The 57,671-nt window shown below is 59.6% G+C and carries 46 protein-coding genes and 2 pseudogenes (2 of these 48 running past the window's edge); 25 read left to right on the top strand and 23 right to left on the bottom strand.

The window, feature by feature from the left end:
* From B0G76_RS32400 to B0G76_RS32355, 9 genes and pseudogenes are all read left to right on the top strand, one after another.
* A protein-coding gene (locus B0G76_RS32400; RefSeq protein WP_120296093.1) for a CoA-acylating methylmalonate-semialdehyde dehydrogenase crosses the window boundary here: on the top strand, window positions 1-95 show its end. It extends 1,426 nt beyond the left edge of the window; the window shows 95 of its 1,521 coding nt (coding positions 1,427-1,521); its start codon lies off the left edge, out of view; it ends in the stop codon at window positions 93-95.
* A gap of 551 nt (window positions 96-646) precedes the next feature.
* Complete coding sequence (gene gcvA / locus B0G76_RS32390) at window positions 647-1,552, top strand: transcriptional regulator GcvA (RefSeq protein ID WP_120296091.1); 906 nt, start codon at window positions 647-649, stop codon at window positions 1,550-1,552.
* Between the two features lie 272 nt (window positions 1,553-1,824).
* Window positions 1,825-4,323 carry a CoA transferase gene (locus B0G76_RS32385; protein ID WP_120296090.1) on the top strand — a complete coding sequence of 833 codons (2,499 nt, stop codon included), beginning with the start codon at window positions 1,825-1,827 and terminating at the stop codon, window positions 4,321-4,323.
* Between the two features lie 181 nt (window positions 4,324-4,504).
* Complete coding sequence (locus B0G76_RS32380; RefSeq protein WP_120296089.1) at window positions 4,505-5,596, top strand: ABC transporter ATP-binding protein; 1,092 nt, start codon at window positions 4,505-4,507, stop codon at window positions 5,594-5,596.
* A 54-nt stretch (window positions 5,597-5,650) separates the two neighbouring features.
* On the top strand, window positions 5,651-6,670 hold the full coding sequence (locus tag B0G76_RS32375) for an ABC transporter substrate-binding protein (protein ID WP_409076771.1): 1,020 nt from the start codon (window positions 5,651-5,653) through the stop codon (window positions 6,668-6,670).
* A gap of 16 nt (window positions 6,671-6,686) precedes the next feature.
* Window positions 6,687-7,949: an ABC transporter permease gene (locus B0G76_RS32370; RefSeq protein WP_120296087.1), complete on the top strand. Its 1,263-nt coding sequence runs from the start codon at window positions 6,687-6,689 to the stop codon at window positions 7,947-7,949.
* Window positions 7,950-7,953: 4 nt separating this feature from the next.
* Window positions 7,954-8,793, top strand: a complete 840-nt coding sequence (locus B0G76_RS32365; RefSeq protein WP_120296086.1) for an ABC transporter permease — start codon at window positions 7,954-7,956, stop codon at window positions 8,791-8,793.
* Window positions 8,794-8,882: 89 nt separating this feature from the next.
* Entirely contained in the window at window positions 8,883-10,610 is a 1,728-nt protein-coding gene (locus tag B0G76_RS32360) for a GMC family oxidoreductase (protein WP_120296085.1), read from the top strand.
* 19 nt (window positions 10,611-10,629) lie between these two features.
* Window positions 10,630-10,962 (top strand): annotated as a pseudogene (locus B0G76_RS32355) (alcohol dehydrogenase catalytic domain-containing protein); the annotation flags it as partial.
* Between the two features lie 290 nt (window positions 10,963-11,252).
* Here B0G76_RS32355 and B0G76_RS32350 read toward each other — a convergent pair.
* Window positions 11,253-13,952 (bottom strand): CoA-binding protein, encoded by a 2,700-nt coding sequence (locus B0G76_RS32350; protein ID WP_120296084.1) that lies wholly within the window; start codon window positions 13,950-13,952, stop codon window positions 11,253-11,255.
* Window positions 13,953-13,979: 27 nt separating this feature from the next.
* Window positions 13,980-15,266 carry an ATP citrate lyase citrate-binding domain-containing protein gene (locus B0G76_RS32345; RefSeq protein WP_120296083.1) on the bottom strand — a complete coding sequence of 429 codons (1,287 nt, stop codon included), beginning with the start codon at window positions 15,264-15,266 and terminating at the stop codon, window positions 13,980-13,982.
* Window positions 15,267-16,026: 760 nt separating this feature from the next.
* Here B0G76_RS32345 and B0G76_RS32335 point away from each other — a divergent pair.
* Together B0G76_RS32335 and B0G76_RS43100 are read left to right on the top strand one after the other, a co-directional pair.
* A complete protein-coding gene (locus B0G76_RS32335) occupies window positions 16,027-17,343 on the top strand; it encodes an MFS transporter (RefSeq protein WP_120296081.1) in 1,317 nt (438 codons plus the stop codon).
* Window positions 17,344-17,985: 642 nt separating this feature from the next.
* Complete coding sequence (locus B0G76_RS43100; protein WP_183082189.1) at window positions 17,986-18,249, top strand: hypothetical protein; 264 nt, start codon at window positions 17,986-17,988, stop codon at window positions 18,247-18,249.
* Here B0G76_RS43100 and B0G76_RS32320 read toward each other — a convergent pair.
* From B0G76_RS32320 to B0G76_RS32300, 4 genes and pseudogenes are all read right to left on the bottom strand, one after another.
* Window positions 18,239-18,439 (bottom strand): annotated as a pseudogene (locus B0G76_RS32320) (DDE-type integrase/transposase/recombinase); the annotation flags it as partial. The gene B0G76_RS43100 and the pseudogene B0G76_RS32320 sit on opposite strands and share 11 nt — an antisense overlap.
* A 113-nt stretch (window positions 18,440-18,552) precedes the next feature.
* Complete coding sequence (ltrA, locus tag B0G76_RS32315; RefSeq protein WP_120296080.1) at window positions 18,553-20,199, bottom strand: group II intron reverse transcriptase/maturase; 1,647 nt, start codon at window positions 20,197-20,199, stop codon at window positions 18,553-18,555.
* Window positions 20,200-20,681: 482 nt separating this feature from the next.
* Window positions 20,682-21,320, bottom strand: coding sequence for an IS6 family transposase (locus B0G76_RS32305; protein WP_259460791.1), 639 nt, complete (start codon window positions 21,318-21,320; stop codon window positions 20,682-20,684).
* Window positions 21,321-21,373: 53 nt separating this feature from the next.
* On the bottom strand, window positions 21,374-21,604 hold the full coding sequence (locus B0G76_RS32300) for a hypothetical protein (RefSeq protein WP_259460790.1): 231 nt from the start codon (window positions 21,602-21,604) through the stop codon (window positions 21,374-21,376).
* A 375-nt stretch (window positions 21,605-21,979) separates the two neighbouring features.
* On the opposite strand from B0G76_RS32300, the gene tatA reads away from it, so the two are divergent.
* Both tatA and tatB read left to right on the top strand, forming a co-directional pair.
* Window positions 21,980-22,207 (top strand): Sec-independent protein translocase subunit TatA, encoded by a 228-nt coding sequence (gene tatA / locus B0G76_RS32295; protein WP_120296079.1) that lies wholly within the window; start codon window positions 21,980-21,982, stop codon window positions 22,205-22,207.
* Window positions 22,208-22,253: 46 nt separating this feature from the next.
* Window positions 22,254-22,847, top strand: a complete 594-nt coding sequence (gene tatB, locus B0G76_RS32290) for a Sec-independent protein translocase protein TatB (protein ID WP_120296078.1) — start codon at window positions 22,254-22,256, stop codon at window positions 22,845-22,847.
* Window positions 22,848-22,945: 98 nt separating this feature from the next.
* Here the strand turns inward: tatB and B0G76_RS32285 are convergent, their stop codons facing one another.
* The 4 genes from B0G76_RS32285 to B0G76_RS44645 all read right to left on the bottom strand — a co-directional run bounded on the left by B0G76_RS32285 (window position 22,946) and on the right by B0G76_RS44645 (window position 26,120).
* On the bottom strand, window positions 22,946-23,506 hold the full coding sequence (locus tag B0G76_RS32285) for an alpha/beta hydrolase (protein ID WP_120296077.1): 561 nt from the start codon (window positions 23,504-23,506) through the stop codon (window positions 22,946-22,948).
* A 171-nt stretch (window positions 23,507-23,677) separates the two neighbouring features.
* On the bottom strand, window positions 23,678-24,658 hold the full coding sequence (locus tag B0G76_RS32280; RefSeq protein ID WP_120296076.1) for a quinone oxidoreductase: 981 nt from the start codon (window positions 24,656-24,658) through the stop codon (window positions 23,678-23,680).
* 196 nt (window positions 24,659-24,854) lie between these two features.
* Window positions 24,855-25,913 (bottom strand): 3-keto-5-aminohexanoate cleavage protein, encoded by a 1,059-nt coding sequence (locus tag B0G76_RS32275; protein ID WP_120296075.1) that lies wholly within the window; start codon window positions 25,911-25,913, stop codon window positions 24,855-24,857.
* Between the two features lie 63 nt (window positions 25,914-25,976).
* On the bottom strand, window positions 25,977-26,120 hold the full coding sequence (locus tag B0G76_RS44645) for a 3-keto-5-aminohexanoate cleavage protein (protein WP_147394108.1): 144 nt from the start codon (window positions 26,118-26,120) through the stop codon (window positions 25,977-25,979).
* Window positions 26,121-27,211: 1,091 nt separating this feature from the next.
* Here B0G76_RS44645 and B0G76_RS32270 point away from each other — a divergent pair.
* The 6 genes from B0G76_RS32270 to B0G76_RS32245 all read left to right on the top strand — a co-directional run bounded on the left by B0G76_RS32270 (window position 27,212) and on the right by B0G76_RS32245 (window position 34,212).
* Window positions 27,212-28,333, top strand: a complete 1,122-nt coding sequence (locus tag B0G76_RS32270; RefSeq protein WP_120296074.1) for a porin — start codon at window positions 27,212-27,214, stop codon at window positions 28,331-28,333.
* A gap of 28 nt (window positions 28,334-28,361) precedes the next feature.
* Window positions 28,362-28,745: a BON domain-containing protein gene (locus tag B0G76_RS32265; protein WP_120296073.1), complete on the top strand. Its 384-nt coding sequence runs from the start codon at window positions 28,362-28,364 to the stop codon at window positions 28,743-28,745.
* Window positions 28,746-29,044: 299 nt separating this feature from the next.
* Window positions 29,045-29,890 carry a TauD/TfdA dioxygenase family protein gene (locus B0G76_RS32260; RefSeq protein WP_409076739.1) on the top strand — a complete coding sequence of 282 codons (846 nt, stop codon included), beginning with the start codon at window positions 29,045-29,047 and terminating at the stop codon, window positions 29,888-29,890.
* A gap of 136 nt (window positions 29,891-30,026) precedes the next feature.
* Window positions 30,027-30,887, top strand: coding sequence for a GntR family transcriptional regulator (locus tag B0G76_RS32255; RefSeq protein WP_120296072.1), 861 nt, complete (start codon window positions 30,027-30,029; stop codon window positions 30,885-30,887).
* A 687-nt stretch (window positions 30,888-31,574) separates the two neighbouring features.
* The gene (locus B0G76_RS32250) at window positions 31,575-32,870 is read left to right on the top strand and encodes an MFS transporter (protein ID WP_259460789.1); all 1,296 of its coding nucleotides are present in this window, start codon (window positions 31,575-31,577) and stop codon (window positions 32,868-32,870) included.
* Window positions 32,871-33,003: 133 nt separating this feature from the next.
* Window positions 33,004-34,212 carry a CaiB/BaiF CoA-transferase family protein gene (locus B0G76_RS32245; RefSeq protein WP_120296071.1) on the top strand — a complete coding sequence of 403 codons (1,209 nt, stop codon included), beginning with the start codon at window positions 33,004-33,006 and terminating at the stop codon, window positions 34,210-34,212.
* A gap of 72 nt (window positions 34,213-34,284) precedes the next feature.
* Here the strand turns inward: B0G76_RS32245 and lhgO are convergent, their stop codons facing one another.
* Window positions 34,285-35,565 (bottom strand): L-2-hydroxyglutarate oxidase, encoded by a 1,281-nt coding sequence (gene lhgO, locus B0G76_RS32240; protein WP_120296070.1) that lies wholly within the window; start codon window positions 35,563-35,565, stop codon window positions 34,285-34,287.
* Entirely contained in the window at window positions 35,562-36,497 is a 936-nt protein-coding gene (gene glaH / locus B0G76_RS32235; RefSeq protein ID WP_259460788.1) for a glutarate dioxygenase GlaH, read from the bottom strand. Before glaH ends, lhgO begins: the two co-directional genes overlap by 4 nt.
* A 99-nt stretch (window positions 36,498-36,596) precedes the next feature.
* Between glaH and B0G76_RS32230 the strand changes: the two genes are divergently transcribed.
* Window positions 36,597-37,526, top strand: a complete 930-nt coding sequence (locus tag B0G76_RS32230) for a LysR substrate-binding domain-containing protein (protein ID WP_120296069.1) — start codon at window positions 36,597-36,599, stop codon at window positions 37,524-37,526.
* Here the strand turns inward: B0G76_RS32230 and B0G76_RS32225 are convergent.
* Window positions 37,523-38,557: an AraC family transcriptional regulator gene (locus B0G76_RS32225; protein WP_120296068.1), complete on the bottom strand. Its 1,035-nt coding sequence runs from the start codon at window positions 38,555-38,557 to the stop codon at window positions 37,523-37,525. The genes B0G76_RS32230 and B0G76_RS32225 overlap by 4 nt on opposite strands.
* Window positions 38,558-38,736: 179 nt before the next feature.
* Between B0G76_RS32225 and B0G76_RS32220 the strand changes: the two genes are divergently transcribed.
* From B0G76_RS32220 to B0G76_RS32210, 3 genes are all read left to right on the top strand, one after another.
* Complete coding sequence (locus tag B0G76_RS32220; protein WP_120296067.1) at window positions 38,737-40,083, top strand: MFS transporter; 1,347 nt, start codon at window positions 38,737-38,739, stop codon at window positions 40,081-40,083.
* 155 nt (window positions 40,084-40,238) lie between these two features.
* Window positions 40,239-41,297, top strand: a complete 1,059-nt coding sequence (locus B0G76_RS32215) for a 3-keto-5-aminohexanoate cleavage protein (protein WP_120296066.1) — start codon at window positions 40,239-40,241, stop codon at window positions 41,295-41,297.
* Between the two features lie 294 nt (window positions 41,298-41,591).
* Window positions 41,592-42,818 (top strand): Xaa-Pro peptidase family protein, encoded by a 1,227-nt coding sequence (locus B0G76_RS32210; protein ID WP_120296065.1) that lies wholly within the window; start codon window positions 41,592-41,594, stop codon window positions 42,816-42,818.
* A 222-nt stretch (window positions 42,819-43,040) separates the two neighbouring features.
* Here the strand turns inward: B0G76_RS32210 and B0G76_RS32205 are convergent, their stop codons facing one another.
* The gene (locus tag B0G76_RS32205; protein WP_120296064.1) at window positions 43,041-43,820 is read right to left on the bottom strand and encodes an SDR family NAD(P)-dependent oxidoreductase; all 780 of its coding nucleotides are present in this window, start codon (window positions 43,818-43,820) and stop codon (window positions 43,041-43,043) included.
* 237 nt (window positions 43,821-44,057) lie between these two features.
* On the opposite strand from B0G76_RS32205, the gene B0G76_RS32200 reads away from it, so the two are divergent.
* The gene (locus tag B0G76_RS32200; protein WP_120296063.1) at window positions 44,058-44,624 is read left to right on the top strand and encodes a TetR/AcrR family transcriptional regulator; all 567 of its coding nucleotides are present in this window, start codon (window positions 44,058-44,060) and stop codon (window positions 44,622-44,624) included.
* A gap of 173 nt (window positions 44,625-44,797) precedes the next feature.
* Here B0G76_RS32200 and B0G76_RS32195 read toward each other — a convergent pair whose 3' ends face one another.
* Window positions 44,798-46,483 (bottom strand): phospholipase C, encoded by a 1,686-nt coding sequence (locus B0G76_RS32195; RefSeq protein WP_120296062.1) that lies wholly within the window; start codon window positions 46,481-46,483, stop codon window positions 44,798-44,800.
* Between the two features lie 454 nt (window positions 46,484-46,937).
* On the opposite strand from B0G76_RS32195, the gene B0G76_RS32190 reads away from it, so the two are divergent.
* Entirely contained in the window at window positions 46,938-47,369 is a 432-nt protein-coding gene (locus tag B0G76_RS32190) for a hypothetical protein (protein WP_120296061.1), read from the top strand.
* Window positions 47,370-47,500: 131 nt separating this feature from the next.
* On the opposite strand, the gene B0G76_RS32185 is transcribed toward B0G76_RS32190, so the two are convergent.
* The 8 genes from B0G76_RS32185 to B0G76_RS32150 form a co-directional block, all read right to left on the bottom strand.
* Window positions 47,501-48,235 carry an LrgB family protein gene (locus B0G76_RS32185; RefSeq protein WP_120296060.1) on the bottom strand — a complete coding sequence of 245 codons (735 nt, stop codon included), beginning with the start codon at window positions 48,233-48,235 and terminating at the stop codon, window positions 47,501-47,503.
* Entirely contained in the window at window positions 48,232-48,681 is a 450-nt protein-coding gene (locus B0G76_RS32180) for a CidA/LrgA family protein (protein WP_120296059.1), read from the bottom strand. Before B0G76_RS32180 ends, B0G76_RS32185 begins: the two co-directional genes overlap by 4 nt.
* Window positions 48,682-48,829: 148 nt before the next feature.
* The gene (locus tag B0G76_RS32175; protein WP_120296058.1) at window positions 48,830-49,093 is read right to left on the bottom strand and encodes a DUF4148 domain-containing protein; all 264 of its coding nucleotides are present in this window, start codon (window positions 49,091-49,093) and stop codon (window positions 48,830-48,832) included.
* Between the two features lie 349 nt (window positions 49,094-49,442).
* On the bottom strand, window positions 49,443-50,618 hold the full coding sequence (gene pstS / locus B0G76_RS32170) for a phosphate ABC transporter substrate-binding protein PstS (RefSeq protein WP_120296057.1): 1,176 nt from the start codon (window positions 50,616-50,618) through the stop codon (window positions 49,443-49,445).
* A 168-nt stretch (window positions 50,619-50,786) separates the two neighbouring features.
* The gene (locus B0G76_RS32165) at window positions 50,787-51,452 is read right to left on the bottom strand and encodes a response regulator transcription factor (RefSeq protein WP_120296056.1); all 666 of its coding nucleotides are present in this window, start codon (window positions 51,450-51,452) and stop codon (window positions 50,787-50,789) included.
* Window positions 51,433-53,103, bottom strand: coding sequence for an MASE1 domain-containing protein (locus tag B0G76_RS32160; RefSeq protein WP_120296055.1), 1,671 nt, complete (start codon window positions 53,101-53,103; stop codon window positions 51,433-51,435). Before B0G76_RS32160 ends, B0G76_RS32165 begins: the two co-directional genes overlap by 20 nt.
* A gap of 274 nt (window positions 53,104-53,377) precedes the next feature.
* Window positions 53,378-54,895, bottom strand: a complete 1,518-nt coding sequence (locus B0G76_RS32155) for an efflux transporter outer membrane subunit (RefSeq protein ID WP_120296054.1) — start codon at window positions 54,893-54,895, stop codon at window positions 53,378-53,380.
* Window positions 54,892-57,671 carry the 3' portion of an efflux RND transporter permease subunit gene (locus B0G76_RS32150; protein WP_120296053.1) on the bottom strand. Its footprint extends 541 nt past the window's final position, so the window shows 2,780 of its 3,321 coding nt (coding positions 542-3,321); the start codon falls outside the window, past its right edge; the stop codon is at window positions 54,892-54,894. The genes B0G76_RS32155 and B0G76_RS32150 overlap by 4 nt, the downstream gene beginning before the upstream one ends.

The following is a 57,671-nucleotide window of genomic DNA, read 5'->3' as shown; positions in this document are numbered from 1 at the left end:
GCGTGCGCTTCTATACGCGGCAGAAGTCGGTCATGCAGCGCTGGTCATCGAGCATTGACAAGGGCGCTGAATTCGCGATGCCGACCGCCAAATAGGCAAGGTGCATGTCCCGGCGCATGGAACGTCGTTGCGAGTACTCGCCCTGCAGCGACTACCGGGCTCTGCGGCCTCGAACAGAGCGAGTTGGGAGTGGCAGCGCTACGGTCTGCCACTCCCCGAATCAAATTGGCCTGGGGCTCGGGGCAGGCTGCTCTCTTCAGTCGATGAGACAGCCTGCTTTTGCAAGTTGGCGGAAGGATATGGTTTGGGTTTCTGCCGGCCATACACGACCGCGGTTGGAGTCTGGCTTCCATTCGGAGAGCTGGTTCTGCCGTTCACACTCGAACTCTGCATCGGATTTGTATCGGTCGCGTTTCGTTCGCGCAAACAGATCTTGATCGCCATTGACCCGACCATTCGTTATATCGAAACTCCGTGTCATGCCATGGACGTGCCATAATCGGGGCCGCAGGTACAGCAGGTATGTGACCTATCGATACTCACGTTGTCACATGCAAGTTCGTCCACCGCGCGACTCGGAGAGCACCGGCGCAATAGAATACCGACATTTCCAGTCGCCTCCCGCTCCGCTATCGCGATTCGCAAGATGAAACGACTTCCACCGCTCAATTGGCTGCGTGCGTTTGAGTCGTCGGCCCGACACCTAAGCTTCACTCACGCTGCGACCGAGTTGAATCTCACCCAGGCGGCCGTGAGCCAGCAGGTGAAGGGACTCGAATCTCAGCTTGGCACGGCATTGTTCAAGCGCCTGCCGCGCGGCATCGAATTGACCGAGGCGGGACTCGCATATCTGCCGGTCGTCCACGAAGCGATCGAGCGCCTCGCTGCCGCCACAGACGAAATTTTCGGGCAAGGCCACCTGAAAATACTGACCGTGCGCGTCAGCCTCGTGTTTTTCACGCACTGGCTCTCATGGCGACTGCCGGATTTCCGCGAGCGGTATCCGAATGTCAATCTGCGCATCACGAGCAATATCTGGGGAGGCGATAGCAGTGTCACCGATGTCGAGGCCGATCTGGAGATCCGCTACGGCCATGGGAAATGGACCGGCCTGCGTGCCGAGCGACTGACCTGGGACACGCTGCTGCCCGTGTGCGCTCCCGGGTTGCCTTCTCCCAAAGCGCCTCTCTCCTCGCCGAAGGATCTCGCGCATCACGAACTTCTCCACGTGCTGGGCTACGAGGAGGGGTGGGGCTACTGGCTCAAAAAAGCCGGTGCGTCAAAAATTGACTCGTCGAAGGGGATGCAGTTCGATACGCTGATTTCTGCACTCAAGTTCGCCGAACTCGGCCAGGGCGTTGCACTCGCCCGGTCATCTCTCGTTGAACACATGCTGGTTTCCGGACAACTGATCGCGCCGCTAAAACCCCGCCTTCCTACTAGTGAGGCGTTCTACCTGGTCTACTCCCAGCACAGCATTGTTAACCCTCATGCGGCTGCTTTCGTCGCATGGTTAAGCGCACAGGCGCAGGAAGCGCACGCGCGACACTGACTTCGGGGCGGGCTCGCGTATCCGGGGCAGAGCGCGATGCCGCGGCCCGCTGTTCTCCTCCTCGATTGCATCAGCCATAAAAAAAATAGACCCACCATCATTATTTTTATTGCTTTACCCACTACGGCTTCTGGCCGAAAGTTGCCTCCATCCAGTTTGATCGCCGTCCAACACGCATCTCAACGCGTACGGTTGGCAGTCATGGGGTTTACCCACAACACGATGATGGAAGGTCGCGCGATGCGACCAGTTTGGAGGCGACTCGCTAGATTATGGGAAAGAACAAGCAATTGCCGTTTAGCGGCGTGAAAGTTATCGATTTCGGCCAGTACATTGCAGGTCCGGCTGTCGCCATGATCCTCGCGGACCTTGGCGCCACCGTTATTCATGTCGACCCGCCTGCTGGGCCGCTCTGGGATAGCCCGGCGAATGCGGTACTGAACCGCAACAAGTATTGCATGCGGCTCGACCTGAAGGCCGAGAAGGGGCTGGAAGAAGCCAAGTGTCTCGTCCGACGTGCGGACATCGTTATTGAAAATTTCCGGCCTGGCGTGCTGGCGCGACTGGGCCTCGATTTCGCGAAGCTGCGCGAAGAACGCCCGCAGTTGATCACACTTTCAATGCCGGGTTTCGCCAGTAGCGACCAGCTGCGTCGCGAATGGCGGGCCTTCGAGCCGATTATCGCTTCCGCTTCGGGCGTGTTCTCGGACATGGGGCAGAACCGCGTACTGATGGGAATCAATCCAAGTTTCTCGCCTTTGCCGCTTGCGTCCGCCTACGGCACCATGCTGGCAGTCTCCGCAGTCGCGCTGGCATTGCAGGCGCGGCAGCACACCGGAGTGGGGGATGAAATTGAAGTTCCTCTGGCTTCGGCAGTGATGGAGGGGCTCTCCTACAATTCGATTCATATTGAGGACTATCCCGAGCGATACAAGACTCTGCGTGAAAAGGAAATTGAGCGACGGCGTTCGAATGATCTTCCGATGGATCTGTCGTACGAAGCCCTTCAGGAGTATCTCGATCCGTTCTACCGGACGTACGCGTGTGCTGATGGTCGGAAGTTTTACGCAGTGTGCCCATCGCATCGGTCGCACGCGCGGCGTTGCCTGCAGGCGATGGGACTCTATGACGAAATGCTGGCGGCCGGATTGCCGAGGATCGATGACCCGTACTTGCCGATTTCCGAATGGGAAGGGGACGCGTCGTTAGGGGTATATCCGTTGCCCGAGCATTGGGCAAAGCGCATTTCGGCGCGCATGACGGAAGTCTTCCGTACGAAAACCGCAGCCGAGTGGGAAAAGATCTTTGGCGAAGGCGGCTTTCCCGGAGCAGCACACCGTACCATGCAGGAGTGGCTGCACGATGATCACGCCAATGCTGCCGGTCTGGTCGTGAATGTCGACGACCTTGAGTACGGCGCGATGAAACAGCCCGGACCGGTTTCGTGGCTCGAAGACTGTGCCGAATCGATGCTTTCGCCGAAGTCCCGCTGTCCGGTGACTTTTCAGGACGCGGTGGCCATTCTCGATGAGCAGCAGGGCGTCGAACTGCCGCCTCCGTCGGAGACAGGCGCGCAGGGCTGGCTCGACGGGGTGCGCGTCCTCGATCTGACCAACGTGATTGCCGGGCCGCATTCGACATCGTTTCTCGGCCGGTTCGGCGCCGATGTCATCAAACTCGACCCTGTCGCGCCGAATTACGACCCGTGGAATACCGTTGTCTTCGGCATGTCTTCAGCCCGTGGAAAACGCAGCGTGCTCGTCGATCTGAATCACCCGGATGGACGCGAGGTGTTCAATCGCGTTGCCCGGTCTGTCGACGTGATCGTGATGAACGCTCCTGATCGTCAACTGGCACCGCTTGGGCTGGACGAAGCAAGCCTTCGTTCCGTCAATCCCGGCGTGATCTTCTGTCAACTCGACTGCTTTGGCGGTCCGCGACGCGGGCCGCGGACGGACTATCTCGGCTACGACGATCTGATCCAGGCATGTACGGGGATCATGGTGCGATTCGGCGGTGGTATGCAGACACCGGAGGAACATGCTCACGTCGGAACAATCGACGTCATGTGCGGATTCGCGGCTGCACTGGGTGTCGCGGCCGCGCTGTATCGCAAGGCCAGAACCGGTGAAGTGGGGCGTGCCAGAACCTCTCTCGCTGCGCTTGGCAATCTGGTGCAGATTCCGTTTGCGTACGACTATGCGGACCGCCGCCCGTTCGACGAACCGTCCGGTCGTGACGTGCGCGGCTCTGGCGCGATGTCCCGCTTCTTCCGCGCCGCGGACAACTGGATTTATGTGGATACCAGCGAAAGTGAGCTGGATAAGCTGGATCGGGTGGACGGTCTGAACGGGATCGCCGTCGCCGAGGATCCGGCTCAGTTTCTCGCGTGTGCTCTCGACACCGCCTCCGCTGAGATATGGCAGACCCGATTGCAGGCCGCCAACATTGCCGCGGCGGTCCCGGACAACATCGTCAATCTGCGCCGGCACTACAGCAGGCCTTGCGACGATCGTCCCGGTATCGACAACGGCAGCTACTCGTTCAGCGTCTATGCGGACCATCCGAGTGGCCGATGTGTCACGCAGCTCGATCCCTTTGCGATTCGTCCACGTCACGCGGGGATTCGTGCATTGCCACCGGCCGAGAAATTCGGTGCATCGACGCACGCCGTTCTGCGCGAGTTCGGGTATAGCGATGCGGAGATCGAGATGCTGCTAGCGCGACATGCGGTCGGCGATAGCTGGTCTGAAGAGTACCTGCCCAGCTAGACGGGCCTCTACGTAGGGCAGTGCGGCGAACAGAGCATTCCGGCGTGAAGCGTGGTGCCAGAGGAGCGTGTGCAACACGTGATGAGAAGGTTGTGCCGACGTTTCGTCGGGTTGTTCGATGCGAGCACACCCAGCGTACGAGGCTTTGGCGGGATACAAATATTTTATATTGGAGACAGCCATGCAGGATCAGACCAAAGCTCTCGTGAGCTTCCGTCACGTTAAAAAAACCTACGATGGTGAAACGCTAGTTGTCAAAGATCTGAATCTCGACATCCGGAAAGGCGAGTTTCTGACCTTGCTCGGCCCATCCGGATCGGGGAAAACGACTTGCCTGATGATGCTCGCAGGATTCGAGTACCCGACGGGCGGCGAAATCTGGCTCGATGGTCAACTGCTGAACCGGGTCCCGCCACATAAACGCAATATCGGGATGGTGTTCCAGAACTATGCGCTCTTTCCCCATCTCACGGTCGCACAGAATCTGGAATATCCCCTCAAGGTTCGGAAAGTACCGGCCGACGAACGAGGTGCAAAGGTAAAGCGGGCGCTCGAAATGGTCGGCATGGAGAAGCTGGGCAAACGGATGCCCAGTCAGCTCTCGGGTGGCCAGCAGCAGCGCGTCGCCCTTGCGCGCGCGCTGGTTTTCAACCCTCAGCTCGTGCTGATGGATGAACCTCTCGGTGCGCTCGACAAACAGTTGCGCGAACACATGCAACTGGAGTTGAAGGCGCTGCATGAGACGCTCGGACTGACGTTCGTCTACGTCACGCATGACCAGAGCGAAGCACTCACGATGTCCGACCGTGTCGCCGTGTTCGACCAGGGGGTGATTCAGCAGCTCGATACCGTGGATCGACTGTACGAATCGCCGAGAAATCTCTTTGTCGCGAATTTCATCGGCGACAACAATCGGATGAGGGGCACTGTCGTGACGAGGGACGGTGGTTATTGCCACCTGCGCCTCGCCGATGGGACGACGGTGCGCGCCCTGAATGTGGCGAGTGCTGACGTCGGACACCAGGCGACGGCAGTTATCCGCCCAGAACGGCTATCTGTTGAATCTCATCTGACACCCGGGGCGAATACCATACACACCGAAACACTCGACGCAATTTATTTTGGTGATCATGTCCGGCTGCGTTGCCGCGGTCCCGGAGAAGCCGAGTGTTTCGTGAAAGTCTCGCTTGAGAACGATTGGCAATCCTACGTTCATTCGGGGAACCGGATTTCCCTTTCGTTCCGGGAAGACCACCTGAAGATCTTGAACTGAAGTTTTTCAATTTCCATTACACAGTAGGAGGAGACAATGAAATCGAACTCGAAAATGATCTGCGCCGCGGTGCTCACGTGCTTGTCAACTGCGGCTTTTGCCGGTGCGCTCACCACCGTCAACTACGGCGGGGCAGACGGTAATGCTCAAAAGGCGGCATGGGTGGACCCGTTCTCGAAGGAGAGCGGCATTGCGACGAACGCCATTCAGTACACGGGCGAGATGGCGAAGGTAAAAGCAATGGTCGAGGCCAGGAATGTCACGTGGGATGTCGTAGAGGTCGAGTCGGCGGACGTCGGTCGCGGGTGCCAGGATGGTCTCTTCGAGAAGCTCGACTGGTCGAAGATCGCCAGCAAGGGTGACCTGATGGCCGGGGCTGCGACACCTTGCGCAGCGGGAACGTTTGTGTGGTCGACCGTACTCGCGTACAACCCCGCGCTGAGCAGGAGCACGCCGCACGGCTGGAAGGACTTCTGGGATGTGAAGAAATTCCCGGGAAAGCGGGGAATGAAGAAGGAGGCCCGCTATAACCTGGAATTCGCGCTAATGGCGGATGGGGTGGCACCGAAGGATGTCTACACCGTACTCAGCACACCCACAGGGGTCGAGCGGGCGTTCAGGAAAATGGACGAACTCAAACCCCATATTCAGTGGTGGGAAGCTGGCGCTCAGCCTCCGCAGTTCCTGATTGCGGGAGATGTTGCCATGTCGACTGCTTATAACGGGCGCATCGACGCAGCGGAACGGGAAGGGAACAAAAATCTCGCCATTGCCTGGGATCAAAGTATCTACGAACTGGATTTTTTCGTTATTCCGAAAGGTTCGAAGAACAAGGATACGGCCCAAAAATACATTTCGTATGTACTGAAGCCTCAGCCGCAAGCCGCGTTCGCGCAGCAAATCCCGTATGGCCCAACCAACAAAGCGGCGCTTAAATTGCTTGACGCCGCGACTCTGGCAGCGCTCCCCAATTCAGCTCAGAACGGTAACACAGCTATTCCTAATAGCGTCGAATTCTGGACCGACCATGGCGATGCGCTTGAGCAACGCTTTACAGCGTGGGCCGCCAGGTAACGGAAACGGAGGATGCATGAGTACCATCACTTCTCAGCAACAGAGCTGGGACACGCGTAAGCTCAAGAGGTCGCTGCGAGCCGTGCAATTCCGCAAGGAAGTTGTTGCGTTTGCGCTGGTAGCTCCGCTTGCTATCTTTATTCTGCTGGTGTTTGTGATGCCGGTTGCGTCGATGATCTCGCGATCGGTTCAAAATCCCGAGGTGGTCGATGCATTGCCGAAAACGACCTCGGCATTGAGACGTTGGAATGGCAAGTCGCCCGTTCCCGATGACGCTTACCGTGCGTTGGTGCTCGACGTGGAAAGCAACGGAGGAAATAACGATGCGGGCACCGCGGCCGGTCGCCTCAACGGCCAGAAGGATGGTTTCCGCTCGTTGTTTTACAGGACGACCAGCGCGCTTCCCTTCGGCGATAACGATGCAGCGATTTCCGCGCAGGAGATGAAGAAACGCCTGATCGAAATCGATCCACGCTGGGGTGACGCGAGTTACTGGCGGGCGATAGCCAGCGAGTCGTCCCGTTACACAAGCCAGTATCTCCTTGCCACGATCGACTATCGGGAAAGTTCCGATGGTCGGATCGTGCCGGTCGATAACGGCGCATCGGCATATCGCTCCGTGTTCATGCGGACCTTTGAGATCAGCGGATTCGTGACGCTCGCGGCGCTTTTGCTGGGTTATCCGCTCGCCTACTGGATCTCAATTCTGCCAGCTCGCAAGGCGAATCTCGTGATGATCCTGGTGCTTCTGCCGTTCTGGACATCGATCCTCGTTCGCATTTCTGCATGGATCGTGATTCTGCAGGGCGAGGGCCTCGTCAACAAGGCGTTGATGGCGTTGCACGTAATTTCGAAACCGTTGCCGCTCCTGTTCAACAGGACGGGGGTGCTGATCGCCATGACCCACATCCTCTTGCCATTCATGATTTTGCCGCTCTACAGCGTGATGAAATCTGTCCCGGCAAGCTATACAAAGGCTGCGATTTCGCTGGGGAGCCACCCCTTCGGAGCATTCTGGAAAATCTATGTGCCGCAGACGCTTCCTGGCGTGGGGGCGGGTGGTCTGCTGGTGTTCATTACTGCACTGGGCTACTACATCACCCCCGCCCTGCTCGGCGGGGCAGGTGATCAGATGGTCAGCTACTACATCGCATATTTCACCAACGTGGCGCTGAATTGGGGGATGGCGTGCGCGCTCGGTGCAGTTCTCCTTCTCGTGACGCTGATTCTCTTTGCGCTCTATCGAAAGATCGTCGGAACAGAAATAAAGGTGGCCTAGCATCATGAAAACCAGCATGCCGCGTTTCGCGCCCTACGTGTCGACGCCGGAAATCGTTTGGCATTACGCCTTGCGATCGGCGAACGTCCTGATTCTTGTGTTTCTGATTCTGCCTATTCTGGCGATCATCCCGCTTTCGTTTAACGAGAACTCGTTTCTCGTCTATCCGATCCATGGGTTTTCGTTCAGGTGGTATCACGACCTGTTCACGTCGACGGACTGGGCACGGGCCGGAGCCAACAGCCTCATCGTGACGCCGATCGCTACGATAGTCGCGACCATACTCGGGACGCTGGCCGCACTAGGATTGAACAGGGCTTCGTTCAAGGGCAAAGGGTTGCTGGTCGCCGTCCTGATCTCCCCGATGATCGTCCCGGTGATCGTCACAGGAGTGGGGATGTATCTGTTGTTTGCCCGCTGGGGATTGGCCGGGACCTATGCCGGCCTGATTTTCGGGCATGTAGTGATCGCCGCGCCGTTTGTCGTGATCACGGTAAACGCAACGCTTGCCGGCTTCAACCAGAATTACGTACGAGCCAGCCTGAGTCTGGGCGCGTCGCCGGTCCGAACGTTCTTCCGGGTTACTTTGCCGATCATCGCGCCCGGTGTGATTTCCGGAGCGCTGTTTGCGTTTGCTACGTCGCTGGACGACGTCGTGATCACCATGTTCATCGCCGGCCCGACGCAGGGAACGCTCCCGCTTCAGATGTTCATCGGGATTCGCGAAAACATCACACCCACCGTGGCTGCGCTTGCGTCAATTTTTATCGTCTTTTCAAGTCTGCTGCTTATCACCATGGAATGGTTGCGGTCCAGATCCGTAGCAAAGCAGACGTCGACCTGACGTTGTCGGCACCCGTGCATCGGATGTTGTCAGAGCGACAGGGTGCCAAAACGGCCAGTAATCGATATGCACAGATACAAGGAGGCCAGATGTCGGAAGGAACAATCAAAGGAACCAGCTCGAAGCAGTCAGTGGGTGAATTCGACTATATCGTGATTGGCGCAGGTACGGCGGGTTGCGTGGTCGCAAGCCGTTTGAGCGAAGATGAAGACGTGTCGGTACTGCTGATCGAGGCAGGTGGAAAGGATGACTACCATTGGATTCATATCCCGGTCGGCTATCTCTACTGCATTGGAAATTCGCGGACCGATTGGCGCTACAAGACGTGCGTTGAGGCAGGGCTGAACGGCAGGGCGTTAGCCTATCCGCGAGGCCGGGTCCTTGGCGGCTGCTCGTCGATTAACGGCATGATCTACATGCGCGGTCAGAGTGAGGATTACGACGAATGGGCGCGCATAGCCGGCGATTCGTCATGGCGGTGGGAGTCTGTCCTCGAGACGTTCAGGAAGAGCGAGGACTTCCATGGTGATGCAAGTGGTGCTCACGGTGCTGGCGGCCCGTGGCGTGTGGAGAAGCAGCGATTGAAATGGGACATTCTCGAGACATTTTCCCAAGCCGCGCAACAGACAGGTATACCAGCGACGGACGATTTCAATAGAGGCGACAACACAGGGGTCGGGTATTTTGACGTCAATCAAAAACACGGCGTCCGGTGGAATGCGTCGAAAGCCTATCTTCGACCTGCAGCACAGCGCGGGAACCTGACGGTTCTCACGAATGCGCAGATGCGACGACTGATGTTCGAGAATAACCAGTGTACCGGAATCGAGTTCCGCCTCGGCGACGAGCCGCGTGTGGCGAGAGCGCGGCGCGAAGTGATTCTCTGTGCAGGGGCCGTCAATTCTCCCCAATTGCTGGAATTGTCGGGAATCGGAAGTGCCGATCGGCTGGCAAAGCATGGAATTGGGGTGGTCAAAGATCTTCCGGGTGTCGGCGAAAATCTGCAGGATCATTTGCAGTTACGCATGGCATTCAAGGTGGAGGGCGTACGGACATTGAACACCCTCAGCGCTCACTGGTGGGGAAAACTCAAGATCGGCCTCGAATATGGAGTGTTCAGGAGTGGGCCGATGGCGATGGCGCCGTCGCAGCTCGGCGTGTTTGCAAAGTCCGATCCGAATGATGGAACGCTGACTCGACCTGACGTTCAGTACCATGTACAGCCCCTGTCACTCGAACGGTTCGGAGAACCGTTGCATCGGTTCGACGCGTTCACCGCGTCCGTCTGTCAGTTACGGCCGTCGTCACGGGGCAGCGTGCACATCACATCGAGTGATCCGGCGATGGCACCGAGAATCGCGCCCAACTACCTTTCGGCCGAGGAGGACCGTCATGTCGCGGCAAACGCGCTGCGACTGACTCGGCGCATTGTGTCGGCGCCCGCGCTTGAGCGGTTTCGGCCACAGGAAATTCTCCCTGGAATCCAATTCCAGACCGAAGATGAATTGCGGCATGCGGCCGGCGACGTGGGAACAACCATCTTTCATCCGGTCGGAACGTGCCGAATGGGTATGGCGGACGATCCGGACTCCGTGGTCGATTCCCGTCTTCGGGTGCATGGTGTGAACGGCTTACGGGTGGTCGACGCTTCGATCATGCCGACGATCACATCGGGCAACACCAACTCGCCAACATTGATGATCGCAGAGCGAGCGAGTGAAATGATTCGCATGGATAGAAAGCGGGAAGCCAAGCCGGCGGGGCATATGCACGGCGTTGTCGAGGTGAGCATAAGCCCGAACGTGGATCTAGCGTGATAGGAAACAGGAGGTGCGTGTGTTCAAGGGAATTCTGATTGAGAAGGATGCGACAGGTTGCCACGCAACACTGAAGGACATCGACGAGTCGCAATTGCCCGACGGAGATGTAACGATCCGGGTGAGTTACTCGACGCTCAACTATAAGGACGGGCTCGCCATAACGGGCCGCAGTCCAGTAGTACGGAAATTTCCGATGTTGCCGGGCATCGACCTGGTCGGTGTTGTGGAGGACAGCTGTCATGTCGACTATCGGGCGGGCGATCAGGTTCTGCTCAATGGCTGGGGCGTCGGCGAGCAGCATTGTGGCGCTCTTGCGCAAAAGGTGTCACGTCCGCGCGGTGATGTCCTGTTCGGCCGGGCGGCTATCGCGAAGGATCTGGCTCGATGATGCTTCTGGACTCAGCCGCCAAGACGGACGTCGATTTCGGCGCGACGCTTGTCGCCGAACTCCTGTTTGCCCCTACCTACGTTCGTCACGTTGCCATACTGACGCGAGAAGCCCTCTCAGATCGGCTCTACCTGCCAGTGGACAAACTGCTTGCTGTGCATCGGCCGTCGGCACGCCCAATGCGGCGAAGACCGGCGTGTCGAGGCCGATCAATCGGGCCGGTCGATGCGCGATTTGTCAGCCATCGTCAATCAGGCGACAAACTGGCACTGCGACGCCGGCGTGCGCGTGTCCATGTTGCGACCGCGGTTCATGTGGTCGTCGACCTCAGCGGCGCAGCCGAGCATGCGTGGATACAGGAAGATCGTGAACGCCGCAGTCTCGAGCGCCGCGCCGGTATATCCGCCGCTGCGATACGGCTGCCACAGCATCCTCAGCAGTAGCGCGGCAATGACCGCGTCGACGTTGACGCAATAGACGTTGCGCGACACGCCTGCATCGAACAAGGTTTGCACCAGCGTGCCGTAGAACTCGTGGAAGATGTTGTATTCGTTGCGCCCGGCCATCAGCTCGCGAATGAAGACCTCGCGCGGATCGTAGTTGACTGGTTTGTCCTTGAAGACCGGGTGATTGACGCCCGGAATCTTCTGGATGTCGAGGCTCCCGGTGTTCTTCTTGTTCGACTTGTAACGAGCGTAGGCCTCGACGTACTTCAAGGCCAGCGCCTTCAGGTCGATACCATGGTTGGGATCACCCGGATCGACCAGGCCCGAGTCCTTGAACTGCTCGATCAGGAAGGCAATACCTTCGTAGCCGTTGCCACCGTGGGTGTAGCCGGTGTGAGTGAGAAAGCCGACCAGGCCCTTGTTGAGCTGCACCCGCTCGGGGTCCTCGGGTCCATCGGCCGAGACCGCGCCCTTGGCGCCTTGGGCCGAGATCGTGCCTGGCCCGTTGGACAGCAGCAGCCCCACCAGTACCTGGAAAGCGAACAGATCGGCTGGCTGGGGTGCGAAGCCAAGCAGCGCGACGAACGCCACTTCGCTGACCGGCCGGTTCTGCAGGATCTCGCTCGTCGCGATACCGCAGAAGCTGTCTGGCTGATGCTGATCCGCGTTCACCGACGCGCCGATCAAGGCGCCGAACAGGCGCAGCCACCACGGCAGGCTTTCAGCAGTCAGACGCGAGACGCGTTTGCGCAGCAGCGGCCCCCACGCCAGGGTAGCGCTGATCGCGGCGAGCACGGCATCAGCCGTGGGATGGCCGGGTAGTCCTTGCAGGTAACGCAGGAAGACCGACTTCGCGCCTCTGGCGCGCAGGCCCTCAAGCATCGCCTCGGCGCGGGCGTCGGGGTCAGCGCGGACGAACAGGACAGGGTCATCCACCTTGATCCGGCCCAGATCGAAGCTTTCGTCCAGCGCGTCGCTCATGCCGGCCGCCATGAAAGCGTCAATGAGCGCCCGCGTGGCCTGGCGCGCCTCGCCCTGGCAGCGTGGCCCCAGGATGCTGGCAGCAGCGGCCAGCACCGTGTTGGGCGCATTGCCGGCCTCGCGCGCGGCCTGCGCCGCGGCGAGGGCCGGCTGACCGACCAGGTTGAGACCGGCGCCGATGGCGACATTGATCAGGCGCCGGTCGTTCTCGCCGCCGGGCTCGTGCAATAGCGCCAGGCTGACGTTGGCTTCGAGCGGGTACTGTGCGGCGTCGAGCATCGATACGCCATACAGGCTGGTGACCTGGCTCTTCGCGTCCATCTGCGAGGCGCCCGAGGCGTCCTTCAGCGTCTGGCGCGGCGGCACCGCGCCGATCTGCCGGTTCAGCGCCGTGATCTGTTCGTTATACGGCGCGCTCGCCTCGACGACAGGCAGGTCGAGCTCGGGCGGCAACGTCAGACCGTGACTCGCGCCGAACCACGGCTTGAGCGCGAGATTGCCCTCTGACGCGAAGTCGGGCCGGCAGGCGTTCTCGCCCATCACCGCCGTCAGTGCGGCCGGAATGTGGGCGATGTTGGTCACGAGTGCGCCCTTGGCCGAGAACACGGGATGCTCGGGCGTGAAGATGCCGTCCACGCCGAACTTCTCCATGAACCAGCCTTCCTTGCTGAGGGCGTCGTCGGCACCGCCGGCCATGGCGCCGGCATGCCCGACCGCGCGGGTCAGCTTGGATTTCCAGCGTCCGACCACGCAGGCCACCACCGGCTTGGTGAAGGTGGCGTCGAGCTCGTAGTAGCCGCCGGGCTCGACATAGAGCACCGCCGCCTTGCTGCGTGCATCGTTGGAAAGCGCAAAGGCGAACTCGGGTGCCGCGAAATGGATATAGACATCCTTGCCGCAGGAAATCGAAGTGGTGGTGCCCCAGCCGGCCATGCGCAGATAGGTCGCGATGGTGGTGGTGAAGTTGCCCGAGTTGGAGAAGATCGCGATCGAGCCGCGGCGCAAGGCTTCCTCCGGATGGTCGCCGCCCAGTGCGCCGCCGATCCGAACCTGGTTCCAGGCATCGGCCACGCCCAGGCTGTTGCCGCCGAAGATGTCGATGCCGTTGGACTGACCCATCGCGCGGATCTCGCGCGAGTCGTGCACGGCCAGCTTCTCGGTGACGATGAAGATCTTCTTCAGATCCGGATTCACCCGGATCAGTTCGGCCACGCCGTCACGCGCCGCTGCGGGCGGCAGGTAGATCACACCGCAGTTGAAGCGGTGACCGTCGTTGATGCCTTCCAGCACGTTGTTGTAGACCGGCACGTTGCCGAGAGACGTCTCCAGCACCTGGCCGCGCTTGCCCGGCGCGGTGCCGAACACGACGTTGCCGCCCGAATAGACATGGCCGACCGGTGTCACGTCGCTCGACTCGCCACCCAGGATATTGAGCACGCAGACCCGGTCTTCACGTGTGGCCACCTGGGCGAGCGAACTGATGCCGACGAAATACTTGAAATCGCCTACGCCTTGCTTGTACATGACATGCTCCTTACGCGTGGGCAAGCTTCAGGCGGCCTGGTTCGCCGCGATGCCGAGCCGGGCGGCGACCTGTTCGCGGCCACTGGCTTTCATCCACGCATCGACTTTCTGCGCGTGCAGCACGACTTCGCTCATATCGGAGTCGAAGCCGAAAAACCGGTACGGCAGGCCGAGCGCATCGAGGGTGTCGCGCATCGCGCCCATGCCGCGCACCAGGTTCGGGCCGCCACGGCCGATCACGACGTAAAGCGGCGTCGCGCCATGCCGGCTGAAGTGCTCGCGCAGCGCATCGGCCATCGCGCGGAAGGTCTCGAAGATGTCGGTGTTGTTCGACTTGCCACCAATGATGAACAGCACATTGGTCTGTTTGATCCAGTGTTTGAAGCAGATGCGTGCGACCTCTTTCATCTTCTCGTAAGGCGGGTTGCCGCCAAAGTCCGAGGAGATGATGGCGTCGTCGCCCAGCATCTGCGTGACGAGCGAATTGGCGCCGCCGCCGAAGGTTGGCGCGAGGATGGTCCCCGCGGCGTTGATCACGTAGACGTCGCTCTGGCCCTGGTAGGTGCGAAGCTGATTGATTTCCTGCTCGAAGTCGGAGTAGTCGACCGCGAACAGGCTCGCCGGCAGGTTCAGACGCCGCCAGCGCGGATCGTCGCGATCGAAGCCGCATTTGAAGTCGCAGGCCACGGGTGTCATGCGGCCCTTCTTATCCTCCCGCATGCGGATCGGATTCAACTCCAGCGTCGTCATGCCGTAGTCGTGGTACAGCTCCCACAGCTTGGGCAGGTGCTGCACCAGCGGCGAAATGATCTGCTTGGGGGCCCCGAGCGCGGACAGCGCATTGGCCACGACGAAGGCTTTCAGCCCCGTGAGCGGATCGAATGGCACCTGCGCCACCTGGCTCCGTTCGAGCTCCTCGATGTCGACGCCGCCGTGGTGGGTTAGCGTCATCGTCGGCGCACGGAAATGCGTCGAGTCGGTGATCGAAAAGTAGACCTCGTGCTCGGCCGGCACGCCAGCCTCGAAGGTCACGCCGTTGGCCTTGGCCACCGTGTTGCCGATGCGGTGCTCGACGAAGTACAGACGCTCCTTTTCCTTCAGCGCGGTCTTCAGGTCAGCGGCCTTGCCGATCAGCCCGGACTTGCCCTTCTTGCCGACGCCGCCCTTGAACACCGGCTTGATGAACACCAGACCATGCTTATCGATCATGGCGCGGATATCTTCTTCGCTGGCGTCGGGGCCGAGCACTTCAGTGGTCGGGAAGTCGACGAACTGGAGCATTTTGGCTCCGTACAGCATACCGGTGACTTGCATGGTGACCTCGCGGTGGAGAGGTACTGGCTGGACAACGCGCGACAGGACAATCAGCACGGTCGTCACGGTAATCGCCCCGCCGATCCGGATCGCCCTCGGGCGAACGGCATCAGCGTCACGCGATTGGCCGCCGTCAGGACGCGCTTGCCGATCTACGCAACTGTGAGACCGAAGAAGGCAAACCTTACTATCCCCATACGAAGGTACTCGTCGGAGACGCGGTTGGCGATCGACCGATAATTCTGCTTATACAGTTCGCTATCGACTTTCTGGATTGTCAAAGACACGCCTCATGCATGCCGTGACGGCTGAACGGGTTGTCCGCAGCTTGGCAGAAGTCCGCGCTTAATAGCAACTGCGCGTAGCATTCAGAGCCTAGCACTGCGTGCGCAGCGCGGATAGCGTGTCTACCCCTACCGCACAGTCGTCAAACGGCCCCTATAGCGCCTTGCCAGTACGCGCCTCTGCACGAGTCTGGCGGAAGATTGCGGGGCCAATGGCGAAAGTTCGTGCTGAGAAGTATGCTGAATATGCATGGTCACCGTTCATGGTGCGCCCCGCAGACGCAATGGCATCTACCGCGGCGCGGCGTTACTGAAATCGGCAATCGAAAAGCGACAGAAGCGCGGTGCACAGGTGGGATCGGATTGACGCTGTTAGCGGTTCGTTTTCAAAGTGCGGTGCCGTTGGGTCAGCAAGGCAAATGCTCCGGACCTGCCGGCTCACAAGCCAGACAGACAAACGCAAGGAGACAGTAATCATGAACCCTTCAGCCAGCATGGTGGCAGATGCACCCAAACCGTCCCGCTCCAAGGTCGGCGCCGTTTTGCGCGTCACCAGCGGTAACTTCCTCGAACAGTTCGACTTCTTTCTGTTTGGCTTTTACGCCACCTACATTTCGAGGGTGTTTTTTCCGTCGAGCAGCGAGTTTGCCTCGCTGATGTTGACGTTCGCCGTGTTTGGCGCAGGCTTCCTGATGCGGCCGTTAGGCGCCATCGTGCTTGGCGCCTACATCGACGAAGTCGGCCGTCGCAAGGGCCTGATCGTGACGCTGTCGCTCATGGCGAGTGGCACGATACTCATCGCCGCGGTCCCCGGCTACGCAACGATCGGCATGCTGGCGCCGGCACTGGTGCTGATCGGCCGGCTGCTACAGGGCTTCTCGGCTGGCGCCGAACTGGGCGGCGTGTCGGTCTATCTGGCTGAAATGGCGACGCCAGGTCACAAGGGCTTTTATACGAGCTGGCAGTCGGCAAGCCAGCAGGTCGCGATTGTGGTTGCAGCGGGGCTAGGCTATGGACTCAACAGCTGGATGTCCGCGGCGAGTATCGGTGCGTGGGGCTGGCGCATCCCGTTCTTTGTCGGCTGCGCGATCGTACCGTTCCTGTTCGTGTTGCGCCGTTCGCTACAGGAAACCGAGGAGTTCAAAGCGAGGCAGCACCGTCCGAAGACAAAGGAAATCCTCGCGACGATGATGGCGAACTGGCAAATCGTGTTCGCCGGCATGCTGCTGGTTGCGATGACGACCACCACGTTCTATCTGATTACCGTCTATACGCCGACGTTCGGCCGGGCCGTCCTGAAACTTAGCACCGCCGACAGTCTCGTCGTTACGCTGTGCGTTGGCGTTTCCAATTTCATCTGGCTGCCGATTGGCGGTGCGCTGTCGGATCGTATTGGACGCCGGCCGCTTCTGATCGGTATCACGGTGCTTGCCATTTTCACAACCTATCCGGCGCTTTCGTGGCTGGCGGCAGCGCCGAGCTTCCTCCGGATGCTGCTCGTCCTGCAGTGGCTCTCATTCTTCTTCGGCATCTACAATGGGGCAATGGTCGTCGCGCTGACCGAAGTGATGCCGGTAAGTGTCCGCGTGGCAGGGTTTTCGCTGGCATACAGTCTCGCGACGGCGCTCTTCGGCGGATTTACACCCGCGGTGTCGACATTTCTGATTGAGGTCACGCATGACAAGGCTGCACCGGGCTACTGGATGAGCTTCGCCGCGTTGTGCGGGCTGGTTGCGACGCTTGTGCTGTATCGTCGCGGTGGCGCGGTGGAACGTTCGGCGAAAGTGGTTTGACGGTAGCCGGTAGCTCAGGCGATAGACGTCATTCCCGAAGCACGGCGTCGAAGTGGTGACGCCTTCAACTAATGGAATGGACGCCCCCACCCGAAACGGCATCAATGTGCCAAAGTGGTCGGTGTCGTAACACCACCTGATCGGAGAGAGCGTCCATTCCATTAGTTGAAGCAGATCCTCGTGCGTAAGCGACGATAGCGGTTTGCCCAGCTGGACGATCGCCCACGGCAACAGCCGCCCGGCTTCCTTGCGGTAGTTCTCGAAGGTGGTTTTTGTGTCGACCACGCGTGCGAGCCATACGCGTATTACATTGAGATCGTCGACTGCTATGATCTGCAGCGGCCGTTCGCGCGGTTGGTGCCGTGTCGTCCATCGAGTTCGGCCGGCAATTCGACCGCATCAAGCGGACGCGGTACGATCAGGGTCGTTTTCATGGTCGAGAGCGCGGCGGGTCCAGTTTCGGGGTGTCAAGCAATGGTTGTCGCATCTGTGCCGCATCATTTCAACATTATAAGGATAACGTCAAAATTGTTGAGAGAGGGCGTAGAGAGCAGAGCGGTTTATGTAGACTTCCTAAGAAACCCAACTTCACGTTGGCGAGCCCTGAGGTTGCAGTGAATATCCAAATTGCGCCGCGCGGCGATGAAGCTGCTTGATAACACGGTCCCTGTACTGCTGTTCGTAATGATCAGCGCCCGGGTCGCGGTAGTCCATACCGTAGCGCATCGCGTTATAAAACAGGACAGCGATCTTGCGCGCCGTCGCGGTCACGGCCTTGGCATTCCCGATCCGGCCGGCAAGGCGTCGGTAGAATGCGCCAAGCGCGGTATTGCTTCTTCCGGCTCTGGTGCAAATGGCTGGTCAGGCCGAGATTTTTCCAATAGATATGGATACCTTATCGATTGAACAGGACAGCATTCCAGACAGCGAGCGCAGCTGTATCTTCAAGCCCGAGCATGGAGAAGTTGAACTGACCCTTGCGAATGCGATGCATCAATTCGATGCCTGAAATCGTGGTCACGGCATTCCTGAATCGTTTGAAACCGAGCATCACGTTCGTTCTGGACTTGATGTTTCGATGGTCCTGGTCGGGTAGCCGTACCGCATTGCTGCGGCACGGCCCCCTAAGAACCGTACGTGCGCCTTTAGGAGCATACGGCTCAAGCCTCTACAAAGGCATCTGTCGACACCCGGTGGCACAACTTCTACTCAGGCGTATTGCGGATTTCTACGGCAATTGAGATGGTGCACTTGAAGGTTGCTTGCTGCATCCGACCCGCCGTCAGTTTGCTTCACAATATGCGTAACACCCCAGCGGGTGTTCATTGTGATGGGCTGCTGACAGTTGGAACACATGCCATCTTGCCTTACCCAGACGCGGTACAGCTTACGGCGACCGCGCGCCGAGTTCAGCATCTTCTGGCCCCATCGGGATTCGAAGTATGGTGCCCATTGCGGATCGTGCGGATTGGCGCCCGCTCGGATCTTGATATGCCGTTTTATTGGCGTGTCCGATTCCTTCAGCAAGGTGACCTCTCTTGTCGTACCATCCTCTTTTTTTTCTGTGGCGGCAAATACCCAGTCCCGGAAACCTTTGGTCTTGAAGTATTTGAGCTTCACCCATCGGGCTCCTTTTTTAGGGTGCCTTCTTACCGCCCATCGCCATAGCATTGACCAGACCTCGTGATCAACCCGATCGAAGGCTTTCTTGGCGACTACATGGCTATGGTAATTCGCCCATCCTCGTAAAACAGGATTGAGCAGCCTTATCAGGCTCGCCTGTTTAGCCGTCTTGTTGGCCTTGATGATTTCACGGACTTTGCCAAGATGCGCCTTGACGTTCGCTTTCGACGGTTTCATCAGTAGCTTGCCGTTGTACTTGCGAATGTTCCATCCGAGGAAATCAAACCCATCCTTGATGTGCGTTATCCTGGTCTTTTCTGGCGATAAGACCAGCCCGCGTTCCGCCAGAAATTCAGCGACTGCCGGCCTGACCTCATGTTCCAGCCACTCTTTCGAGTGGCCGGTAATGATGAAGTCGTCCGCGTAACGCACCATGTTCATTTTCAGACTCCTCTGCCTCGCTCGCGGGAATTTTTCCGCTAGCATTGCTTCGAGGCCATCGAGCGTCATGTGGGCTGCCACCGGTGAAATGATTCCCCCTTGCGGGGTGCCGGCGTCAGTGGGGAAGAGTTCGTTTAGATACACGTATCCCGCTTTGAGCCACTTCTTTAGAATCACCTTGTCCGTGGGGATATTGGCGATCATCCAGTCGTGGGAGATTTTGTCGAAACAGCCCTGGATGTCGGCCTCCAGCACCCATTCCGCGCTCGCCTTTTTTGCCAGAGAAATGAAGCATTGTCCTCCAGCGTCAGCAGTAGAACGTTCCGGCCTGAACCCATAAGAATTCAGATCGGCGGTGGTTTCCGCAACAGGTTCCAGCGCCAGCAGGTGCAGCGCCTGCATGGCGCGGCATTCCATCACGGGTATGCCGAGCGGCCTCGTCTTGCCGTTTTTCTTCAGAATAAAAACCCTCCGAAGTGGAAGGGGCGAATAACCCCGCCTCTTCAACGACGCAACCGCGTTGATCTTTGCCGCCGGTGTTTTCCACGTTACCTTGTCCACACCGGGGGTGTTCCTGCCTTTGTTTTCAGTCACCCGCTTCACGGCCAATGCACGGCCGCTGAACGAGTGGGTCAGCAGCCATTGCAGGGCTTTCACCCTGTTATGCCGGCCAGCCTGTACGGCCTTCACCATACGCGTCTGCAGCCTTCTTACCTGGCGTTGAACATTGGCCCAATTGATGCCGTCCCACGTCACGCCGGAAGGTGCACGCGCCCGTGTTGCTGCACTCATTTGCTTTCCTCCCGTATAGATGGTTCTGCAAACTCTCTGGTGAGGAGAGACCATGAGGAAGTCTGCCCGCTTTCGCGTCGGGTGATGTTGCAACCCGTATCCCGTCCATTACAGCCGGGCATTCGCTTTTTCCCCGTTCCTGTGCCCGCACCGCCATGGGCAGACCTCGCAGTCTGCTGTCCCCGAAGGGAGTGATACGGGGTTTCCACGTTTCGCTTATCGAAGTACGTCGGGTTAGGTGCCTGCTCTGGGCCGGGAGGTATATGGGTCACGAAAGCGTAATCGAAAAACGCTGTTCCCACCTCCGGTACCGTTTTGGTTCGAGCGCAATAGCCATTTCCGCTCGTTCAATCTAACGACCCTATTGCAGATTCAAATGGTTTCACCATACCGACTATCTGGCACTCATCCGGCGTATGGCTGCCAGAAGGGTACGCCTCTCGCGATTAATACCCCGCGCCTTGCGGCGCTTCGTTACGTTGTCAGAGCCGCTCTTGATTCAGGCTCCTAGATTCACCAGGTGACACCGGTGGTTCACTCCTTCTATACCGCGAGAAGTGAGAACAACTTCTGTAAGCGACCTCGTGTCGCACCTCGATCAGATTGTTCACGTACTTCGAGGACCGGATATTCGTGTCCTCAGGCAGCAGGCCATCGGCCTTCATCTCGCGCACGGCGCGGTGCGAGGCGGCATACCCATCGAGCGTGATCGTCTCCGGCGGCTGGCCCTGATGTTTGATTGCCTTGCTGAAAAAGGCTTTGGCCGCGGCCACGTCGCGCTTCGCTCTGAGCATGAAGTCTACCGTCTGGCCGGCTCGATCTACTGCACGGTACAGATAAACCCATTTGCCACGAACCTTCAGGTAGGTTTCGTCAACACGCCATGACCGCCCTGTGGGTATGCCAAAACGATTCCAACGCTTGACGAACTCCGGCGTGAAGCGCTTCACCCAGCGCATGATCGTGGTGTGCACCAGCGACAAACCGCGTTCGGCCATCATCTCGACGATATCGCGCAGGCTGAGCTTGTAGCGAAGGTACCAGCGCACGCAGAGAATGATGATCTCCCGATCAAAATGCCGCCCATCAAACAACGCCTCCAGGCCTTTGCGCTTGCTCATCACCGATCACCAGATTGTTAGGCTGGATACTTTAACCGATTCGCCGAGCCTATTTACACCAGAACCCGCTTGTGCGCCTCATTGAAGGATGCCCACGGAATCGGCATTCCGCCGACATCCGTCGGCGGCGGGTTGTTGAACGACGGCAAAACATCGCGCAGTTGCGGATTCTGTGGGACGGGCTCGGAAATCGCAGCGGGCGTCGAGTTGATACTTCCTTGCAAGGGGCGGTCCGGGTTGCCGAATTCGGCGGCCTTGGCGGCGGCCGTTGCACCGAGTGCCACAGCACCTGCGGCCGCCCGGCTAGTACACTGCGACGTTTCAGGTCAGTCATGGTTGCTATCTAATCAGTATTCCTATTGAATAATTCCAGGTGGTCAGGATGAACTCCTGTACGACAAAGGTGTGGGCGGGATCCGGCATTGGCTTGTGCTGCGGTGAGTCCTCGCTCAATCTGGAGGGCTCCCCGCAGAATCGGGACGTCGCCATCCGCTCCGTGCGACAAATATTAGAAACGTGCGGCGCAAATGAACAATCAGGATTTCTTTGAAGAAGCCATAAGAACATCTGATGCACGCTACATTCAAATGGCACTACGATGAGCGCAAGACCTGGGGCAGATTGCTGTTGAGTTCATTGCATATGAAAGGAGTTTGATCATGGGTAGCCTTAGCATTGCGCACTGGCTGATCGTCCTGGCAACCATTGCGCTGGTTTTCGGCACGAAGAAGATCCGCAATCTCGGCTCGGACCTTGGCGGAGCGATCAAGGGTTTCAAGGAAGGCATGCAGGAAATCGAACCGGTTACTGCAAACACCGCCGCGAAAGAGGCGCCGGTGGCCGCGCACATCGACGTGCGGGATCCCTCTGCCGTCTCGCAACACTGACCCATGCATGTGATTGAATTCGCAACAGTCTGGAGGGACGATTGCCATGTTTGACATCGACATTTCCAAAATGGCCGTCATCGGCACGGTTGCACTGGTTGTGCTCGGTCCGGAACGACTTCCCCGTGTTGCGCGCACCGCCGGCGCGTTACTGGGGCGCGCGCAACGTTACCTGAATGGCGTGCGGGCGGAAGTAGACCGGCAGATCAGGATCGAAGAACTGCGCAAGATGAAAGACGGTATCGAACTGGCAGTGACCAATATGCAGGGTACCGTCGACCGTGCCGTGCGCCAGCATGCTGGTGAACTGCAAGCTGGCGTCGACGCGGCGGCAAGTTTGAAAGAGGTGTCGTCAACCGTCTATCTGCCCTCCGTCCACGACGGTGCGAACGATTTGCAGGCGGATCTATTCAAGGTTCGACCCGCGCAGTGGCCGATGTCGGGGCAGTCCGATGCCTCAATTCACGCGCCTCGCCCGGATGTTGTTTCGTCCATGGCACCAGCGTTTTCCAGCCAGCAGGCGCGGGCAAGGCGGCGCGGTTCGGCATCAGGCGGTCGAGGCGCCGCTGTCAAGCGCACCCGCGTTGTCTCGATGGCCGCCAGCAAGGCGCTGGGACGGAATGGCGGGCGCCTCGCGTGAAGCTTTTGGGTTAGTTGTGCAGCGATCTTCGCGGCGCACGTCGTCCGTTCTTGCTCACAGGCGATGGAGCAAATGTTTGGACTCGTCTCCGCTGTTTTTCAACTGAGTTCTTCAACAAAATCCCAAGCGCGTGGCCACTCACCGTAGCCCGAGGCGGGGTTGAGATGGCCGACAGCGCCGACGTCAACCAGACGGCTGCCCCACGCGCTCGCCAGTCGTGTGACTTCTTCGATCCGCGCGAGGGGATCGTTCGTGCTGGCCGCCACGATGCTCGGAAACGGTAGCCGGGTTCGTGGGGTGGGCAGCCAGCCGTTCTGACGCAACGCATCCAGCGTCGGATAGCCGTCCGGCAGCGGCGTTTCGAAATCGGGCGGCGCGGCGAGCAGCGCGCCTTTGATTTCTCGCCGATGATGTTGCGCCCAGTGCACAGTGATCATGGCCCCGGCACTGTGCGACACGAGCACCACGGGACCGGTGATGCTGGCGAGAGCCTGATCGAGCGCCTCGATCCTTGCCGCGCAGCTCAGCTTGTCGTGTTCCAGCGGCGGCACCACGCGCGCGTTGGGCAGTTTGCGTGCAAGAATCGTTTGCCAGTGATCTTCGACGTGGTCCCGCAGGCCGGGAACGATCAATATGGTGGGTGGCGAAGAAGGTGTCATTGCCAGGGATTGTTGAAAATGTTAATTGCGTATGGCCAGGTCGCGCACTCGATCGAGGCGGCGCGGATCGGCAACGCCAAGGCCGTCCGTCACTGCGGCCACTCGTAAGAGCGCGGCGCTCTTCTGCGACGCGCTGCGCTACATTTTTTCAGGCCAAACAGCCTGACACACTCAAATCACGAAAATGGAGGAGCCCGTAGTTTTTCGAGCCTCCAGATCCTGATGTGCCTGCACCGCGTCTTCCAGGGCATAGCGCTGATTGATCCCGATGCGGATGCGCCCTGCCGCCACGTGGCCGAATAGCTCATCGACCAGTTCTGCCTTCTCGTCCGGATCAGCGATGTAGTCGGCGAGACCCGGGCGGGTCACGTACAGGGAGCCCTTGCGAGCCAGAATTGCCGGATCGAACGGCGGGATTTTGCCGGAAGCGGTGCCGACGCAGACCAGCAGGCCGCGGCGCTTGAGGGAGTCTAGCGAGGACATGAAGGTGGTCTTGCCTACGCTGTCGAAGACCACGGACACACCAACTCCGTTGGTGAGTTCCCGCACGCGCTTGGCCACATCCTCATGACTGTAGTTGATCGTGTGATCGCAGCTGTGAGTGCGCGCCACCTCGGCCTTGGCGTCAGTCGAAACCGTGCCGATCACCGTCAGCCCGAGCAATTTGGCCCACTGCGAAACGATCAGGCCAACACCGCCTGCTGCGGCATGCAGCAGCACAGCGTCGCCCGCCTTGAAAGGATAGATTCGGCGTACCAGGTAGGCGGCGGACAAACCCCGCATGGTCATGGCCGCCGCAGCCTCGCAACTGATGGCCTCCGGCAGCTTGATCAGCGGCGCGGCTGAAATCAGCCGCTCCGTACTGTAGGCGCCTAGCGTGTTGATGAAGCCCGTGTAGGTGACACGGTCGCCGACCGCCAGATGGGTCACGCCGGCACCGATGGCCTCGACCACGCCCGCTGCCTCGTTGCCGAGGCCGCTGGGGAGCGGAACCTCGTAGGTGCCACCGCGGAAGTAGGTGTCGGCAAAGTTAAGCCCCACTGCCACGTGGCGGACACGCACCTCTCCTGGTCCCGGCTCTCCAACTTCAGCGTCCTCAAAACGCAGGACCTCGGGACCGCCGGTTTCGTAGAATTTAACGACTTTCGCCATTTTGTCTCCTGTCGACCAGAGTTGGCGCTTTAGCTGTCGGCCAGAGTTCGCGCTTTAGCGCGTTACTCTGGTCCCATGCAAAGCTCGTTACTCTGGTCCCATGCAAGATAGTTGCGGTTATGTATTGATTGCCGCAGTTCGCCCGCGGCTCGCTAGCGCTTACTTCGTCCTTAATATGTCTTTCGCCCCGGAGACTTCAGGTCGGTTTGCGCAGGAATCCCTGGTTGCCGCCGTTACGATTGGGCGCGAAGCCATTCGCCTGAAGCGTCTCTTCCGCCGTGTCGTAGAAGACCCCAATCTTCATGATCTCTCGTGCCTGTTGCGCTGTCGCGATGGGGCGGCCAAATTCGCCGGCGATACGCACCAACTGCTTGATCTGCTCGACGGAGCTCATCTTGCCTGTGCGGGTCTGATTCCAGAGCACATCCTCGATGCCGCACCGCACATGCAGGCCCAGGGCAATGCCGATCATATTCACGGGCAGCACATTTAGCACCGAACTCTCCACCGTGACCACCGCGCCGTCGGGCGCGGCACGCAGGAAGTTGGCCAGGTTGTAGATGTTCGCCTGATCCATGCCGCCGCTGATAGCCACCCAGTTCATCACCAGGGGGCCCTTGTACACGCCACGGCGAATCATCCGCTCAATCGTTTCAAAGCTGTTGATGTTGTAGCACTGAAACTCACTTTGGATTCCGGCGGCTGTCAGGCGCCGGATGTGCTCTTCGGCCCAGCTGGGATTCGAGGGGACGATCATGTCCTTGTAGGTTGCATAGAGGTGCGGGAATCCTCGCGAAACCCCCTTGAAGTCGTCCATACCGGCATGCTCTGTCACATTCATCTGCGTCGTGTTGACGGTCACAGTCACCTGGTCGGGTTTCGGATCGAGTTCGGCCAGCATATGCCGCGTGTCATCGCTTAGCCATTGGGCGGCCTGGCCCTCGGATTCAGGCGCGAAACTGATGGAGCCGCCCACCTGGATGACCATTTCCGGCACGCGGGCGCGCACCCCGGCGATCAGCTCATTGAACATGGACAGGCGTTTGCTGCCCTTGCCATTGGGTTCGCGCACATGCAGATGCAGCACGGTGGCACCGGCTTCGTAGCAATCCACCGCCTTCTGGATCTGCTCCTCCATTGTGACCGGGATGTCTTCCGGGAAGTCAGAGGGAATCCAGCCCGGCGCATAGGGAGCGGCTGTAATGATCAGGGGCTGCTGGTTCTCAGGATACAGGTGACCGTCAAGGAAGTTCATGATGGATCTCCAAGTTTGAATGTGAATATTTAAGATATCGAACTAAATGGGAAAGCTTTAGAGTCAAATTTGCAGCAGCATCTTCGACACGGCGGTTCGCAAGCGATCCTGTATTTCGTTGAACATGAACATGCGGCTGGAGCCGTTGCCGTCGGCTTCGCGCACCTGCACGTGCAAAACGGTGGCGATCGCGTTGTAGCAGTCCATTGTCTTTGCACCTGAGCGGCCATAGTCACCTGCACATCTCCGTATCGCTGGGCAGCCATTGCGGTCCGTAGGGAGCGGCTTGAATGACCGGCGGCTGCTGGTTTTCAGGCAGCAGAGAATCGTCCATGAAACGCGCGTACATCTTCTTCACGTGGTTGTTGTCTGAGTGTCTGAGGCGGCCAGTGAATCATCTGGCCGGTCGCCACTTCCTGCTTTACATTGCATGCCTGGCACTTGACTTTTCATGACAGTCATCCGCTGCCGCAGGAGCGCCGGGTCATCGACTACCGCAGCCACGATTGCCGACGACGACGACGGAAATCGTGGCTGCCATTCATCGCTTTCCACCCGAATTGTGTCGTTCAGGCGTACCGACGGAGTCGTCGTTCAGTTCGAGCCTCCTGTTGTTATGACCCGATCCCACTGTGTGATGTCATGGTGGGTCGGCATCACCATGCCGACCATGCACACATAGCAAAGCGCTTCATGAGTCATTGGAGTGAGATTTCCTCTCGGGACAAACTCTGCAGCAATCCGCGCCGCGATTCGCCGAGCGGCATGAGTTTTGTTCGCCAATGTCTTCGAAAACGACAACGTCGACCGCATTGGAATTCCTCCGTTCATTGACTTTGCATCGGCCGCGGCAGTGCAAGGCCACTGTGATTCGCAGTGTATCTCCACAAGTTAATAATGTCGACAAAAATAGAGGTGTGGAATTTTTCACCAGATGAGGCAGACGCCTATTGACTCCGACGTTGCGAATCTGGGGGCCGAACGTGATCGCTTGTCGCGAAACCGTCAACCGTTCTGCTTGTCCGGTCGACTCAGTGTAAGTATTAATGTCGACATCAACAATTTTGGAGGATGATCGGCATTGTCAGTACTCAGTCGGCAAGCCGGGCCATTGCAGGAAGGCCGGAATCGTCGGGGCGATCGTCAAGTCACGCATCCCGTCAAAACCAGTTGCCAGGCGTGAAAAAAGGGCGCGACGAAGCAGAAAGTCGTCGTTATTGGGCGGCGCGTATGCGAAGTGGTCGGTCAGGCATTCGGCCCGGTTTGCCCGGTCATCATAAAAAGCGGAGGAGACGCCAATGAAACTGAAGTGGAGCGGAGTAGCGGTACTCGCGGTATTCGCCAGCGCGGCGCATGCGCAGTCGTCGGTCACGTTGTACGGTGCAATCGATTCGGGCCTGTTCTATCAAAGCACGGCGGCGTCGATGTTCGCGCCGAACGCCCACAACAACGGGCACGTATACGGCTTCAAGGACGGCAGCCTCTATGGGAGCTTCTGGGGTATGAAGGGGACCGAGGACATTGGCGGTGGCTACAAGGTCAACTTCAGGCTGCAGGGCGTATTCAACAGCAGCAACGGCAAGCTAGGGCTGGCCGACACAACGGGTGGTACCGCGGTGTTCAACCAGCAGGCGACGGTCGGCCTCTCCGGACCGTTCGGCACGTTCGACGCCGGGCGGCAGTACACGCCGATGATCTACGCGATGGCCGATACCGACGTCCGCGCGGCGCAGTACTTCGGTAGCGTCCTGGGCGCATGGCTCGGGCTGAATCAGGCCGCCGGCTGGCCCGGGACCAACACGAACGTGCCGATCGGCGCGCTGTACGATAGCAACGCGCTCGTCTATCAGACGCCGAAGTTCCACGGTGCGTCGGTCGCGCTGGAGTACGCGCCGGGCGGCGTGCCGGGCCAGATTCAGGGCGGCACGCGCGAATCGGCGGTGCTCAGATATTCGAACTACGGCCTCAATCTGTCCGCCGTCTACTACAACGCTCACGACACGAACCTTGCGACGGCCGCGCCGACCGGACTCGACAACAACCGCTTCTACTATTTCGGCGCGAAGTACACGTTCCGCGGCGTATCGGCGTCGGCGTCGTACGGGATCGGCAAGAATCCGTCGAAAACGAGCCTCGCGGACTACGAAATGATTTCGGGTGGTCTCGGCTATCAGTTCACCCCGTTCCTCAAGGTCACGTCCGGCTTCTACTACCTGAAGGACCGCAACAACTCGGCGAACCATTCGAGTGAATACGCGGTGGGCGCGGAATACAGCCTGTCGAAGCGCACTATCGTTTCTGCGCAGGTCGGGTACGTCGCGAACCGCGGGACGATGAACCAGACGATCATGTATGGGCAGATCGTCGCGCCGGGCGTATCGACCACGGCCGCGATGATCGGTCTGCGTCACAGCTTCTGACGATTTGAAATCGAAACGGAGAACAACGATGAAAACGATGAATGGACTCAGGGTGGCACTCGGCGTTGTGGTCGCCGCGGCGTCGATCAGTGCATGGGCGCAGGACGGCGCGTCAGGGGGGGCATCGGCTGGCACGGCCAGCGCGGCGGTCACCGCGTCTGGCGGTATGACGGCCAAAGCCGCGCGGCAGGCAAATCGTGCGCTGCGACGCAAGGTGTACGCGGCGCTCGCGAAGCGCAAGGAGATCGACGCGGGTGACATCAGTATCACCGCGAAAGGCGGCGCGGTGCTGATCACCGGCACGGTCCCGGAGGCGTCGCAGATCAATACCGTCACCGAGGTCGCGAAGGGCGTAGAGGGCGTGACGTCGGTGACCAGCAAGCTCACGGTGCAGCGGCCGTTCGGCCAGTAGTGAGGCGCGCGCGCCAGTTCTGTTCGAATTGGCAGACTTGCCCCTGGATTTGAACCTGGTTCGCGTCTGCAAACGAGGCATGACCCTTCACGGTCGGCTGGCAGAACCCGCCATCGCATTTCGCGACCAGTCAGGTCCGTGAATAAGGAAATTAATGTCGACATAAATACAGTGATCTGCTATCTTGTTTGTACAGATGCAGGGCAAACAATATTTCACGGTTTCGTAACGCTGCGGCGCCACGCGGCGACGGTGGGTGGGTTAGTGAAATACCTGCCAGATACAAGGAGATACCACTCATGATTAAAGTAGAGAGACTGACCGCTTGCATTGGTGCCGAGCTGTCCGGTGTGAGTCTGGGGGATGCGTCTCGAGATGCATCGCTGTTCGCAGAAATCAAGGCACTGTTGCTTAAGCACCGAGTCCTCTTCTTTCGAGATCAGGATATCTCTCGGGAAGAGCAAGTTTCCTTTGCGCGCCGTTTTGGGAAGCTGGAAGATCATCCAGTTGCGGGAAGCGATCCGGAACACCCGGGTCTCGTGCAGATCTATCGATCGGAAGCAAGAAATCCTTACGAAAACAACTATCACAGTGATGGTCTTTGGCGGCCGAACCCATCTATGGGCGCAGTGCTGCGCTGCGTCGAGTGCCCAGAGGTCGGCGGGGACACCATCTGGGTCAACATGGTGGAGGCTTATAAGCAACTACCAGAGGAGATCAAGAAGCGCATCGACGGATTGAGAGCAAAGAGCAGCATTGAGCACTCGTTCGGTGCGGCGATGGACCCGGAGGAGCGAAGAAAACTGGCGGCGCAGAATCCGGAGGTGGAGCACCCTGTCGTGCGGACGCACCCAGAGACTGGCGAAAAGATCCTATACGTCAGCAGTTTCACGACGCATTTCATCAACTACCACACAGTTGAAAATGTGCGTTACGGTTTGGACAAGACGCCAGGTGCGGGCCTTCTGCTAAGTTATCTGCAGAGCCAGGCATCGATCCCTGAGTATCAGGTTCGTTTCCGATGGAAACCGAACAGTATTGCCGTCTGGGACAACCGGCCAACGCAGCACTACGCAGTAATGGATTATTGGCCTGCTCCGCGGAAGATGGAGCGAGCAGGAATCGAAGGCGATAAACCATACTGACAGTTTGCCTGTCCTCGCGAGGCTCGAGGTGTTCAGGCTCCGGCCGGCGGTCAGGGAATTTTTGTCGACATTACAAAGCTGGAGACTATAATGATCAAAGGATTAAATTCGACGAAAATTCACTCCGCTATCCGCCATGGCCCGAAATAAAACGCAAAACCTTCCCGATCTTTCCGCGCTCCTGACGCCCAAGAATTCACTGATGTTGGCAGTCGAGCGGGCGGTGCTGCGTGGGCAGGACTGGGCGTATGCATCGGTGCCGATTGCCGAGCAGATCGCTGCCCGGCTGGCTGGAGTCATTACGCTCGACCTCGTGAAATCGGGGCAACGCTTGCTGGAGAAGGATATCAGCGAGGTGCTGCACGTCAGCCGTGCTCCGGTGCGCGAAGCGATGCGTATATTGGAGCGGGACCGCCTGGTTGAGTTTCAGGCCAGGCGCGGGGCGATCGTTACGGCACCCGACGAGAATGAACTTCGGGATATTTTCCGGGTGCGCAGCGTGCTTTACGTCACGATGTTGGAGCAGGTGGCGCGCGAAAGCCCGGCCGAGTTCGAGGCGTTACTAACCGCACATATGCCCAAGCTAACCAGGGCGGCCGAGGAGTCGGAAGACGCCTATGCCGTGGAAAGCTTCCTCCTGAATTTCAACACGGTCGATCTGTGCCGCAACCGGCTTCTGGTCGATGTCCTGCACTCCATCTCATTGCGAACCCTGCGGTATGTCCGGCTAGGATTTGTGGCTAAGCCTCAATCGGTTCGCACATCTTTAAAATTCTGGCACGCGTTGCACAAGGCTGCGATCAAGCGGGACAACGAACTACTGCTTTCCCTTGCGGCCTCGCGGCTGGACGACGCGAGAGATGCTGCCGTTCGCGCAATCGCCGCAAATCCGGCAGACAGCCGGCGTGCACGTACTCCAAAGGCGGCGCAGCCCGAAGTCGCAGCCGCCTCTACAAAGCGAGTCGCCCCCCGCGTGCTTAGGACCGTTGAATCCTGATTGCCCGGCGTTCCATGGTTTGGAACGCCGCGTCGAGTTTTCCACTGGCGGCGGCCCGTCTATCGTCGTCGCGATGTCGCACGAATTGATCGGGACGTTCCCTATAGAGTAGGGACGAGTTGGGATGTCATGGCGTCGGAATCGGCCTCGTTTCCCGCTCATTTATCCTCTCCTCGACGCTGGGTACGCTCGCTTAAGAGCAGACACCGCATACCAGACATCCACCAGAACCGACGAAACGGCCGGCGTTGACAACGAACCAGGTTGGCCAGCATGTCGCGCACGTGATCGCGTTTCGTCGCACTCTCAATATTGCGAACCTTAGCTTCGCTTCTGGTTTATGCCGCTTCGCAGCCATTCGTCTCTACGCTCAGATATGATGCTTCGTGCGCGTCAAATAATTAATGTCGCCAAAAATAATTCTCAGTGCTATCCTGAAATCAGTGTTCATCGTCTGGAGCTTCGCGGCTACAAGGGAGGCTTTGGCGCAACACCTATCATCAAGATGCTTGAAATAAGCGTCGAAATCCAAAGCGCGCACGGCGACACAAAGAAAGCGTCCGGCGATGCTGACGGTCAGCAGAAACCACTACCGGTCCTGGCGCAGAGGTCCTGCTTCACGCGGACCAGACGACATCAAGCGGCACGATTCAGTATGAATTTAGTGAATCATCGGAGGAGACAGAATTGAACCTTTATACAAGTAGCGTAGTGCCGGCCGAGTCGGCGGCGGTTACCCGTGGCGCCCGAACCTACGCGTGGGTGGTATTTGCATTGATGTTTTGCCTCTTACTGTCCGACTACATGTCGCGGCAGGCGCTCAATGCCTTGTTCCCGATCCTGAAAGTGCAGTGGCAGCTTTCCGATACAAAGCTCGGTTCGATTAGCGGCGTGGTGCCGTTGGCGGTCGGCGTGCTGACTCTCCCATTTTCCATAATCGCGGACCGTTGGGGACGTGTCAAAAGCATTGCATTGATGGCTGCGCTGTGGAGTGTCGCCACGCTCGGGTGCGCGATTGCCAGCAGCTACCACGAGATGTTCGTCGCGCGGATCTTCGTTGGTGTCGGCGAGGCTGCCTACGGAAGTGTCGGACTCGCGATGCTCATGAGCATCTTTCCAAAGCGTCTGCGGTCTACCATTGCCGGCGGCTTTACGTCTGCCGCTGCCTTTGGGTCCGTACTCGGTGTTTCGCTTTCCGGCATCGTTGCGACTCACTTTGGCTGGCGCTGGTCGATGGGTCTGATGGCGATCTTTGGTTTTGGGCTGGTGATCATTTACTTCTTCGTCGTCACGGAAAAAAGGCTCGCGCGTGCGCATGCGGACAATGCGAGCGGAACGCCGGTGTCCGAGCGTCTGAAACTGACGCCTCGAGCGCTTTTCTCTGGCCTGTTTCCGTCCCGTTCCGTCTTTTGCGCGTACCTCGGCAGCGCCCTGCAGATATTCATTCAGGGCACGCTTTTCGTATGGCTGCCCAGCTACCTGAATCGCTACTGGGGCATGCCTGTCAGCAAGGCTGCCATAGTGGCGGCCGGCCTTGTCCTTGTCAGCGGCATGGGCCAACTCCTGTGCGGTGTGATCACCGACCGGATCAGCGGAGACTCGTCGCTTAAGAGGTGGAACATGGCCATTGGCTACTGCCTCGTGCTAGGCATCCTGCTTGCGATCGCGTTCCGCTTGCCGCCGGGTAATCTGCAACTCGCGCTCCTTGCGCCGGCGGTGTTTTTCCTTGCCAGTTCGTTCGGTACATGTAGCGCGATTATCGCTGGGGCCACACCACCGGCTATCCATGGCTCGGCATTTGCCACGTTGACGCTGTTCAACAATATCTTGGGCCTCGCGGCTGGCCCCTTTTTCACCGGTGTGGTAGCGGACGCGGTGGGTCTTCAAGGCGCGTTGCGCTGGCTTCCGCTCGCGGCAGTTCTGCCCTTAACGGTGTACCTCATTGGCCGGTGGCGCTACATCGTGGAAGCGCGACGCGGCTGACCGTGCCGCCGGCGTCGCGAACCTCATTGACTGGACGTTTTCCGATGTCCATGTTCCGAGTGGTCCGCCTTGATGGGCCAACTACACCGCTTACGCCGGGCGAGCCAGAAACTTCTGCAAATACGGACTTGCCATGTCAGACCTGAACTCCTCTCTGCCGCTCGCAGGCGTGCGCGTGCTCGATTTTTCCCGCGTACTGGCGGGCCCGTGGTGCGGCATGGTGCTGGGCGACCTCGGCGCCGAAGTGATCAAGGTCGAGCACCCGAAACGCGGCGACGACACGCGCGATTGGGGCTTGCGCATTGGATCGACCGAGACGGCCTATTTCAATAGCGTCAACCGCAACAAGCGCTCCGTGAGCCTCGACCTGCAAACCGCCGAGGGCCAGCAGATCGCGCGGGATCTGGCTCAGAAGAGCGACGTCGTGATCCAGAATTTCAAGTTCGGCGGCATGGAGAAGCTGGGTCTCGGATACGAGCAGCTGAAGCAGAATCACGAGGGCCTGATCTACTGCTCGATTTCCGGCTACGACCGCACGGGACCGGAAGCCGCACGTCCCGGCTACGATCTGGTGGTTCAGGGCGAGGCCGGGCTGATGGCGCTCAACGGCGAGGCCAGCCAGCCCCCGTTAAAATTCGGGATCGCCGCAGTCGACATGTTCACCGGGATGTACTCGGCCCAGGCCATTCTGGCGGCACTCTTCGAGCGTCAACGAACCGGCAAGGGACACCACATTGAAATGGCGTTGTTCGATTGCGGACTGATGATCACTTCGTATTGCGGGATGGAAGCGTTGATCTCGGGCGAGGACACGCCGCGTTACGGAAACGCGCATCCTTCAATCGTCCCTTACGGTGTGTTCGATGCCGCGGACGGCCCGCTCGTCATCACGGTCGGCAACAATAACCAGTTTGTGCGCTTTTGCCGCGAGGTGATCGAACGGCCCGATCTTGCCGAGGACGATCGCTTCCAGACCAATATCGGCCGCGCTGCGAATCGGGCGGTGCTGGTGCCCGAAATCGATCGCGAGATTGGACGAAGAGCGCGCCGCAGTCTGCTCGACCGTCTGACGCAGGCCGGCATTCCATGCGGTGAAGTGCTCGGGCTCCACGAAGCGCTGACCTCGAAGCGCGCGACGGATGCCGGACTCGTAACGACGCATTCGCATCCGGAGGTTGGCAGCACGCAAGTGCTCGCTCCGCCCTGGCGTTTCGACGGCGCGCGCCTGCCGGTACGAAGCGCCCCGCCTCGACTGGGGGAGGGCACGGACGACGTGCTCCAGACGTTGCTCGGGTTGTCCGGCGAGCAACTTTCCCGGTTAAAGGCTGACGGCGTCATTTGACGTCGCGTGTTGACGCAGCATCATGCGCTTGACGACGTGAACCCATGCCGGGACTTTCACCCGGCCGTGTGCTTACCCGATCGCCAGACCATGTAGCTGCTCTCTCGAATGCGGGCGCGTAAGTGGAGCAAGATCGAAACGCTTGTCGAACTCGTCGACGAGATAGGCGCCGATCGGCAACGCGGAGGTCGCCGCCGGAGACGGCGCGTTGCATACATGCAGGCTGCGCTGCGAGGAGCGGATCAGGAAGTCATGCACCATGCTGCCGTCCGCCATCACGGCCTGCGCGCGTACGCCGGACGGGTAAGGTTCGAGGTCGGACAGCGCGAGTTCCGGACAATAGCGGCGGCACAGTTCGAGATAGCCCCGTTTCCATAGCGAGTTGCGCATCTCGATGAGCCCCGATGCGCCATGCTTTCCGAGCATCTTCCAGAAGCCCGGGAAGGTTGCCATGTCGGCCAGATCCTTCAGACTTGCGTCGCGCCAGCGATAGCCCTCGCGCGCGAGCGCAAGCACGGCGTTTGGACCCACCGTGACATATCCTCCAATCATGCGCGTCAGGTGCACGCCGAGAAAGGGCAGATCAGGATCTGGCACCGGATAGATCAGGTGCTTCACGATGTCGTTCTTCTCTGCCGGCAACCGATAGTATTCACCGCGAAATGGCACGATCCGAAAATCGAGATCGACATTGCACATCTTCGCGAGGCGATCCGCCATCAGTCCCGCGCAGACGATGGCGTGCTTTGCCCGGAAGCGGTCGCCTGACGTTTCCGCGGTCATGCCGTTTTCGTCCTCATGGAGTGCGTCTACACGCTGGTTCAGCAGAATCTGCGCGCCTCGCTCCTGCGCGAGTCGGGCCATCGTCGTGGTCATGGCCGGATAGTCCGCAATGCCGCTCGTTGCCACGCGGATCGCTGCACGTCCCGCGATGCGCGGTTCCAGTTCCCTCAATGCAGCCTCATCGAGCATCTGCGGGTCGAGCCGGTTCTGCTCGCAACGTGCGTAGAGCGCATTCAGCCTTTCGACTTCGACGTCTTCGGTTGCGACGATCAGCTTGCCGCATTGCTCGACCCGCACGTCATGACGGCGGGCGAACTCATAGGTCGCGGCGGCGCCTCGCCTGCAGAACTCGGCCTTGAGGCTTCCCGGCGCGTAATACACGCCGGCGTGAATCACGCCGCTGTTGTGACTGGACTGGTGAGCTGCGAGTGAGGCCTCCTTCTCGAGCAGCAGCACGCTCAGGCCCGGATGACGTTCGATCAGTTGCATGGCCGTCGAGACCCCGACGATGCCACCACCCACGATAAGGACGTCCGCGTCATAGCCGCGGTGATGCTGGACGGTCGTCATTGTGCGAACACTCCGCGTTGGCGCATCAGTTCACGATGAAGCGCCGGATGCTTCTGGAACGGCGCCCGGCCATGCAGCCAGAAATAGTTGTTGAGGACCACGAGGTCGCCCACGGGAAGCGGTACTTCGCGCGTCGCGGAAGACGCTTCCATCGACGCCGACAGGTTATGCAGATAAACCGCTTCGGCCGATGAACGGGGCTGTACGAACTGATCGATAAACGACATCGCCAGGCCATACTCGCTCTGGAAAAACACGGGGCGTTCGATCTGCGCGTCGACGTTCTTAGAACCGGGCGCCTTGTAGAGAAATGGCCCGGTGCCGAGTGGATCGTCGAGGAACGTGTCGCGCTCGCTCCAGTCGTCGATATGCATGAAGCGTGACTCGCCTCCGGTCGCGTTCTCTTCCGCGAACTTCATCATGAGCAGCCATTCGGTCGGCTCGTCGACAAAGGTTCCGTCTGTGTGCAGCGTGAACAGGCGGTATGCCTGACGCAGGTAGGAGTCGCTGTCGTCCGTGTTCTTCACGAGGAAGCGCGCGTAATACGTGCCGGACATTGCGTCGTGATTCGCCGGTCCAAGCAGGTACCCGACTGCCGTTCCGAAACGGACGAAGTCGCGAGGGTCGGCGCTCGCGTCCTGGACGCCCAGCGTGAATCCGCCGGTGGATCGATCCCGCACGAGTTGCCGAAGTGCGGAGGCGAAACCGTTGCCGACTGCGCGCTCGAGCGCATCCGCAACCATAAAGCGCATGAACGGCACGTATTCGAGGTTCTGGAGGTCGATGTCTTTGACTGAAGAGAAGAATGTCTGCAACGCGTCACGTTGCACCGTGATATGACGCAGACGTTCGTGATGCGGATGACGCTGGATCGAAAACTTCTGTTGCGAATCGACCGGTGCAGCCATCGGCAATGCGGTGACGGAGCTCATGAAGGTGTCCTTGGGAAGAAAGTATGGCTATTTGACTCCTTATCTGTGATTCGTTAAACACGTATAAACTGCATTTTTATTCGCGAATTGAGATTAAAAATGATCGATAGCCGGCAACTCAAACTGTTCGTCGCATTGGCCGAAGACTTGCACTTCGCTCACACAGCCGACCGGCTCGACATCGCACAATCGGCGCTCAGCCAGCAGATCAAGCGGCTCGAAACCGATCTCGGCGTGCGGTTGCTCAACCGCAACAAACGTGCGGCTATCACGCTGACCGATGCAGGGGACGTTTTTCTGGTCGAAGCCAAGGCCGCACTGCGGCAACTGGAACGCGCCGATCGCATCGGGCGTCTGGCGGCAAGAGGAGAAGCGGGTCAGGTTGCGCTCGGCTATATCGGCTCGGCCGTTACAACCGGGCTGCTGCCCGATACGCTTAGGGCGTTCAGGGTGGCGAGCCCGGACGTCCGCATGCACGTCGTGGCGATGGAAACACCGACGCAACTGGAGCGATTGTCTGACGGGACTATCGATGTCGGTTTCATTCGGCCCCGCCCGCATTATCCCGATGGGGTCACGGCCAAAGTCGTTCAGCGCGAACGCTTGCTGATTGCTCTGCCGGCGGACAGCCCACTTGTGCGCGTGAAAGCCGTGAAGGCTTCCGAATTGCGGGGGGTGTCATTCATTGCGCCGCAGTTTAACGAGGCGGCGGGCTTCGCGGAAGATCTCGCCAGACTTGGCCGCGTCGGTGGGTTCGATGCGCAACCCGAGTATCGGGTCAACGATTTCATGACTGCGGTCAGCATGGCGTCGGCGGGCTATGGGGTAGCCCTCGTGCCTCAATCCATCCAGGGATTTGCTCAACCCGGCGTGGTGTTCAAACCTTTAAGCGACTTCGAAGACCAGGTCGAAATCGCGGTGGCGTATCGAGTTCGCGAGCATTCGCCGTGCGTTCTGAGGTTCATCGATACAGCGCTGTCATACGGCGGCGTCATGAAGCGCCAGGGGACGCGCCGCACGACGCGTTAGAGAGCCTCGTCTGTCGTCTGTCCGCGCACTGCGCCGCGCATCGCCCGGCTCTCTTTGGCGCTGCAACCGAATTGCGTGTGATACCAGCGGGAAAATGCGCTCGGAGCGGAAAAACCGAGCAGAGTCGCCACCTCGGTCAAGGGACGATCGCTCTCGATGACGTGACGCGTGCTCAGTTCCTTGCGGACGTCGTTGACGATCGACGAGAAGCTCTGCCCCTGTTCCGCCAGCCGGCGCTGGACCGTGCGGCACACCACGCCGAGGTGCCCGGCCACCTGTTCGATGCCGCAGCGTCCACTGGGTAACAGCAGCAGGATTGTGCGCCGCACGTCCTCAAGCATGGTCGCTTGCTGCGACATGACAGACGCGTCTAACAACTGCTGCGCGTAGCGCGCCATGGCCGGATCGGCTGACGGGTTGCGTGCGTCGAGATCGTCCTTCGAGCAGATAATGCAGTTGAAGTCATAGTCGAACTCGACGCAACTGCCAAAAAACCGTTGGTGTGTACTGGCGTCGCGCGGCGCCGGATGTTCGAAGCATACCCGCCGCGGCTGCCAGTCGGTCTTGAGGAGCTGGCGTATCAACTGCACCATCACACCTAGCGCCAGCTCAACCCTTTGGCGCGTGGGCTGATGCGCACTGCCAGCAATGACCACCTCGCGAATGATGACCAGTTCGCCGTATTCCTCGACCGCCAGCGACAGCGCCCCGTTGAGCAAGGCCTGGTAGCGCATCAGCATGTCGAGCGAGTCGCGCAGCGTTGCCTGGTCGCGGATCAGCAATCCTACCGCCCCGAGGTTGGACAAGAGGCGCGTCTCGGCCATGCACAGTCCGAAACTCTCGTTGCCTGACAGGGTGGCGGACGCCTGGAGCAGTTGTCCGACACGCTCGACCGGAATCATGAGGTCCGGCTCGCGCAGTACGCACGGGCTTAACCCCGCGTCAAGAAGCATCCGCACCGGGTCCAGTCCGGATGCACGAGCGACCTGGCTGTAGTTGGTTAAGCTCGCAGCGCGGACAAGTGTCGACATCGGAAAACTGAATAGAAGACTGGCACAAAATGATAAGTCCGTGTCATGTAATGTCAAGCGGGGGAAACCCATCACACCCACACTATCAAGCTTGATTGGTCCGATCGACAAGCGGACCATCTGAACACGCGAGGCGTCAGGACCACGGCCGGTATTTCAAAAAATGTTGGGAGACAAGCATGAACGCGATACCCGATGGCGCGGCGGCCGGCAACAACGACGACTACCTGACGAGCAGGCGGCAAGCCTGGTTTGCATTCGCGCTGACCTTCGCACTCATGATGTTCGATTTTATCGACCGACAGGTGATCGTTTCGCTATTTCCTCACATCAAGAGCGAATGGCATCTGAGTGACAAACAGTTGGGTTCCCTGGTTTCCATCATCTCCATCGTGGTGGGGGCGGGCGGATTGCCGGTAGCGCTGGTGGCCGACCGCATGGGCCGTGTGAAGAGCATCGTCGTGATGGCTATCGCATGGAGCCTCGCCACTATCTCGTGCATGTTCACCGCCAATTACAGTCAATTGTTTGTGGCGCGTGCGATGGTGGGGGTGGGCGAAACCGGCTACGGTTCAGTGGGAGCAGCCCTGATCTCCACACTGTTTCCCAAGCGCTTGCGCAGCGCCGTGCTCGGCGCCTTCTTCGCTGCTCCATCGCTCGGTTCAGTGCTGGGCGTGGTGTTGGGGGGCATGATCGCGGCCAGGTGGGGCTGGAAGGCCGCCTTTGGCGTGGTCGGTGTACCCGGGCTCGTGCTGGCCCTGCTTTATCTGCTCGTGCGCGACTACAAGACGGTGGCGCTAACGCCAGGCTCGAATCAGGTAACCCAGTCTCTGGGTGGGACGCTCAAGCACATCTTTGGCACGCTGGCACGCACGCGCACGCTGTTGTGGCTCTGTGCCGGAGCGGCGGCAGAACTGATTACGGTGTCGGCCATCTGGTCGTGGCTGCCCAGCTACCTAAACCGTTTCCACGGCATGGCCCCGGAGGCTGCAGGCAAGGCGGCTGCGGCGGTGGTCCTGGTCGGCGCCTTTAGCTGCACGTTCTGGGGCATTGTGGTGGGACGCCTGGCCGTTCGCACACCGCGCAACAAGCTGCCCGCGCTGTCCGTACTGTGCCTGATCACATCGGTGATCTTCATGGTGGCGTTTGGCGGCACCTACACGAGCGATACACAGTTCAAGCTGATCCTTCTTGGCGCTTTTTTCATGAACTGCACCGTCGGTGTGGTTGCCGGCGTTGCCATGGACGTCATTCACCCAGGTGTGCGCTCTACCGGCGCGGCCGTCCTTTCCCTGTTTCAAAACGTGTTTGGCCTGGCCGTGGGTCCGTTTCTGGCGGGTGTCCTGTCCGACCAATGGGGTTTGCAGCACGCGCTGACCTTCATTCCTCTGTGCAGCGTATTAGCCGCGGTGTTTTTTGTCGTCGCAATGCGCAGTTACGACGCGGACGCCACCAGGATCTCCGGTGTGAAGCTGGATGTGGCGCCAGCCCTCGCCGGCACCCTGAGCACCGGCACTGCGGTCTGATTTTGGGGCATTGGGGCAAGGAGACGCGTCGAACAAACGAAGTCATTGGATTACCGAAAGATAACTATCAATGATAAGCATGACTGAATGTCGAGATCGCCAACCCAATCTCCCTATTTCCTTCCTAAATCCCAACCTGCGATTGGAGACATGACATGAATTTTCTCGACGGTTCCCTCTACCCCGAAAACCAGCAACCCCTGATCATCACGGCTGCACCCTATGCCCCAGGATGGCTGCCCTCAGATTTTCCCGAAGACATCCCGGTCACGATGGAGCAGCAGATCCAGAAGGCCGTGGATTGCTATAACGCCGGCGCCACCGTGTTGCACCTGCACGTGCGCGAACTCGACGGCAAGGGCAGCAAGCGCCTGTCGAAGTTCAACGAGCTGATCGCCGGCGTACGCGCCCGCGTGCCCGAGATGATCATCCAGGTGGGTGGTTCGATCAGCTTCGCGCCTGAGACCGAAGGTGCCGCGGCCAAATGGCTGAGCGACGACACGCGCCACATGCTGGCCGAGCTCGATCCCAAGCCGGATCAGGTTACGGTAACGATCAACACCTCGCAGATGAACGTTACCGAACATGCGGAGCTGGCGGATTTCAAGGGCACATCGAGAGAAAATCCGGCGATCTACAACGCCTACAAGGAGATGACCGTGCCGGCTCAGCCTGGCTGGGCCGAGGAGCACATTCGCCGTCTGAGCGAAGCCGGCATTCAGAGCGCCTTCCAGTGCTACAACATCAACAGCTTCGAGTCGGTGGAGCGGTTGATCCGGCGTGGCATCTATAAGGGCCCGCTGGTGATGAACTGGGTGGCGATCAGCGGCGGTATGGACGCACCGAATATCTACAACCTGGCCAACTTTGTGCGTGCTACGCCGGACGGCGCAGTACTGACGGTAGAGAGCTCAGTGCGCAACGTACTGCCGGTCAACATGATGGGCATTGCTCTGGGGCTGCACGTGCGCTGCGGCACCGAGGACTGTCTCTGGAACCAGGCGCGCACGAAGAAGATGAGCTCAGTCGAGCAGATCGAGCAACTGGTGCGCATTTCGCGCGAGTTCGGCCGCGAGGTGGCCACCGCCCAGGAGGCGCGCGAAATCAGCAAGATCGGCGTGTTCTACGACACGGCGGAAGAGACCCTGCTGGCCAACGGCTTCGCGCCCAACCGCAACGGTGGTAACCAGGGCTTCCTGCGCAAGGCCGTCTGAATTTTTGAACGCCAATTGGTGTGAGGCTAGCCGGCGGATGATTGGATGGGTACGAGACTATGCAAGAATCCGCATCTATTACGATCCGATCTCACAAGCAAACAGAACCTCTATTGTGCTAGTTTCGCCATGCGTAGTCCCCGTTGCGGATGCGCGAGTGTGCTAACAGTTCAATTGGGACAACACGTACCCGGCGTGGAGCAGAGAATCGCCTGTGAGGGCATCGAATTTTCGCCAGTGGGGCGGTCGTCAAGGACAACCGAAACGTGTTCCGTTTCACTAATGAGTGTGAAAATGACAAACGGCGTAGGTGGTAGTGATCAGGAAACGGCATTGGCGCGACTCTTGCCATGCGCGAGCGAGGTTGAGGAAATCAGTGCGGTTGAGCACCAGACGCGGATAAGTAAATTGCAGAGCAATATGACGGATGCTGGCGTCGATGCGGTTTACGTCAACGCGGGAACGAATCTGCTTTATTTCACTGGAATTGAATGGCACCCCAGTGAAAGGCTGCTTGGTGCGATCATCCCTGCGAAGGGGAGCTTGATCTACATCGCTCCGTGGTTCGAGGAAAGAACATTGCGCGATCGCATGAAGGTCGAAAGCGACGTCATGTGCTGGCACGAAGACGAAAGTGCGTATGCGGCATTTTATAAAGCCTTGCTTGCAATCGGCATCGCGCCAGTTCACGGAAGTCACGCGAAAATTGCTATCTGTGGAACCGCCTCCACATCGGTCTATTTTGGATTGAAGGAACACTCGGAGAATTATGAATTAGTCTGTGCCGACGCTTTGATCAGGTCTTTGAGAAAGAACAAATCGCGCACGGAGATTGCAATCATGCAGGCCGCTAAGGACATGACTTTGCAGGTTCAGCAGGCGGCGGCAAGCATTTTGCGCGAGGGAATTAGCACGGTGGAGGTTTGTGATTTCATCGACCGTGCGCATCGGAAAGTGGGTGCAGCAGGATCGCATTTCTGCATCGTTCTGTTTGGGGAGGCCACATCGTATCCACATGGAGTCAAAGAGCCGCAAGTTCTCAAACGCAATGACGTGGTCCTGATCGACACCGGCTGCAAGTACAGGAACTATGTTTCGGATATCACGCGCACCTACGTTTTCGGTGATGCAAACGATCGGCAGCGATTTGTGTGGAACGCAGAAAAGGCAGCACAAGCCGCTGCTTTTGATGCAGCCCAGTTGGGTGTTTCATGTGCAGAGGTCGATCGCGCGGCGAGACGTTGCCTGGAAACCTATGGGTTCGGCCCAGGCTATCATCTGCCGGGTCTGCCGCATCGGACTGGCCACGGCATTGGTCTCGACTTGCACGAGGCGCCGTATCTGGTGGGCAACGATGAAACGCCGCTGGAAGTTGGCATGTGTTTTAGCAATGAACCCATGATCTGCATTCCCGGCGAATTTGGAGTGCGGCACGAAGATCACTTCTACATGACCGAGGAGGGGCCGAGGTGGTTTACCCAACCGGCATATTCCATCGACGATCCTTTTCGCGCTGCGTAGTTTCTACGGACGAACACTTCCGGGCGAAGTCACCGGAATCCGGTGACGGAGATATCAACTGCAATAGCACAGGCCCGCTCTCATACGAGATACGGGCCTGTTTCAGGACGCCGGGCGGGTCGACTAAATTCTTACTTTTGCCGGCAGCAGCGGGTCGACCAGCTTAGGACTGCGCGTCGCTGTCCTAAGCTGGTCGACCCGCTACCGGAAAGTCGTACGCCTTCACCCCTTGCGGAACATAGCCGCTCCCCATGGCGCACCGATCGTGCCGCCGTCGACAACGATTTCCGCCGCCGTGATTCCCGAAGCATCGTCGGACGCGAGGAAAAGCACGGCCTTGGCAACTTCTTCAGGTGCCGCGAGGCGAGCCATCGGAATGCGCGGCGCGAGCGCTGCTTCTTCGGTCCCGTCGATCGTTGCGCCGGCCCGTGCGCCGCGCGTCCAGATCGGTGTGCGCGTGCCACCGGGAATCACGGTGTTGACGCGAATGCCACGCTGCACGAGTTCGGAGGCAAACACCTTTGCCATGCCGGTGACGCCCGCCTTCGTTGCGGAATAAGCGGCCGACCCGGGCGAGCCCAGCTCGCGCATCACGGAGCCGTTCAATACGATCGAGCCTCCGGCGCTCATCAACGGCAGAGCCGATTGAACCGTGAGAAAAACAGCGGTGAGATTGGTGCGAAGAATCGCCTCAAATGCAGCAGCGGTCGTGCCGCCGAGCGGGGTCGGACCGGAGATTCCGGCGTTGGCGAACACGATGTCGAGGGACCCGAATGCCGCCTGGATCTGCTTGAACATCGACTCGATCGCGGTTTCATCGTCGAGATCGGCCTGAATGCCAAGCGCGTTTTCGCCGAGCTCGGATACTGCCTGATCCAGTTTTGCACGATCGCGGCCGGTGATCGCAACACGCGCGCCTTCGGCGATCAAAAGCTGCGCCGCAGTAAAGCCAATGCCACTGTTGCCGCCAGTGACGAGCGCTGTCTTTCCAGTAAAACGCATAGCCTTCTCCTGTGTATTACGCCGCGAGATCACGTTCAGAGCCGCCCCTGCTGACGGCGCGAAAACCTCGCAAAAACGTCGCAATAATCCCGCAAAATCTCTGTTAAGCAGCGCAGGACAGACGCTGCATCCGAACTGGCATGAGCATCGTCAATACCTCATTCTGTATGTTGATCATCATGCAGGAATTCAGTATTATGCTCATCATGCAGATTGTCAAGCGTGATGAGGCAAAAAATGGGTTATTCGCAGGCACAAAAGGCTGAGAGCAGGCAGCGGGTTCTGGAGAACGCGTCACGCCAGATTCGCGAACACGGCATCGAGGCGCTCGGTGTCGCCGACTGCATGCGCAGCGCGGGGCTTACGCACGGTGCGTTTTACGGTCATTTTTCGTCGCGTGATGCGTTGATCCTGGAGGCGCTCGAGCACGCGGTTAGCCAGAGCGAGAAACGCATTGCGTCTCACGTAACCAGTTCGGGAAAGCGTGGGGAAACGCCTCTGCAGTCGATTGCCGAGATTTTCCTCAATGAGCGTCACCTGAAGAATCCCGGCAATGGATGCGCGCTATGCGCACTCGCCGGGGAAGCGCGGCATGCGAATCCGGACGTCAGGGAATTGCTTACAGGTTACGTGCGCAAACTGGCGTCAAAAATAACGCAAGCCGCATCCAGCGATAGCAAAGACGCTGGCCTGGGTATCGTCGCGGCCATTGTGGGGGCCATTACGCTTGCGCGCGCCGTTGACGACGACAAACTGGCGAAATCAATTCTCTCCGCGTCGCTCGCGCTGGTCATGAAAAGCTGAGCACTCTCTCTGCGCGCCCGGGCTTTTCTTGATTAACCTCCGCCCGCACCGTTTGGTCGTGCGTGCGGTCCCACTCGCGCAACTTCACCTGATCGATCAGGGAAACTGCCACAGCCCGGCGACAGCGGACTGTGGCGCAAGACATTCATCGTCGGAAGGACCCGCGTTGCGCGTCAGATGGATGGAGGCGTCTTGACGGGCAAGCCAGAGGCTGGATCGAGGTAGAGCTTGCTCTCACGGTGCTCATCGTGGCGGCGGTTGAAATCGAACATACCCATGATACTGCCCGCCTTCGCGTCGAACGAGCCGCCGCCGATCCGCTTGCCATCAAGCCAGTTGTCCTCGATGAAGCGCACTACTGACGACTGATCGATCAGCGTATGGTCGACGTAGTTCTGTTTCGCCCATGGCGAAATCACAACAAACGGGATGCGGGTACCCGGACCGCACCGGCCGTTCACAGGTTTGCCATTCAAACCGTCGGGTCCAGTGCCTGAGCCGCAAATACCTGGGCCGGTCAACTGATCCGCGACCGAGTCGAACGAGGCGCTTGTCGGCAGCGCGTAGGCGTGGTCGTACCAGCCGTCGGAGTCATCCCATGCCACGATAACGGCCGTGTCGCGCCAATCCGGTTGCTGTTGCAGGAAGTTGACCACCTTCGTAACGAACGCCTGCTCGTCAAGCGGATCCGAGTACCCGGCGTGACCGTCCTGATAGGCAGGCGCCTTCAGGAAGCTCACCGCAGGGAAATTACCCGCTTGAACGGCGCTATAGAAATCGTCGATGTCGTACTGGTGATTCGCGGGATCGACGGTCAAGCGATGTTCTCCGTAGGTATGCCCGATGGCCGACACCGAACTGGGGCGCAGATGCTGCGGGTTTGACGTCGATGCGAAGTACTGGAACCAGTTGTGGTGCGGAATGTAGTCGGCCGTGGCGGCGCCGACCACTTGTGACGTCGTGCTGCGTTTGCATGCTGTCGTTCCGTTGCTGTTCGTGGTCGACAGATTGAAGCCCCCCATGAAGCCGCCCCACGAAATGTTGCGCGCGTTGAGCAGGTCGCCGATGTTCTTGCCGGTCATCTGCGCGGTATCGGTGGTGCTCGAGCACAGGTCGTAGGCAGGATCGACGTCGTTGATCATCGTGAATCCGCCTTGGCCGTCGTTGACGTAATACGAGCCGGCCGTCGAGGGCTGCTTCGACGTCAGGACGACTTTCATGCCGTTGGTCTGTCCTGAGACGACTTCGAGGGCACCTGGCGTCGACGGACCATAGGTCGAGGTATAGGCGCTATCGCTCATCGCGAAGTTCTGCGCATAGTTCCAGAGCGCCGTGACCGTATTGCCGTCGTAGTAACCCATCACCTGGCCGGCCGTGCCGAACGCACCAGCGCCGCCGCTGGTGCCGCGGCCCGTGAATTCCGGAAAGAGGTCTGCACGGCCGTTGTCGTATGCCTGCTGCTCAGCTGTGTACGCATGATTCTGGTCGGCCGTGGCCGCCTGCGTGCGATCGAGACGAAACGGATTGGCCGCGCCCGTGCCATTGGCAGAATTCGTAGAGTTCGGGTTGGCCGTCAACAACGTGCCCGATAACCCGTTCACCTCTGGCGTGCCGGCTTGCGCCGAAAACGCAGGTTCGCCAGACGGATTTGCCGCATGCGGGTAGGTCGCGAAGTAGTGATCGAACGATACGTTCTCACCGTAGATCACTACCAGATGCTTAATGGGTGTCGCTGTATGGACTTCATCCCGACGCGAGCCATGCTGGTCCCCGTCGTGGTCTTCGCTGGCGCTCCATGCAGCCGTCGTCGCAAGCGCGACAGCCGTGAGCGAAATAAAGGCAATCCGACGCCAAAGCATTGTGTGGCTCCCAGTAGTGTTACCCAAAGAAAATCGCGGCGCCCGGGATGGCTTGGCAAACTGCTTCACAACGCCGATCCGATTCGACAATAGAGAGCCACGCGGTGGTTGCATTACAGCAAGCGCCAATCATTCAATCACGCACGTATGAATGATTGGCGTCAGATACCTTACAAGTTGTTTCGATTCGCGATCTGCGTATCGGGGCGTCAACTCGATCGTGGCTGGGAAGATCGGTTGAAGGAAGGTTGGCAATGCCTGTCATGTTTCAGGCAGGCATTGAAGCGGGAAGGGAGCATGCATGCAATGTGAGTGCGACGCATCCGGCAGAACCTGGCCAGCTAATACAGTTAAAGACCTTCGACGTGCCGAGCAAAATTGGCGACAATGTTCCCAAGGACCGATTGCGGGTCGTGCTCCGTTGTTGGAGACGCCGCTGAATCTAACAGGAAACATGAGACGACTATTGCTCGCTGCGCTGGCAGCCACCTCTTTCGTGACTGGCGTTCATGCGCAAAGCAATGCGCCTGGCCCGCTCGTCACGCCCTCGGGTAACTTGCAATTCGTGCGCGTCGACCGCGATTTTGTGGGGATGCTCGACAAGGAAATTTTCGATCGCTTCAGCGCGAGCACGCTTACGCATTTCGATGAAGTCGGCAACGAAAATGACAGCGTCACGCGCACGCTCGTCCAGACTGATTCGGGTCCGGTGCTGTACGACTTTCGCCGCCAGCCGCCACTGGTGCAACGCACGGGTAAGCGCATGACGGTCAAGCGTGTGTTCTGGCAAGACGATGAAGTCGTGATGCAAAGCTCGGAAGGCTGGTTTCGGTTTAAACGCAGCGTGCTGACGAAACTGCAGTCGTCCACGACGACGTACCATTGATTACGCGCGCACACCGAACACCCTGAACACGTGCAACCAACGCTAAGTGGCGTGGTCCCGTAGCCACGGATCACGCCTCGATGCCCAGGCCGATTGCGGCAGCGAGGCGGATTGTCCCCGAACGAGATGCGTCAAGAAAAACCGCTCAGGATGGGATAAATAATTGGCAGGACAAAGGACGTCAGAATACCGTTCAGGCCCATCCCGAGGCCTGCAAATGCGCCGGCTTCTTCGCTCAACTGCAACGCGCAAGCAGTGCCGATTCCATGAGACGCAACACCGAGTGCGAAGCCACCCAGGTCATGTCTCGACACGTGAATCAACCTCAAAAGGCCGCTGCCAATCACTGCGCCAGTAATGCCGGTCATGATCACAAGGACAGCGGTCAGCGATGGCAACCCACCGATTTTCTCGGAAATACGGATAGCAATGCCTGCCGTCACGCTCTTCGGCGCAATAGTGGCCAGTATTTGACCCGTGGCGCCCAGGAGCCTTGGGATCAAAACGGCCGATGCGATACGCGTCGCACACCCCGCAACAAGTGCGCCAGCCAGCTGCGGGGCTAGCCGGCGCAATTTAGGTAATTGCCGGTGCATCGGTATGGCGAGCGCCACGATTGCCGGTCCGAGCAAAAATTGAATGGGCTGGGCGCTTTGCATGTAGGTGACATACGATGTGTTCGATTCACGCAAGGCAAGTATCAAGAGCGCTATTGCAATCAACACGGGATTCGCGAGCGCATTTTTTCTTGGCGAACCGTGGACGACCTGCGCGATTGCGTACGCGAGGAACGTGAGGGTCAGCCAAAGAAGCGGTGTTGTACCGAGAAATGCCCACGCGCACGCGATATTCAGATGATCCTTCACGGTATATCAACCTTCGCAATATCGGCAACGGCAGGCGTTGTCTTTTCGTCGGCATGGAGCAGCGGTGCAAACGGTGTTGCAGGCGGTGCAAGCGGTGCGGCGCTCGGAGGCCATAAAGCGCACAACGTCTGGCCGACAAGCGCGGTAACGACAATGGCCAGTGCCGTACACACAACAATGGACGCGGCTATCGGGAGCAGGTCATGAGCCACGTGGCCGGCAAAGACCATGATGCCCACGCCTGCTGGAACGAACAAAAGAGGCAAGAACTTAAGGAAGGCCAGAGCGTCGCTTTCAATAGCGGATGAAAGGCCCGGACGGAGGCTCAGGGAGGCTAACAACAGGATCATCCCTATCACCGCCCCAGGAATCGGCAGGTTCCCTGCGTATGCGATTAACTCGCCCAGGCACTGATAGGCGAGAAGCACAGTGAACGTCCTGATCATCGGGTAACCTTCGATTCGGCGGCGCACACGTTGAGCCACCAGCGAAGCACGACAAAGTTGTGAAAGCCGTGATGCCAGATTCCGTTCACTAGCCGGCAATAACCCTCATTGCGGTGAGCAATCGGAGTCAGGCATCCCGTGCTTCTGGTCACTGCCCGGCGTAGAGCGTGTTCAGGCGATCCAGCGTGCCGTCCTGCTGGGCGCGCTGCAATTCCTGTTTGACCTCCGCGCGAGTCTTGCCCTGGAAGCCACCGCTACCGCTGCTGCCCACGGACGTGCCGCCGACTGCGTCCGACGTCATGGCTGCGTTGCTGTCGGTTGTCGTACGGGCTGTGGCAGCGTCGTCGCCCGCATAGGCCAGCGTTGTGCACAACGCCAATGCGGCAATAGGGATCAAAGTCAAAGTTTTCATCGTATTCTCCAGCACGATGTATGACAGGTCCGACGCCCGTGCGAATCACGCCGTTGGCGCCGGGATTTCGTGCCGCTTCGAAGGGCATCGAAGACGCTCGTGAGGAAGCGGGACGCTCTTGTAATACCAGGGCAGGGCCGCCTTCATTCCTGCGTTACCGTTTTTTTTCGTATCGCGGCAGTTCCAGGATCTGCAAGCCGTAGGTCGGCGTAACTGACGCTGCCAGCTCAAGGCTCTGTCCGGATTTTCATTTGAGCCTCTTTAATAAAGTGAAACGAGTGGCTCATGTTTTGCGCGAAGCTGCGCGCTCGTGGATATACCGCTCGGTGCGCTCGCGCGTGAAGTGCTCTTAGAAGCCGGTCGGCAACGAGCTGGTTTCGTGAACCATGCCTGTCTGGCTCTTCGGCGAGCCGATGGCGCCGACGCCGATGATGTGCCCGTTGGTCAGGTTCTGGGCCCAATACGCTTCTATCTCCCCGACCAGGTTCGGCGGCGGGGTGCCGTAATTTTCAGTGGCCGCATCTCCCCGGCCCTCAGTGAGGGCCCACCGGAAGAGCGCTAGCACAGCATTGGTGCCAGCCTTGTCCCTGGAGTCGGCTCTCATCAGGATGAATACGACACCAGGAATCGGCCAGGCGTGGTCGCCCGGTGGATCGGTGACGAGTTGGTAGAAATCGCCTTCACGGCCCCACGCCACTGTTTCGACCGCAGCCTTGAAACTCGCGGCCGATGGCTCGACAAACGCGCCACTTTTATTCTGAACGCTCGCATAGGCGAAGGGCGCCGGCCCGGCGTAGGTCAGTTCGACATAGGCGATCGCGCCCTTGATCCGCTTGACATAGGTCGCGGCGAGCTGGCTGCTCGTGGCGCTGATCCCCACAGGCCATTTGACCGTCAGGCCGCTGCCCACCTGCTCGCGCCATTGCGCACTCGCCGCGCACAGGTAGTTCGTCCAGTTGAAGGTCGACCCGGAGCGATCGCCGCGATGCACCACGACGATTTTCAGATCAGGGAGCGCGAGGCCGGGATTGACTGCCTTGATGGCCGCGTCGTTCCAATCGGTGATCTTGCCCAGGTAGATGTCCGCCAGCAGCGCACCCGTCAAGTGAAGCTGTCCCGCGCCAATGCCATCGAGGTTGACCACCGGCACGAGGCCGCCCGCCGCCACCGGAAACTGGATAAGTCCAAATGCGCGCAATTCGTCTGGTTTCAGCGGCATGTCCGAGGCGCCAAAATCCACCTTGGCCGCTTTCAGCTGATCGATGCCGTTGCCCGAGCCAATGGGATGAAAACTCACCTGCTGGCCGGTTTTGCCGTAATAGGAGGCGGCCCACTTCTGCACCAGCGGATCGAAGAAGCTTGAACCGGCGCCCGTGATTCCTCCTGCCGCCTGCGCTGCCAGCGCTTGACTCGCAACGAGGCACGTAACCGCGACCCATCGAAACACCGGCCATAGGTCGCGGGCCGCTCCAGGAATAAATGCGGAGATCAGAACGACAGCGGTTCGATGGACTCTGGTGTTCATGGCGGCGACTCCCATGGAGCCTTGGGGTTGCGCCTGCTCCTCCCGCCCAAGGATTGCGGCACGCCGGCAGGTACCACTGCACTGTATGCGCTGACTGCGTGCGCATGAATAAGGCCTCCTTCCTAAAAGAGGCTAGGGGATTGCCTTATTCAGCGGACGGATGCCGGCCTATTGATTCTCGATCCATTGAATTGCGAAGCGCATCAGCTCCTTGCCGTTACGGATATTCAGCTTTTCCTTGATGTTGGCCTGATGCGCCTCGATGGTCTTCACGCTCCGATTCAGTTTCGCGGCGATTTCGCGGGTGCTGAAGCCGAGCCCGATCAGATGCAGGACCTCGAATTCCCGTCCCGAAAGGCTCGCAATTGGGCCATCCGGCTTTTTTCGGGGAGCGGTAAGGGCTCGCGCCAGCTTTTCGTGCATGGCGGCGCTCAAATAAATATTGCCTGCCAGCACTTCGCGGATGGCGCTCACGACATGCTCAGTGGCCTCGAGTTTCATCAGATACCCGTTTGCCCCGGCCCGTAATGCGCGTTCGGCAAACAGGCTTTCATCATGCATGCTGAGGACGAGGATTGCCAGATTTGGGTAGCGGTGGCGGAGGGTCCTGACAAGATCGAGGCCGGAGTCCGATTGCAGACTGATGTCCACAATGGCCATGTCAGGCTGGCAGGCCATGGCCGCCAAAGCTTCCTCAGCACTGCCGGCTGCACAGCAGACGTGCAGATTCCCTTGCAGATTCAGCAGGTGCGTCATTCCCTCGCGGATGATGGGGTGGTCATCCACGATCAGGATTTGAGTCGCACGGTCTGGGCTAGACGATTTCCCGTTCATGGTCCGGCCCCTCCGGTAGTGGATAGTGGAGGGCGACCGTGGTCCCACCGCAGGCGTTGCGGATCACGGTGCAAGAGCCGCCCAGAAGGCTTGCCCGGTGACGCAGGTTGTGAAGTCCCAGTCCCGAGGCACGCTCCATGTCTTCCTGGCCAACGCCCACTCCGTCGTCACTGATTGAAAGCGTCTGCATACCGTCTGCCCGCTCCAGATCGATCCAGATGCGGTGGCCGTGGCTATATTTCAGCGCGTTGTTGACTGCTTCCTGTGCCGCACGGTAGAGGTTGATTTGCATCAGCGGATCCTGGCAGTCCACATCTGGCGCGATCCGCAGCACGCAATCCACGCTATTGAGCGTGCGAGCCGTCTCTGCCAGCGCATGCAGTGCGGCCGCAAGGCCACCGTATTCCATGGCGACCGGATCCAGGCCATGGGCAATCCTGCGGGTCATCAAGGATGCCTGCTTCACCAATCCGACGATGATAGCGGCGTCGGCGGCGGCTGGATGGCCCTGTGTCTGCAGTTTCTGTTTCATGGCGGCGCTGTACAGACCCAGGCTGGTCAGGTGCTGCCCGAGTCCGTCATGCAGTTCCCGGCCGATCAGTCTCTGTTGCTGATCACCGATCTGGATCAGTTCTTCTTCCAGCAGACGGCGCTGCGCCATCTCTTCCTTTAGTTCACTGTTCGTTTTCTCCAGGTCTTCGGTTCGCTCCTGGACGCGCCGTTCCAATTCGAGGTGCGATACCTGCAGCAGTCTATGAACGCGCTGTTCCTGAGCACGTGCCGCCACCAGCAGCAGTCCGGTTATCGCCATGACGTTCGCGAAGGTGCACCACCTCACGAGGCTATCCACTGGAGATTCGGCGGCGAACGGGCCCGTGCCGTGGGTGGTACCCCAGACTGCCACGACTGAAACCATCAAGGTCGCGATGCTGGTGCCCAGGTGATCGAAGCGCAGAGCAGCCCAGATAACGAACGGAAAGATCGCCAAGGCTGCAGGATAGTAGCCGTGGCCGGCAAGTTGCGGGGCGTCGAAGATGAGGTAGCTCACTCCGAAGGTCGCAACGGTCAGTCCGCACGCCTCTACGGTCCGTTTCGCGGAGCGGACAGGGTTCGAATGCGTGAGGAAGCTGAACAGGGGCGGGGCCACGACCAGCACGCCCATCATGTCGCCGAGCCACCATTTCAGAAAGACTGCGCCATACTCGGCGACCGGCACGAGGCCCCCTGCGAATAACGCGGTCACGCCGATCAGCGCACTGACTGCCGTGCTCACCACCGCAGCGAGACCGATGAAGGCCAGCACGTCACTGATGCGGTCGAGGGTGATCTGGAATCGGGCCGCACGGTTCAGCAGGAATGCTGCCGTCAAGACGGCAACGGTAGCGCCGGCGCTAATCATCGCGGCTACCGGCAAGGGCACGCCCACCGACACGTTGGCCAGGAAGGAGCCAATAACGATTCCGGGGGCAACTTCGAAGCCCAGAGCGAGCAGCGCAACCAGGGCGATGCCGCTGGAGGGCCACACCAGAGACACGGCGCCGCCCACTACTGCATAAGCAAGTCCTACTTTTGCACCTGCGTAGTACGCCAATGCCACAAATCCGGTGAGCAGGAAGCGCCTAAACCTGGAGTTGCCCCGAATGATGACCATGGTTCACTTCAACCCCTCTGCGCGAGCGATGGCCCACGCATCCCGGCACAGCCCGCAAGCAGCAATCCTGGTGAACCTATGAATATAGCGAATTTGATGCCGGGATTACGCAGGTCACAATCCTCATATCAAGACGACCAAAAAGCGACTATGAACCCACGTCAGAATTTTTCTGCGCGCCATCGCACATACGAAGGATCTTCATGGCGGTAGAAGGCGGGTCCGTTCGGGCGCGTTCCTCCACAACTTCGGAAAAGCCCCCACGCCCCCCATCTCACCGCACCTTCGCCTCAGCACCCCCCGCCGCCACGTCCCCCGTCTGCGTAGGCGCCACCTGCCTCTCCGGATGCCGCGGATCATGCAGCTGGTCTGCCGACCAGCCGCCGCCCAGATCGCCGAATAGCGACGCCGTATCCAGCAGGCGCGTCTCCTGAACATTCAGTGCGGTCTGCTGAGTGCTCAACTGCGTAGCCTGCGCGGTCGCCACCGTCGTGTAGTCCACCGTACCGGCTTGATACTCGTTGAACGCGATCTCGGCGCCACGGGTTGCGTCTTTTACAGCCGTATCGAGGACAACTGATTGCTCGGCCAGGATTCGCAACCCGCTCAAGTCGTCTTCAACGTTCTGGAACGCCGTCAACACCGTGCCCCGGTAGTTGGCGACGGCCGCATCGTAGGCCGCCTTCGCCACGTCGACGTCGGCGCTGCGCAAGCCGCCGTCGAACAGCGTTTCAGTGGCGCTGCCGCCCAGCGACCAGACGTAGTTGGCCACGTTGAACAGACCGGACAACGGCGACTGCGTGAGGCCGGCCAGCCCGGAGATGGAAATGTCCGGGTAATACGCCGACACCGCCACGCCGATCGCCGCGTTTTGTGCAGCCATCTTGCGCTCGGCGACGGCGATGTCGGGCCGGCGTTCGAGCAGCGTCGACGGCACGCCGACGGGCACGCCCGGCAGCGTCGGCATCGTGGTGCTGTGCGTAATCGACAGATCTTCCGGATTCTTGCCCACCAACACGGCGATCGCGTGCGCGTTTTGAGCGCGCGCCACGCCGAGCGCGATCAGGTTGGACTGCGCCGTCTCGAGCTGGGTACGGGCCGTGATCACGTCGGACGGCGGGATGGTGCCCGCCTGGTCCTGGTCGGACACGACATCCAGAAAGTGCTGGTAGGCCACGACCGTCCTCTGCAGCAGGTCGATATTGGCGTCGCTGGTGCGCAGTTCGATGATCGCCGTGGCGAGCGCCACCTGCTCGGAGAGCGTCGCATTGGCGAGCGTCGCTTCGCTCGATTGCGCCGTCGCGGCGTTTTCTTCGATCGTGCGCCGCACCTGGCCCCACAGGTCAGGCGCCCAGCTGACTGTGCCTTCCAGTGAACCCGAGTTGACCACGCGCGCGGCATTGCCGCTCCCGGAACGCGCCTTGGTCGCCGAACCGGTTACGCCGATGGTCGGAAACAGGCCGGCATGCGCCACCCGCACTTCTGCCAGCGCCTCCTGATAGTTCGCGTAGTCCGCCCGCACGGTCTGGTTCGACACCGACACCAGCGGTTCGAGCTGGTCGATCAGCGGATCGTTGAATGCCGTCCACCATTCGCCTTTCGGTTTATCCGCCGCGGGCTCGGCTTGCGTCCAGCCCGGCAACTCCGAGTAGGTGGCGGCCACGTTGACTTGCGGCCGGTGGTAGTCCGGGCCGACCGTACAGCCGCCGGCCAGCAGGGCCAGCGTCGCCAGCGTCGTGACAGCCAGCGGCCGAAGCGTCCCAAAGCGGTTACGGGAAAGTTTCATCGTCATGCCCTCGTATCCGGTTGTCCGGGTTGCTGCGCGTCGCGATTCCATGGCAGGTTGGCGGACCATCTGACCAGCCTGAAACGCAAGCGATCGAGGTAGAGGTAGATTACCGGCGTCGTGTACAAGGTAAAGACCTGACTCAGGATCAGACCACCCATCACCGTGATACCGAGCGGTTGACGCAGCGACGCGCCCTGGCCAATGCCGATGGCGAGCGGCACCGCGCCGAGCACGGCCGCGAATGTGGTCATCATGATCGGCCGCAGACGGACCACGGCTGCGGAGTGAATCGCGTCCTTCGCCGGCATGCCTTCGCTGCGCTGCAACTGGATCGCGACGTCGACCATCATGATGCCGTTCTTCTTGACGATACCGATCAGCAGGATGATGCCGATCAGCGCGATCACCGAGAACGGTGTGCCGAAAATCAGCAATGCCAGCGTCGCGCCGATGCCCGCGGACGGCAGCGTCGACAGGATGGTCAGCGGGTGGATCGAGCTTTCGTACAGCACGCCGAGCACGATATACACCACGCCGAGCGCCGCCAGGATCAGCAGCGGCACCGTCCCCATGGACTGCGAATAAGCCGCCGCCGCGCCGGCAAACGATCCGTGGATGCTGGCGGGCATGCCGATCTCGCGGATCGTGTTGTTGATCGACACGCCCGCGTTGCTCAACGAACCGCCCGCCGGCAGGTTGAACGAAATCGTCGCGGCCACGAGGCCGCTCTGGTGGTTCACCTGCGTCGACGTATGGCTGTTCGAGTACGAAGCCAGCGCTGCCAGCGGCACCATGGTTTCAGCCGACGTGCTGTCCGCACTGCCGGTCGAACTGCCGCCCTTGCTATTGGCGATGCTGTTGGTGGTCGCGTTGGCTTGCGCGTTCGAGTTGAGTGCGTTCGTGCCCGACGAAGTGGTCGTACTTTCGGTCGCCACCGTCACGCCGGACACCGTGGCACCCGGCATCTGCGTGCCCGCCGTGCCGGTAGCGTTGCCCGACGCCGTACTCAGGTAAATCTGGTTGAGCGCTTGCGGGTATTGCCAGTAATCCGGCGCCACCTCCATCACCACGAAATACTGGTTGAGCGGGTTGTAGATGGTCGACACCGTCCGCTGGCCGAATGCGTCATACAGCACGTTGTCGACCTGGTTGGGCGCAAAGCCGTAGCGCGCCGCTGTCGAGCGATTGATTTTGATGTAGGTCTGCAGACCGTTTTGCTGCAAGTCCGAGTTCACGTCGAGGATCTGCGCGTGCTCCTTGCTGAGCGCGGCGACGAGTAGCGGTGTCCACTTGAACAGCGCGGCGGAATCGTCGCTGGTGAGCGTGTATTGGTACTCGGCGGCGGATTGCCGTCCGCCGATTCGCAGATCCTGCTGCGCCTGCATAAAGAGCCGGGCGCCCGAGACCGCATTGAGTTTGGGCCGAAGGCGGTTCACGACCTCGGTGGCCGTGGCATGGCGCTCCGCCAGCGGCTTGAGTTCGACGAACACGTTCGCGGTATTGAGCGCGCGGCCGCCGGTAAAGCCGGCTACCGAGGCCACGGCCGGATCCTTCTGCACGATCTCCTGCAATTGCGTCAGCTTCTTTTGCATCGCGGTAAAGGAGATGCTCTGGTCGGCGATGATCTGTCCAATCAGGATGCCCGTGTCCTGCTCCGGAAAGAAGGTGGCCGGCACCAGCTTGAACAGGAACACGTTGGCCACCAGCAGACCGATCAACAGCAGGATGACCAGCAGGGCATGGTCCAGGACGGCCGTGAGCGAGCGCGAGTAGGCATTCTTGAAGCGGTCGAACTGCTTTTCGACCCACATCGCCCAACGGGCTTTCGAATGCCCGGCGTTGTCGCGGCTCAGCACATAGGCGCACATGGCCGGCGTGACCGTCAGCGAAATCACCAGCGAGATCAGGATGGCGACGGACAGCGTGACCGCGAACTCATGGAACAGCAGGCCGACAACACCCGGCATCAGCATGATGGGGAGGAACACCGCGATCAGCGAGAGGCTCATCGAGATCACCGTGAAGCCCACCTCGCCGCTGCCTTTCAAGGCGGCCTCTTTCGGACTGAGCCCCAACTCCATGTGACGCACGATGTTTTCCAGCACCACTACCGCATCGTCGACCACGAAGCCGGTACCGATGGTGAGCGCCATCAGCGAGAGGTTGTCGATGCTGTAGCCGAGCAGGTACATCGGCCCGAAGCTACCCACGATCGACAGCGGCAGCGCGACGGCCGGTATCAGCGTGGCGCGCGGCGATTGCAGAAAAATGAACACCACGCCCACCACCAGCAGCACGGCGATGAACAGCGTGCGCTCCGTGTCGCCCACCGACGATCTGACCGACTCCGAGCGGTCGATCGCGATGCCCACATGCACACTGCTCGGCAGCGTCGCCTCGATTGACGGCAGGACCTGGCGAATCTGCGCGACGGTGCTCACGACATTGCTGCCGGGCATCGGATACACGATGACGAGAATGGCGGACTTGCCGTTGAAGAGGCCGGCATTGCGGATATTCTCGTTCGAATCCCTAACCTGGGCCACGTCGCGCAACTGGACCGGCGCGCCGTTGCGGTAGGCGACCACCAGGTCGCGGTACGGCGCGGCATGCGTAATCTGGTCGTTGGAGGTGACAACATAGCGCTGGTCGCCCTCGTCGAGATGGCCCTTCGCGCTGTCGGCATTCGCTGCGCTGATCGCCGCGCGCACGTCTTCCAGGCCGATGCCGTAGCTGCTCAGTTTGCCCGGTTGCAACTCGACGCGTACCGAGGGCAACG

Origin of the sequence: Paraburkholderia sp. BL23I1N1 (genome assembly GCF_003610295.1) — a bacterium.
GTDB lineage: Bacteria > Pseudomonadota > Gammaproteobacteria > Burkholderiales > Burkholderiaceae > Paraburkholderia.
This window is presented reverse-complemented; position numbering and strand designations above follow the sequence as displayed.

What these genes read in the sequence shown, in the direction of transcription:
- ltrA (WP_120296080.1), bottom strand. Translation starts at nt 20,199, where the DNA reads ATGAGTGCAGCAACACGGGCGCGTGCACCTTCCGGCGTGACGTGGGAC.
- B0G76_RS32215 (WP_120296066.1), top strand. Translation starts at nt 40,239, where the DNA reads ATGAATTTTCTCGACGGTTCCCTCTACCCCGAAAACCAGCAACCCCTG.
- B0G76_RS32255 (WP_120296072.1), top strand. Translation starts at nt 30,027, where the DNA reads ATGGCCCGAAATAAAACGCAAAACCTTCCCGATCTTTCCGCGCTCCTG.
- B0G76_RS32265 (WP_120296073.1), top strand. Translation starts at nt 28,362, where the DNA reads ATGAAAACGATGAATGGACTCAGGGTGGCACTCGGCGTTGTGGTCGCC.
- B0G76_RS32335 (WP_120296081.1), top strand. Translation starts at nt 16,027, where the DNA reads ATGAACCCTTCAGCCAGCATGGTGGCAGATGCACCCAAACCGTCCCGC.
- B0G76_RS44645 (WP_147394108.1), bottom strand. Translation starts at nt 26,120, where the DNA reads ATGGACTGCTACAACGCGATCGCCACCGTTTTGCACGTGCAGGTGCGC.
- B0G76_RS32380 (WP_120296089.1), top strand. Translation starts at nt 4,505, where the DNA reads ATGCAGGATCAGACCAAAGCTCTCGTGAGCTTCCGTCACGTTAAAAAA.
- B0G76_RS32180 (WP_120296059.1), bottom strand. Translation starts at nt 48,681, where the DNA reads ATGATCAGGACGTTCACTGTGCTTCTCGCCTATCAGTGCCTGGGCGAG.
- B0G76_RS32220 (WP_120296067.1), top strand. Translation starts at nt 38,737, where the DNA reads ATGAACGCGATACCCGATGGCGCGGCGGCCGGCAACAACGACGACTAC.
- B0G76_RS32195 (WP_120296062.1), bottom strand. Translation starts at nt 46,483, where the DNA reads ATGCTTTGGCGTCGGATTGCCTTTATTTCGCTCACGGCTGTCGCGCTT.
- pstS (WP_120296057.1), bottom strand. Translation starts at nt 50,618, where the DNA reads ATGAACACCAGAGTCCATCGAACCGCTGTCGTTCTGATCTCCGCATTT.
- B0G76_RS32305 (WP_259460791.1), bottom strand. Translation starts at nt 21,320, where the DNA reads ATGAGCAAGCGCAAAGGCCTGGAGGCGTTGTTTGATGGGCGGCATTTT.
- tatA (WP_120296079.1), top strand. Translation starts at nt 21,980, where the DNA reads ATGGGTAGCCTTAGCATTGCGCACTGGCTGATCGTCCTGGCAACCATT.
- B0G76_RS32270 (WP_120296074.1), top strand. Translation starts at nt 27,212, where the DNA reads ATGAAACTGAAGTGGAGCGGAGTAGCGGTACTCGCGGTATTCGCCAGC.
- B0G76_RS32260 (WP_409076739.1), top strand. Translation starts at nt 29,045, where the DNA reads ATGATTAAAGTAGAGAGACTGACCGCTTGCATTGGTGCCGAGCTGTCC.
- B0G76_RS32200 (WP_120296063.1), top strand. Translation starts at nt 44,058, where the DNA reads ATGGGTTATTCGCAGGCACAAAAGGCTGAGAGCAGGCAGCGGGTTCTG.
- B0G76_RS32245 (WP_120296071.1), top strand. Translation starts at nt 33,004, where the DNA reads ATGTCAGACCTGAACTCCTCTCTGCCGCTCGCAGGCGTGCGCGTGCTC.
- B0G76_RS32160 (WP_120296055.1), bottom strand. Translation starts at nt 53,103, where the DNA reads ATGGTCATCATTCGGGGCAACTCCAGGTTTAGGCGCTTCCTGCTCACC.
- B0G76_RS32370 (WP_120296087.1), top strand. Translation starts at nt 6,687, where the DNA reads ATGAGTACCATCACTTCTCAGCAACAGAGCTGGGACACGCGTAAGCTC.
- B0G76_RS32205 (WP_120296064.1), bottom strand. Translation starts at nt 43,820, where the DNA reads ATGCGTTTTACTGGAAAGACAGCGCTCGTCACTGGCGGCAACAGTGGC.
- B0G76_RS32385 (WP_120296090.1), top strand. Translation starts at nt 1,825, where the DNA reads ATGGGAAAGAACAAGCAATTGCCGTTTAGCGGCGTGAAAGTTATCGAT.
- lhgO (WP_120296070.1), bottom strand. Translation starts at nt 35,565, where the DNA reads ATGACGACCGTCCAGCATCACCGCGGCTATGACGCGGACGTCCTTATC.
- tatB (WP_120296078.1), top strand. Translation starts at nt 22,254, where the DNA reads ATGTTTGACATCGACATTTCCAAAATGGCCGTCATCGGCACGGTTGCA.
- B0G76_RS32285 (WP_120296077.1), bottom strand. Translation starts at nt 23,506, where the DNA reads ATGACACCTTCTTCGCCACCCACCATATTGATCGTTCCCGGCCTGCGG.
- B0G76_RS32165 (WP_120296056.1), bottom strand. Translation starts at nt 51,452, where the DNA reads ATGAACGGGAAATCGTCTAGCCCAGACCGTGCGACTCAAATCCTGATC.
- B0G76_RS32155 (WP_120296054.1), bottom strand. Translation starts at nt 54,895, where the DNA reads ATGACGATGAAACTTTCCCGTAACCGCTTTGGGACGCTTCGGCCGCTG.
- B0G76_RS32360 (WP_120296085.1), top strand. Translation starts at nt 8,883, where the DNA reads ATGTCGGAAGGAACAATCAAAGGAACCAGCTCGAAGCAGTCAGTGGGT.
- B0G76_RS32210 (WP_120296065.1), top strand. Translation starts at nt 41,592, where the DNA reads ATGACAAACGGCGTAGGTGGTAGTGATCAGGAAACGGCATTGGCGCGA.
- gcvA (WP_120296091.1), top strand. Translation starts at nt 647, where the DNA reads ATGAAACGACTTCCACCGCTCAATTGGCTGCGTGCGTTTGAGTCGTCG.
- B0G76_RS32375 (WP_409076771.1), top strand. Translation starts at nt 5,651, where the DNA reads ATGATCTGCGCCGCGGTGCTCACGTGCTTGTCAACTGCGGCTTTTGCC.
- B0G76_RS32225 (WP_120296068.1), bottom strand. Translation starts at nt 38,557, where the DNA reads ATGTCGACACTTGTCCGCGCTGCGAGCTTAACCAACTACAGCCAGGTC.
- B0G76_RS32350 (WP_120296084.1), bottom strand. Translation starts at nt 13,952, where the DNA reads ATGTACAAGCAAGGCGTAGGCGATTTCAAGTATTTCGTCGGCATCAGT.
- B0G76_RS32275 (WP_120296075.1), bottom strand. Translation starts at nt 25,913, where the DNA reads ATGAACTTCCTTGACGGTCACCTGTATCCTGAGAACCAGCAGCCCCTG.
- B0G76_RS32230 (WP_120296069.1), top strand. Translation starts at nt 36,597, where the DNA reads ATGATCGATAGCCGGCAACTCAAACTGTTCGTCGCATTGGCCGAAGAC.
- B0G76_RS32190 (WP_120296061.1), top strand. Translation starts at nt 46,938, where the DNA reads ATGAGACGACTATTGCTCGCTGCGCTGGCAGCCACCTCTTTCGTGACT.
- B0G76_RS32345 (WP_120296083.1), bottom strand. Translation starts at nt 15,266, where the DNA reads ATGCAAGTCACCGGTATGCTGTACGGAGCCAAAATGCTCCAGTTCGTC.
- B0G76_RS32365 (WP_120296086.1), top strand. Translation starts at nt 7,954, where the DNA reads ATGAAAACCAGCATGCCGCGTTTCGCGCCCTACGTGTCGACGCCGGAA.
- B0G76_RS32280 (WP_120296076.1), bottom strand. Translation starts at nt 24,658, where the DNA reads ATGGCGAAAGTCGTTAAATTCTACGAAACCGGCGGTCCCGAGGTCCTG.
- B0G76_RS32175 (WP_120296058.1), bottom strand. Translation starts at nt 49,093, where the DNA reads ATGAAAACTTTGACTTTGATCCCTATTGCCGCATTGGCGTTGTGCACA.
- B0G76_RS43100 (WP_183082189.1), top strand. Translation starts at nt 17,986, where the DNA reads ATGAAGCTGCTTGATAACACGGTCCCTGTACTGCTGTTCGTAATGATC.
- glaH (WP_259460788.1), bottom strand. Translation starts at nt 36,497, where the DNA reads ATGAGCTCCGTCACCGCATTGCCGATGGCTGCACCGGTCGATTCGCAA.